Below are 56988 nucleotides of genomic sequence, written 5' to 3' on the forward strand. Positions count from 1 at the left end.
AGCCCTCCCTCCGACGCACTATGACTTGTCAACCTTCAACCCGGTTCATTCTGTCAGGGATCAGCCCGGGCTGTACCAGGGGCCGGCATCGGCACTCTGTTGGGCCGAGCCGAAAGCCAAGCCACGGCACCCTCCAACGTCCCTCATACTCGGCTCTCTTGAATGCCGGCGTCTCTCCTAAACAATCATCAGCGCCCGCACGAAAGCGACCGAGGCGAGCAGCGAGGCGATCGTTCGCACATGGTTCCACCATGTCCAGTCCCTGAGATAGGTGCTCCAGAGCGCCGCGGCATCCGGCCCGCTGCCGCTGACCTTCTCCAGCGCATCGTTCATCGGCACGTTGAAGACGATGGTCGAGAGGAACGAGGCAAGCACATAAAGGGCGGCACCTGCCAGCATCAGCATGGAAGCCCCGCCGCGCCAGTTCATCAGCGCCAGCACGGCAATGACGAGGCAGAGGATCGCCGTCGGCACGAACAGCGCCATGAAGGGCGAGCGGACGATCGTCAAGTTGATCGAGTTCATCGCGGCGATGCCCTGTTCGGCCGGGATGCGCGAGAAGGCGGTCATGATGAAGGTCGAGAAGGCGAAGAAGATGCCGGCGACGAGACCGCTGCCGATGGCGGCGGCCACGAGGGAAAGGATGAGGACGATCTGCATGTCGAAACTCCTTCCGCGGATGAAATAAGAGGAACTCTCTCATTTGCCAAATGAGATAAACTCTCTTATTTTGTTTGTCAATCATGAGGAGCACGCATGTCGCAACAGCCGGTCGCAACGCGCAGGCGCCAGCAGCATAACGGCCAGCCGCGGCGGATCCCGAGCCAGCAGCGCGGCCGCGAGCGTTTCGAGAAGATCCTCGCCGTCGCCTCGGAGCTGATCGAAAGCCATGGCAGCGACGGCCTGAAGATGAGCGAGATCGTCGAAAAGGCCGGTCTTTCCTTCGGCGCCCTCTACCAATATTTCCCCGACAAGAGCGCGATCATCCGCACATTGGCCGAGCGCTTCAACGAGGAGGGCAGGCGCTGCGTCGAGGCGGAACTGGCTGAGGTGACCGAGCCTGCGGCGCTCACCGGCGCGCTCGCCAATATCGCCGACGAATATTATGCCTTTTTCCGCCGCGAACCCGTGATGCGCGACATCTGGCATGCGACCCATACCGACAAGCTGCTGCAGCAGATCGACGCCGAGGATATGCAATTCCATGCCCAGGCATTTCTCGCCGTGCTCGTCCGCCTCCGGCCGGATCGCGACCGCAGCGAACTCCTGGCGATCGCCCGGCTGACCATGCATCTGCTTGCCGCCGCGGTGCGTTATGCCGTTTCGCTGAATGCGGCGGAGGGCGATGCGGCGATCGCCCTGTTCAAGAAGATGCAGGGCCCCGATATCGGCCGTCTCTTGGGGGAATAGCGCGCCTGCGTCTGGAAACGATGGCCTCTTGCTGCTATTGCCGGAGACGCAAAACCGAAGGAGAGCCGCATGATCCAGACGACATTTCCCGACCGCGCCGTGATGGCCGAACTGGTGGCCAAGATGCTCTGGGAGATCAAGGCGGTGCATTTCAATGCCGCCCAGCCCTACAGGCTCTCTTCCGGCATGGCGAGCCCGGTCTATATCGATTGCCGCAAGCTGCTCTCCTTCCCGCGCATCCGCTCGACGGTCATGGATTTTGCCGCCAGCACGCTGTTGCGCGATGCCGGCTTCGAGCAATTCGATTGCATCGCCGGCGGCGAGACCGCCGGCATTCCCTTCGCCGCCCTGCTTGCCGACCGCCTCGGCCTGCCGATGATCTATGTCCGCAAGCAGCCGAAGGGCCATGGCCGCAATGCTCAGATCGAAGGCAACATGCCGGAAGGTTCGCGCGTGCTCGTCATCGAGGATCTGACGACGGCCGGCGGCAGCATGTTCAAATTCATCGATGCGGTGCGGGCCGCCGGCGGCATCGTCGATCACGGCATCGCGCTGTTCTTCTACGGCATTTTCGGCGACCAGCGTTTTGCCGACGGCAAGGTCCGGCTGCATCACATCGCCACCTGGCGTAACGTGCTGGCGGTCGCCAGGGAGCAGAAACTGTTCGACGACAAGACGCTTGCAGAGGTCGAGGCCTTCCTCGATGCGCCGCTCGCCTGGTCGGGCCGCAATGGCGGCGTAAGTGAGCTTTCGCTCTAGCTATTGACAAAAGCTCGCTTAACCGGTTGATGAACGTAGAAATGCTGTTGGGAGGAATGCGATGATTTTGTGCTGCGGCGAAGCCTTGATCGACATGCTGCCGAGGGACACCACCTTGGGCGAAAAGGGCTTTGCGCCCTATGCCGGCGGCGCGATCTTCAACACCGCCATCGCGCTCGGCCGCCTCGGCATTCCCACGGCCTTCTTCACCGGCATTGCCGATGACATGATGGGCGAAATCCTGCTCGAAACGCTGAAGGCGAGCAATGTCGATTACAGCCCGTGCGCCATCACGCCGCGCCCCTCGACGATCGCCTTCGTCAAGCTGGTCAACGGCCAGGCGACCTATGCCTTCTATGACGAGGGCACGGCCGGCCGGATGATCACCGAGGCCGACCTGCCGGCGCTTGGCGACGATTGTGAAGCCCTGCATTTCGGCGCGATCAGTCTGATCCCCAGCCCCTGCGGCGAAACCTACGAGGCGCTGCTCGACCGCGAGGCCGCCCGCCGCGTCATCTCGCTCGACCCGAATATCCGCCCCGGTTTCATCAAGGACAAACCGGCGCATATGGCCCGCATCAAGCGCATGGCCGCCAAATCCGACATCGTCAAATTCTCCGACGAGGACCTCGACTGGTTCGGCCTCGAAGGCGATCATGATACGCTCGCCGCCCACTGGCTTGATCATGGCGCCAAGCTCGTCGTCATCACCAAGGGCGCCGAAGGCGCCTCCGGTTACACCAGGCAGCGCAAGGTGACGGTGCCGAGCGAACGCGTCGCGGTGGTCGACACGGTCGGCGCCGGCGACACTTTCGATGCCGGCGTACTGGCGTCGCTGAAGATGGATAATCTGCTGACCAAGGCGCAGGTCGCCAATCTCGATGAAAAAGCGCTGCGCAATGCGCTGGCGCTGGGCGCCAAGGCGGCTGCCGTCACCGTGTCGCGCGCCGGCGCCAACCCGCCCTGGGCGCATGAGATCGGGCTCTAAAACGAAGCTGCACGAGCGGACGATGATCGATCAGCCGACCGGACGCTCGGGAGCGGTCACCATGTCCCGCAGGAAGTTTTCGCACCAGAGCGAGACGTCGTGAGAGAGCAGATGTTCCATCATCATGCTCCAGCGCTCGCGGCGCTCCTCGAGCGACATGGCAAGGCCCCTGGCGAGCGCATTGGCCGTGCCTTCGACATCGTAGGGATTGACCAGCAGCGCCCCCTTCAACTCCCGTGCCGCGCCGGCGAAGCGCGATAGCACCAAGACGCCCGGGCGATCGGCATCCTGGGCGGCGACATATTCCTTGGCGACGAGATTCATGCCGTCGCGCAACGGCGTGACCAGCCCGATCGTCGCCAGGCGGTAGAGGCCGGCGAGCACGGTGCGGCTGATCGATCGGTTGACATAGCGGATCGGCACCCAGTCGACCGTTCCGATGGCGCCGTTGACGCGGCCGGCCTGCTCGGCGACCATCTTCTGCATATGCTCGTATTCGGGAACTTCCGATCGCGATTTCGGCGTGACCTGCAGATAGGTGACCTTGTTCTGGTAGGCAGGATTGTTGGTAAGGAAGCGTTCGAATGCGTCCAGCCGCTGAATGATGCCCTTGGAATAATCGAGGCGGTCGACGCCGATGATCATGTCCCGGCCTTCGATGCTGCGCCCGGTCTTCTGCACCATGACATGGTTTGCGGCTTTCTCGGCGAATTCGGCGAAGGCTGCGGTCTCGATCCCGATCGGATAGGCGCCGGCCTTGAAGATCCGCCCATGGGAATCGAAGGATCCGTTTCCGAGGTCGTCGCCAATGCCCTCTCTTCTGAGATAGCCGGCGAAGTTCTGGAGATCGTAATCGGTCTGGAAGCCGACGAGATCGTAGTGGGAAAGCCCGCGCATGATCTCTTCGTGGACCGGCATGGTGACGAGAATGTCGGCCGGCGGCCAGGGAATATGCAGGAAGAAACCGATCCGGTTCTTCAGCCCCATTTGCCGCAATTCAGCCGCCAGCGGAATGAGGTGGTAGTCGTGAACCCAGATGATATCGTCCGGCTCGATCATCGGCGCCAGCCGGTGCGCGAAGAAGCGGTTGACGCGGAAATAGCCGGCCATTTCCTTTCGGCCATATTCGGCGAGGTCGAGGCGGTAGTGACAGATGGGCCAGAGAACACGGTTCGCAAATCCGCGGTAATATTCCTCGACATCGGTATCGGTGAGATTGGTCAGCGCATAGGTGATGTTGCCCTTCTGCAGTTGCGACAGCGGGCCAGGCTCCCTGTCGCCGCTCGACTCTCCCGACCATCCCATCCAGATGCCGCCACGCGCCTCCAAGGCTGCCTGCAACGCGACAGCAAGCCCGCCGGCCGCGGCGCTCCCATCCTTGGCCGGCATGGGGACACGATTGGAAACGACGATAAGACGGCTCATGAGCTTCCTTTGGTGAGGATGGAACGTGGAAACGCTCTGTGGCGAACGTCTCGGGCGATCTCCTGAACCTGGCAGGGGCCGTGATCCGGATGCGGGTGGCCCGGTGCAAGCGCCAGCGGAACAATGAAATGGAGCGCGATCCCCGGCATGGCAAGCCATGTCGTCGGAACGGCACTCCGCACAGATTTTGCTTAAATCTAGGGCGATGGCGACAGATTGAAAGAATTCTTTCTACAATTTTCTATTAGAAGAACGTTCAATCCGCTTTTGTGGCGCAGCACTCGGCGTCGAGCCACCGGTCCCGACCCATCCTTCGGACCGAAAAAAAGGGCGAAGCCGCAGCGTCTCGACTCCCTCTTCTCCCCAGCGGGGAGAAGGTGCCCGTAGGGCGGATGAGGGGGCCGGCGACGCCGGTCTTTCTTAACTACATCCATGCGAGCTTTAACCGAGCTGGCATTGGCGCGCGCTCAGGGTAGGCTGTGAGGTGAAGGGTGTGCCGTGAGGCCCCCTCATCCGGCTGCCGCCACCTTCTCCCCGCTGGGGAGAAGAGGATATGCCGCAACCTCTCCGTTCCTCACTCACCTCTCGCAGGGCATGTCCCCTCGCCCCGTTTACGGGGAGAGGGCTAGGGTGAGGGGCGGCCCTCGATACTTACTTCGCCAGCTTCGCCAGCGCCGCAACCAGGCCCTGCGTCGAGGAATCATGCGATGCCGCGCTCTCTTTGCCCTCGACAACAGGCAGCAGGCCGGTTGCCAGTTCCTTGCCGAGTTCGACCCCCCATTGGTCGAAGGAGTTGATGCGGAAGAGGACGCCTTCGACGAAGACGCGATGTTCGTAAAGGGCGATCAGGCGGCCAAGCGCGTAGGGGGTGAGCTTGTCGTAGACGAAGGTGATCGACGGGCGGTTGCCGGTGAAGACGCGGTGCGGGGCGATGAAATCGGCCTTCTTGTCGTCCATGCCCTTGTCGGTCAGCTGCTTCTTGGCTTCCGCAAAGCTGCGGCCCTTCATTAGCGCTTCCGACTGGGCGAGCACGTTGGAGATCAAAAGCTGGTGCTGGTGGCGCAGCTCCGGCTCGAAGGCGTTGGCGGCGATCATGAATTCGGCCGGGATGATGCTCGTGCCCTGATGGATGAGCTGGTAGAAGGCGTGCTGGCCGTTGGTGCCGGGCTCGCCCCAGACGACCGGGCCGGAATTGCCCTCGACCGGCGTGCCGTCGATGGTGACGCCCTTGCCGTTCGATTCCATGTCGAGCTGCTGCAGATAGGCCGGGAAGCGCGACAGGCGCTGGTCGTAAGGCAGGATGGCGCGGGTGGGGTAACCGAGCACATTGCGGTGGTAGAAGCCGATCAGGCCGAGCAGCATCGGCAGGTTTTCGGTAATCGGCGCCTTACGGAAGTGATTGTCGACGGCATGGGCGCCATCGAGGAATTTGCCGAAATTTTCCGGGCCGACGGCGATCATCAGCGGCAGGCCGATCGCCGACCAGATCGAGTAGCGGCCGCCGACCCAATCCCAGAAGCCGAAGACACGGGCGCTGTCGATGCCGAAGGCGGCGACCTTGTCGAGCGCCGTCGAGACGGCGGCGAAATGGTGCTGCACGGCCGCTTCGCCGAGCGCCTTGGCGATAAAATTGCGCGCCGTCTGCGCATTGGTCATCGTCTCCACCGTGGTGAAGGTCTTCGAGGCGACGATGAACAGCGTCGTCTCCGGCTGCACCAGCTTCAGGATATCGGCAATATGAGCGCCGTCGATATTGGAGACGAAATGGGCGCGCGGGCCGTCATGGAAGGGGGCAAGCGCCAGCGTCGCCATCACGGGGCCGAGATCCGAGCCGCCGATGCCGATATTGACGACATCGGTGATTGGCTTGCCGGTCGCGCCTTTCAGCGCGCCGGAGCGGATCTCGTCGGCAAACCTGCCCATGGCGGCAAGCACCGCGTTGACATCGGGCATGACGTCCTTGCCGTCGACCAGAACCGGCGTGTTGGAGCGGTTGCGCAAGGCGGTGTGCAGAACGGCGCGGTCCTCGGTGAAATTGATCGCCTTGCCGGAGAACATTTCCTCGCGCTTCTTTTCGACCCCGCCCTCTTCGGCAAGCTTGACCAGGAGCTTGAGGATGTCGTCATTGACCGCCGTCTTGGAAAAATCCATCAGGAGGTCATCGAGCGCCACGGAAAAGCGCGAAAAGCGCTGCGGATCGGCGGCGAAAGCGGCCCGGATGTCGGTTGCCTTGGTGGCATCAGCGGTGCTTTTCAGCTGTTCGACGATGGCTTTCATGGGAGGCTCCTTTGGAGGCGGAAAGGTTGCGGAAACTATTCGCTTTCTCCAGTGCAAATCAAGTTCAGCCGCCGGTCGAAACATGAAAAAAGCCACCCGCGGCGTGCGGATGGCACCTATTGTCATGCGGTTGTCAAATTCAGCCGCGCAGATCCTTGCGCAGGATCTTACCCACAGGCGACTTCGGCAGCTCGGTGCGGAACTCGATGAAGCGCGGCCGTTTGTAATTGGTGAGATTGGCGATGCAATGGGCCTTCACCTCGGCTTCGGTCAGGTTCGGATCTTTCCTGACGACGAAGAGTTTCACCGCCTCGCCCGAATGCCCGTCCGGCACGCCGACGGCGGCGGCCTCGAGGATGCCGGCATGCATGGCGGCGACTTCCTCGATCTCGTTCGGATAGACGTTGAAGCCGGAGACCAGGATCATGTCCTTCTTGCGGTCGACGATCTTGGTAAAGCCGCGCGCATCCATGAAGCCCATGTCGCCCGAGCGGAAGTAGCCGTCCTCGGTCATCACCCGCGCCGTTTCCTCCGGCTTCTGCCAATAGCCGGCCATCACCTGCGGCCCGCGGATGCAGATCTCGCCGACTTCGCCCAAGGGCAGCGAATGGCCGTCCTCGTCGCGGATATCGAGATCGGTGGAGGGCATCGGCAGGCCGATCGTGCCGGTGAATTCGGCCGAATCGAAACGGTTGGCGGTGGCAACCGGCGAGGTCTCGGAAAGCCCGTAGCCCTCCGTCACCGGCGTGCCCGTCATCTTTAGCCAGCGGTCGGCGACCGGGCGCTGTACGGCCATGCCGCCGCCGAGCGACATGATCAGCGGCGAGAAGTCGAGCTTGGCAAAATCGGCATTGTTCATCAGCGCATTGAACAGCGTGTTGAGGCCGGGGAAGATATGCACGTTGGACTTGCCGAATTCCTTGACGAGGCCGGGTATGTCGCGCGGATTGGCGATCAAAATATTATGAGCGCCGAGCGACAAGCCCATCAGCGAATTCACCGTCAGCGCGAAGATGTGATAGAGCGGCAGGGCGCAGAGGAAATTCAGCACTTCCGGCTGTTTCTTGCGCTCGAAAGCCGATCGCAGCCAGAGCGACAGCTGCAGCTTGTTGGCGAGCAGGTTCGCATGCGTCAGCACGGCGCCCTTGGCAACGCCCGTCGTGCCGCCGGTATATTGCAGGAAAGCGATATCGCTGCCGGCCAGTGTCACCGGCCGCAGCGTTTTATTCGCCCCTTCGCGCAGCACCCGGCTGAAGCTCTTGTGCTGAGGGATCGACCAGGAGGGAACGAGCTTCTTCACCTTGCGCACGGCGAAATTGACGATCAGCCCCTTGGCCCCCAGCATTTCGCCGAGCGAGGTGACGACGACGTGGCGAAGGTCGGTCTTGTTCAAGACCTGCTCCACGGTGCGGGCGAAATTCTCCAGCACGAAGATCGCCTTGGCGCCGGAATCGCGCAGCTGATGTTCGAGCTCGCGCGGCGTATAGAGCGGATTGACGTTGACGACGACGAGGCCGGCCCGGAGGATGGCGTAGGTCGCGACCGGGTTCTGCAAGACGTTCGGCATCATCACCGCGACGCGGTCGCCCTTCTCCAGGCCGATGCTCTGCAGCCAGGCGGCGAGTTTGCGCGTCTGGCTTTCCAGGTCGCGGTAGCGCATCGCCTTGCCCATGCTGGAAAAGGCGGTCCGGTCGGCGTAACGGGCGCAGGATTTTTCGAGCAGTTCGGCAAGCGAGGCATATTCCAGCGGCGGCAGCTCGGCCGGCACCATTTCCGGATAGGCGGCAAGCCAGGGCTTCTCGGGCTTGGCTCCGTTCGGATGGACGGAAATGCTGTTCATCTTATCCTCTCTCCCTTGCGGCCGCCGCGCCGGCTCGCGCCGGGAATCGACTGAAGGATCCTCCATCTTCCAGTCCGGCAGCTTATGCCATTGCCTGAACGGTTCAAGCCGAATGAAGCTACAATAACCTTGACGTAAACGTCAACATTCGCCGATGTGCAATCGTGCCGGAGGTTGGGAACTTTGAGTCCGCCATGGCGTTGATCTTGCATCCCCAATCCGAGGAACACCCAAAGGAGATCGACAATGTTGAATCAGGATACTGACGCCAATCGCCGCGACCCGAATGCAAAGGAGACGCATTCGATGATCGCCAGCGACCGCGTCGAAGGCACCCGTGTTTATGGCGCCGACGGCAAGCATATCGGCTCGATCGAGCGCCTGATCATCGGCAAGCGCGACGGTCGCGTCGCCTATGCCGTGCTGAGCTTCGGCGGCTTCCTCGGCATCGGTCACGACCACTATCCGCTGCCCTGGGAAAAGCTGAACTACGACACCCAGCTGGACGGCTATCGCATCGACCTGACCAAGGAACAGATCGAAGGCGCCCCGAGCTATTCGGACGATGACGACACCTGGTACAACGACAATGGACGCCGGGTCTATGATTACTACGGCGTGCCGCCCTACTGGATGTAACGTCGTCCGATTGCCGAGCTGGAAGGGCCCCGTGGAGGCGGGGCCTTTTTGGTGGTTGGTGATGTCGTGGGCTCGGCGGCCCCTTGTCCGGTGAAACCCCTCCCCAACCCCTCCCCACAAGGGGGAGGGGCTTGAGTGCCGCCCCCGACGTGTTCCACTTCACCGTTTCATCTGCAGAAAAGGTTGCTGTTTGGCATCATACAGTGCGCCAGGTTAGTCCCTCCCCCTTGTGGGGAGGGGTTGGGGAGGGGTCTTTCTTGCGCGAACCCGCAACAAGATCATTGGCCGAGCGCAGCACGGTGCCGACGGTGATATCTTCTGCCCTGATCGCCTTTGCCGTCTTCACCACGAACACATGGCTCTCACCCGGCAGCAGCGTCACCAGCATCGAATCGACCACCGCATCCGGATCCAGCCGATCCGCCATCAGGCAAAGATCCTTGAGGAAATTTTCCGCCATCACCTTCACGGCGACCCCACCGTCGATCCCGCTGACATCGACCGCCAGCCGCGGCGCCGCCAGATTGAGGTCGATATCCTCGACGAAATAATGAAAGGCCCGCCTGTCGAGCATCTCGACGACAACGACCTCGTCCTTCGGTAAGTCCGGAGTGACGATATCCTCGGGCAACGGAAACTCCTTGGCCTCGAAGCGGTCGCAGAGCAGCCGCCAGAATTCGAATTCGGCCAGCACAGTGCCGTCGAGCTGCATGCGTTTGCCGGCAATCTTCGCCCGCCAGAACAATGTGCGTTCGTTGACCGCCACCGCCGCCAGCCCGTCGCCGCGTGGCTGGATCGTCAAGAGGCGCGGATCATAGGCCGCCTTCAGCGCATACCAGAGCGGCTTGCGGCGCCCGGCCGAATCGAGTGCCGCCCAGGAGGTCACCGGCCAGCAGTCGTTGAACTGCCAGACCACCGCGCCCTTGCAGATGTCCCGATGCGAGCGCATGTGCTCGATGCCGAAGCGGATGGCGCGGGCCTGGTTGAGCTGGGTGGCGAAGTGCCAGTCGTCCATCGTCTGCGGCGCCGGCAGATGGCCGGCGAGGCCGCGGATCAGCTTGTCGTTGCCTTGGGTGGTCTTCTGGTGATGGAAGACGCCGTTCGATTGCGGCGTCAGCGGCGCATCATGCACGCTTTCTTCGATCGTCGCCCAGGCCGCCGGCGCCTGCCAGCCGAATTCGGAGCAGAAGCGCGGGATATAATTCCGATAGACCTCGTAGCCGACATCGTTCCACACGTCCCAGATATGTTTGCAGCCATGTCCGTCGGCATTCGGTTCGATCTCCATAGAGCCGGAATAGGGGCTGCCGGGATAATAGGGCCGGTCGGGATCGAGTTCGCCACAGAGTCTCGGCAGCAGGTCGAGATAATAGCCGAGCCCCCAGCTTTCGCCCGCCTTGATGATCGGCCGCCAGCCCCATTCCTCGAAGCCCCAGATATTCTCGTTATTGCCGTTCCAGAGGACCAGCGAAGCATGCGGCATCAGCCGCACGACATTGTCGCGCACCTCCGCCTCGACCTCGCTCTTCAGCGGCTCCTCCTCGGGATAGGCGGCGCAGGCAAAGAGGAAATCCTGCCAGACCAGCATGCCCAGGCGGTCGCAGGCCTGGTAGAATTCATCCGCCTCGAATATGCCGCCGCCCCAGACGCGCAGCAGGTGAATATTGGCGGCCTTTGCCTCCTCGATCCGCGCGGCATAACGCTCGGCCGTCACCCGCGGGGGGAAACAATCGTCCGGAATCCAGTTCGCCCCGCAGATGAACAGCGGCACGTCGTTGATGACGAAGGTGAAGGCCGAGCCGTGTGCGTCGGCCGCGGTATCGAGCCGCAGCGAGCGGAAGCCGAGTTCGCGCTCGAAGCTGTCGAGCTGAGCGCCGGCCTCGTCGATCAGCTTCAGCGTCAGCGGGTAGAGCGGCTGCGCACCGAGATGGTGCGGCCACCAGAGCTGGGGCGAGGGCAGGGTAAGCTCGAAGGCGACCGTGTCTTCGCCAGGCGCGATCGCTACCGTCGTGCTCACACCGCCGATCTCGGCGACAAGCCTGCAGGGCCCGTGATCGCCATGCCGCGCCAGCCGCGCATGCACCTTCACCAGCCCGTCGCGACCGGCAAGCGTGGCCGACACGCGCGTCTCGGCAAGCCGCGCCCGGTCCCAGCTTTCCAGCCTCACAGGCTTCCAGACGCCCGCCGTCACCAGCGTCGGCCCCCAGTCCCAGCCGAAATTGCAGGCCATCTTGCGCATTAGATTGCCCGGTCCCGGATAATTGTTGGGCCGGTAGCCGTAATGTCTCTCCATCTCCGCGCCATAGGCGTAAGCCGAGCGGAAGGTGACGGTGAGGTCGTTGGCGCCGGCCTTCAGCAGCTTCGACACATCGAAGCGATAGCTGCGGTGCATGTTGAAGGTGCGGCCGATCTCCTCACCGTTGAGAACGATGGTGGCGATCGTATCGAGCCCGTCGAAGACGAGCTCCTGCACCCCGCCATCCCTGGGCATCGCCTCGAACATGCAGCGATAGGTCCAGTCGGTCTTGCCGATCCAGTCATTGGTGATCTCGTTGACGTCGACATAGGGATCGGGAATCAGCCGGTTGGCGAGAAGGTCGGTATGCACGCATCCCGGCACCGTCACGGGTATCGCGTCCCATAGTCCGGGCCTTCCTGTATCGTTACAGGTCAGCGTCCAGCCGGAGTTGAGCGCGGTCTTTTCGATCATGAGATATTCCTAGAGAAACCGGCCGTGGCGCTGCAGCACTTCGATCTTGTAGCCGTCGGGATCGCTGATGAAGAAGAACAGGCCGAAGAGCTTGCCGTCGCGGTTGAGTTCCACCAGTTCGCCCGGATGAAGCCCGAGCTTCGACAGCCGCTCGCGCTCGATGGCGACTTCCTCGACCGAGACGGCGAGATGGCCATAGGCATTGCCGAGCTCATAGGGCGCGGTCCGGCCCTTGTTGACCGTCAGCTCCAGCTCGAAACCGGTCTCGGCATTGCTCATGTAGATCAGCGTGAAAGTGTCGAAATCGACGCGGTCGGCGACCGAAAGGCCGAAGGCTTTGCTGTAGAAATCGACGGAGCGCGCCTCGTCGAGAACGCGGATCATGGAGTGGATCATCTTCGCCAAGGCGGCCTCCCATTGCGCCGACTCTCGTAACGCCGGCACCGCAGCCTTGGTACCCGTCCTCTTACGCCGGGCGCAAGCCGATTCTTCGGGTGATCGCCGCTTCGACGAGGCCCATGGCGTCATAGATCAGCACTGCCATCAGCCCGACGATCAGGCCGCCCTGCAGGATGAAGGCGGTATTGTCCGATATCAGTCCAGCGATGATCACCTCGCCGAGGCCCTTTGCCGCCACCGTCGAGCCGATCGTCGCCGTGCCGATATTGATGACGGTCGCCACCTTCAGCCCTTCGAGGATCAGCGGCAGGGCAAGCGGCAGCTCGACGCGCAACAGCCGCTGCGTCGCATTCATGCCCATGCCGTCGGCGGCGTCGAGCACCTGCGGCGACACCTGTTTCAGACCGGCGACGGTGTTTTCGAAAATCGGCAGCAGGCCGTAGAGGAAAAGCGCGATCAGCGTCGGCATGGCGCCGAAGCCGGTGGCCGGCACGGCGAGCGCCAGCACCGCGACCGGCGGGAAAGTCTGGCCGGCATTGGCGATGGCCCGCGACAGCGGCAGAAAGTCGGCCCCACTTTCCCGCGTCACGAAGATGCCGCCGACAACGGCGAGCACGGCGCTGCAGACGATCGATCCCACAACCAGCTGCAAATGGCCGGCCGCGAGCGAAGCAAGGCTGTTCTGCGTATAGACGGCAGGCGCATTGTTGCTGGTCAGCGGCACAAGCAGGAAGGAAAGCCACTCCGTCCTGAACAGCAGGATCAAGAGCAGCGCGAGTGCGGCCAGCCGGAAGAGATTGGCGACGAGGAGTTTCATGCCTTGCGGCCCAGTTCGAGAAGCCGGCTCATCGAGATCGATCCGACAGGCGCCTTTTCGCCGTCCTGCACCGCCGCCTCGTCGACCCCCTGCCAGATCATTTCGGCGAGCGCGTCGCGGAGACTCAGCGACTGCGGCAGCGCGTAGGCGAGACCGCTTTTCGCCGGCGCCATGCTTTCCTTCAGCGGCAGCAGCGACATCAGCTTCAGCGCCCGGTCGGAGGTGCCGGTCAATTGCTGCACGAAAGGATCGGCCGGTTCGGTGAGGATCTTTTCCGGCGTCGAGCATTGCAGCAATCGGCCCTGGCTCATCACGGCGATCTGGTTGCCGAGATGGAAGGCCTCGTCCATGTCGTGGGTGACGAGGATGATGGTCGTGCCGAATTGCTTCTGGATCGCCAGCAGATCGTCCTGCGCCTTGCCGCGGATGACCGGGTCGAGGGCGCCGAAGGGTTCGTCCATCAACAGCAGTTCCGGCTCGGCGGCAAGTGCCCGCGCCACACCGACGCGCTGCTGCTGGCCGCCGGACAGCTGGTGCGGATATTTCTCGGCGAACTCAGCCGGATCGAGGTTGAAGAGCCCGAGCAGTTCCTCGACGCGCCTGGCGATGCGGGTGGCATCCCATTCGAGCAGCTGCGGGACGGTGGCGATATTCTGCGCCACGGTCCGATGCGGAAACAGGCCGTGGCCCTGGATGGCATAGCCGATCTTGCGGCGAAGTTCGGTGACCTCGACGTCCATCACATTCTGGCCGCCGACGAAGATCTGACCTTCGGTGATCGGCACCAGCCGGTTGATCATCCGCATCAGCGTCGATTTGCCGGAGCCCGACGTGCCGACGATGACGGTGATCTCGCCCTTTTCGACGCTCATCGAGACTTGGTCGACGACGGTGGCCGTGCCGTAGCGCTTGGTGACGTTGCTGATCTCGATCATGCTCATGCGGCGGATCCCCGGATGCTGTCGATGACCGCATCGAGGATGACGGCCGATGAGAAGGCGAAGAAGACGGTCGGCACGGCGCCGAGCAGGACGAGGTCCATCGCCGTCTGGCCGAGCCCCTGGAAGATGAAGATGCCGAAGCCGCCGCCGCCGATCAGTGCGGCGATCGTCACCATGCCGATTGCCTGCACCAGCACGATGCGGATGCCGGTGAGGATGACGGGAAAGGCAAGCGGCATGTCGATGCCGGTGAGGATCTGCCGGCGCGTCAGCCCCATGCCGGCGGCGGCATCGCGCACGGCGGGGTCGACGCCCTGCAGGCCGACGACGGTGTTGGCGACGATCGGCAGCAGCGAATAGAGCACCAGTGCGATCAAGGCGGGCGCCGTGCCGATGCCGCGAATGCCGATGGCGGCGGCGACAGGCACATGGGTGGCGAGGTAGCCGAGCGGCAGCATCAGAAGGCCGAAGAGCGCCAGGCTGGGGATCGTCTGGATGAGGCTGAGGCCCTGCAACACGACGGCGCGCAGTTTCGGCACCCAGAAGCAGAGGATGCCGAGCGGCAGGCCGAGAACAATGGCGATGGCGAGTGAACCGAAGGCAAGCAGCAGATGCGCGATCGCTTCGCTCTCGAATTGCGGCGCCCGCGTCGAGAATTCCTTCATGATCGACAGGCTGTCGAGCAGACCGGAAGAAAGGAAGGCGAAGAGCAGCGCCGCATAGGCGGCCAGGGCTGCGACCCGCATCCACGGCGCCAGCCGGATCTTGACCAGCGCATCCGAGATGATCAGCCCGATCACCGCAAGCAGCACCCAGAAACCGCCGCCGGGCGTCATGCGCGCCACCGTGCTTCCGGGCGGCGTGGCCGCCGTCGAGACGAGGCCGATCGCCACGACAAGCGCCGCAAGGCAGAGTGTCGCAATTGTGAGCCGCGCCAGCGCGTTGCGCAGAAAAAGCGTGGCGAAGGCGATGAGAACGAGAAGCGCGGTCAGGATGATGACGGAAGGCTGGGGAAGAAGCTGCGTCAGCAGCATCGGCTTGCCGGCGGCGATGCGGTTCGCCTTGACATAGATGAAAGGCATCAGCGCCGTCGCCGCAATGCCGCCGGCCACCAGAACCACGCCGAGCCGGTCCAGCCTGCGGACCGCTGAGGTTTCTTCCATCGATCCAACCCTGTCTGGCAATCCAACCCCGTCTGGCCTGTCGGCAAAGGGAAGCTCCGCCCGCGAGGGGCGGAGCGGGCGATGATTACTTCAGGAAGCCTTTTTCCTTGAGATAGGCTTCGGCGACGGACTTTGCCGGCTCGCCGTCGACCTGGATCTTGGCGTTGAGCTTGCGCAACTCGTCGGCGCTCAGGCTCTTGAAGATCGGCGAGAGGATTTCCTCGATCTTCGGATTGGCCTTCAGCACCTCTTCACGGATGATCGGGGTGGGCGCATAGACCTGCTGCACGCCCTTGTCGTCTTCGAGAACGGTGAGCTCGGCCGCTTCGATCGCGCCATCGGTACCGTAGACCATGGCGGTGTTGACGCCATTCGTCTGGTCGGCCGCCGCCTTGATCGTCGCCGCCGTATCGCCGCCGGAGAGAACGACCATCTGGTCGGGCTTCAACTGGAAGCCGTAGGTTGTCTGGAAGGCGGGAAGCGCGCCGGCCGAATTGACAAATTCGGCCGAGGCCGCAAGCTTGGCGGTGCCGCCGCCGGCCACCCACTTGCCGAAGTCCGTCAGGCTCTTCAGCTTGTTCGGCCCTGCGACGTCGTTGCGCACGGCGAGCGCCCAGGTGTTGTTGGCGGGCGAGGGCGTCAGCCAGACGATCTTGTTGGCGTCGTAATCGAGCTTCTTCGCCAGCTCGTAACCCTGGTCGATATTCTTCCAGGCGGCGTCGTCGGCCTTGTTGAAGAAGAAGCCGGCATTGCCGGTATATTCCGGATAGATGTCGATTTCGCCTGCGGTGATCGCCTTACGCACGACGGGAGTCGCGCCGAGCGCGATGCGGTCCTGCGTCTTGATGCCGTTGGCTTCGAGCGCCAGCGCGATGACGTTGCCGAGCAGCGTGCCTTCGGTGTCGATCTTCGACGAGACGACGACGTCGGCGGCCTGGGCCGCCCCCATCGCGAAGGCGGAGAGGGAAACGGCAAGTGCGAGTTTCTTCAGCATGGAAAGTCCCCTTGTTAAACACCGTGAATGAGGCGCAAGCCCTTGGCGGTAGCTTGCGCACGGGAAATCCGCCGGCGAGGGCGACCGAGCGCCATCATGCCGGAATTGCGTGCGTCATGGAAATAGCGTGCTCGTCCGAAAAATCGATGCAAGCCCCCTCCAGTATTTGCGGTCGCGCCGACGATTATGGCGGCGAACACATTTCCGCGCGCGGAAACGCATTTCCTTTTCCGCGGCCGGCGCGATTTGTTTTTGTCCCCTTGCGTGTTTCCACGATATTCCCCGGCTCTCTCGCGGGATTTCCGCCGCCGGATTTTTTTATGACGAAACGATAGCCCGCCTCTTCGGAGGCAGGGATATCTTTTTTCACGAACACATCATATCGTCCGGTTTTTCCAGCGCTTTCCGGAGGGAGAGGTTTGCATCTCGGGGCCCTGTTCATAAGCCAGCATGTCCTGACTTCCGGTTCGGTGCGCGAGACCGCGCGGCGTTTCCAGCTGTCGCCATCCACGGTGTCATCAGCCCTCCACCATCTCGAGACCGAACTGGCGATGAAGCTGACCGAACGCGCCTCCGGCGAACTGGTGACGCTGATTGCAAGCGGCAGGGTGCTGGAAGGCCTGGCGCCGATCACCGCGGCGATCGCCGAGCTCGGTCGATTGACCGGTCACGATAGCGCCACCGACGCCTATGAGACCTGGGCATCCCGCATTCCCGTCAAGATCGTCACGATCGAGCGTTTTCTCGAAGTGGCCGATCAGGGCAGCATCAATCGTGCCGCCCGCCGCCTTCGCTTGGGTCAGCCGCAGCTTTCGCTTCAGCTTGCCAATCTGGAGAAATTCCTGGGTGGCCGCCTGTTCGAGCGGCAGGCGCAGGGGTCGGTGCTGACGGAGGAGGGCAGGCGGGCCTACCAGATTTTCACGACGATCAGCCAGGCCTGGAACGATCTGAAATCGCAGGCCGACGAGCGTTACCGGCGCAGCGCCCGCTCGCTGCGCATCGGCTCGATCATCCCGACCGGCTCGGAAAGCTGGGTGGCGCGCTGCGTGGGGGCACTGGTCTCCGAATGGAATATCGGCCGCAGCAACAATGCGATCTCGCTGGTGTCGATGACCGCCGACGATCTGCGCGAGGCATTGAAGAGCGGCCGCATCGATGTCGCCATCCTGGATTCGGTCTTCGGCCTGGAAAGCTTCCGGCACCGTGAACTGCTGCAGACCGAGATGGTGGTGATCGCCCCGCCGGATAGTATCGAGACGAACGTCGCCGATCTCGTCGCCGCTCATCCAATCTGCATGCCGAGCCCGCGCACCGGCCTCGGCCACGCGGCCATGGCCTTCAGCGACGAACGCACGCCGAACCGCCGCCTGCGCAGCCGGGATATCACCGCGGCGGATTCGCTGCCCGTGATCGTCGACCTCGTCGCCAATCACGGCTACGTCTCCTTCCTCGGCCGCGTCAGCGCCATGCCGATCGCCGATAAGGTGCGCATCGTCGATCTCGACGAACACCTGCCGATGTCCTATCACGTCGCCTTCAACCATCGCAAAGCCGCCGCCGATGCCTGTGCCGTCATCATCGAAGCGGCGGCAAGGATTACGGCGGAACCTGTCGCGCAGATCATGGCGCGCGACAAAGCCAGGGAGAACGCAGCTTGACCGTCCTGCTGGAAGTGTGTGTGGACAGCGCCGACGGCCTTGCCGCCGCCATCGAAGGCGGCGCCGGCCGTATCGAGCTTTGTTCGGCGCTGGAGCTCGGTGGCCTGACGCCGCTGCCGAGCCTGATGCGGATCGCCGCCCGGGCGCCGATCCCGGTCTACGCGATGATCCGCCCGCATGCCGGCCCCTTCATCTTCGGCGGGACGGACGAAGAAGCGATGATGCTCGATATCGATGCCGTGCGCGCCGCAGGCCTCGCCGGCGTCGTCATCGGCGCCAACCGGCCGGATGGGACGCTCGACATGCCGCTGATCCACCGCCTGAAAGCGCATGCTTCAGGCCTGTGGTCAACACTGCATCGGGCTTTCGACCTGGTGCCGGACGCCGATCAGGCGCTGGAACAGGCGGTCGAACTCGGCGTTGAGCGGATACTCACCTCCGGCTGCGCGCTGAAGGCGGCCGACGGCCTCGACACGCTGAAGCGCCTTTCGGCAAGAGCCGCCGGCCGCATCTCCATCATGCCCGGCAGCGGCATCCGCCCCGCCAACGTCACCGCCATCTTGCAGGCGACCGGCGCTCGCGAGGTCCATGGCTCCTGCAGCTCACCTATAGAAAGCGCCGACCTCCGCGCGGTCGCCTTTGGTTTCGAGGCGAAAAGCGCCAACCGGACGGATAGTGCGGTGGTCAGGGAGATGTGCAGGGCGATTGCGTCCATGGAGCGTTAGCGGTCTCGCAATTCCGGACGGAAAGCGTTTTGCGCTTTTGAAACGCGAATACAGTGCTTGCCGCATGGGTCCTCGGGTCAAGCCCGAGGACGACGGAGGGTGGGGGAACGCGGGCGGCAAGGACCGCAAGCGCGTGTGATTTTATTGGAATTGCCGTCTTTGTTTAAGCGATCCGCACGCAAAGCCGCCCGCGCGTTTTCCAGGAATTCGTTCGGACGCCCCGCCTCTTGCGGCATAGGTTTCCCCACCCTCCGTCATACTCGGGCTTGACCCGAGTATCCACGCGCAGCACTCGGCGGGCATGGTACAGGCCTACCCCCCAACCCTGATCACCGCCTTGATCAGCCCGCTCTTCTCATGCGCCCAGCGGGCCAGATCGCGTGGCGCCTCGGTGAGCGTCGTGCGGTGGGTGATGAGCTTCTCCACCGGCACCAGGCCTTTGGCGATCGAATCCGCCACATGTTCGAAATCGGCGCGGGTGGCGTTGCGGCTGCCGATCAGTGTCATTTCGCGCTTGTGGAATTCCGGGTCGGAGAAGCGGATATCGTCCTTGACGACGCTGACCAGCACCAGCGCGCCGCCATGGGCGACGAAGGAGAAGGCCTTTTCCATCGACGGGCCATAACCCGTGGCGTCGAACACCACGTCGAAACCGTCGCCGCCGGTCTTTTCCTTGACGGCCTCGGCCGTCTGTTCGTTGGCGACGATGCCCGAGGTGAAGCCGAAACGCTCGGCGGCCATCTGCAGCCGCTCGGCGCTGGTATCGAGCAGCGTCACGTCATGGCCCGCAATGCGCGAGAAGATCGCCGCCCCGAGCCCGATCGGGCCTGCACCGATGACGAGCGAGCGTGCGCCGGCGCCGGCCAGCGAGCGGCGCACCGCATGGGCGCCGATCGCCAGAAATTCGGTTGTCGCCGCCGCTTCGAGGCTCAGCCCCTCGGCGGGATAGAGGTTGCCTGATGGAACCGAGATTTCCTCGCAGAAGGCGCCGTCGGTATGGACGCCGAGCACTTTGATATTGGTGCAGCAGTTCGGCTTGCCCTTGATGCAGGCGACGCATTGGCCGCAGGAGAGATAGGGATTGACGATGACGGGGGTGCCGGCCGTCAACGCAACACCGTCGCCGGCTTCCAGCACCGTCGCCGAGATCTCATGTCCCATCACCCGCGGATATTCGAGGAAAGGGTGCTTGCCCTCGAAAATATGATAATCCGTGCCGCAGATGCCGACATGGCTGACGGCCAGCCGCACCCAGCCGGGCGCCGGTGCGGCCGGCGAAGGACGTTCGACGAGTTCGAGCACGCCGGGCTCCCGGCAAACAACTGCTTTCATGACGGGTCTCGCATTCCCTGGGAAGTGAAGAAGCCGGTCTTTCGGACCGGCTCCGTTTCTTTGCCGTTCAGTTGCTCTTGCGGCGGCGCAGCTGGTCGAAGAACACGATCACGATGATCAAGAGACCGGTGATGATGCGCTGCCAGAAGGAGTTGACGTTCAAAAGGTTGGCGCCGTTGTTGATGGTGGCGAGAATGAAGGCGCCGATCAGCGGGCCGTGCACGGAGCCGACCGCGCCGAACAGGCTGGTGCCGCCGATGACGGAGGAGGCGATCGCCTGCAGTTCCCAGCCGTCGGCCTGCGTTGCATTGCCGATGGCGATGCGCGAAGCGAGCAGCACGCCGACGAAGGCGGCAAAGCCGGCGGACAGGATATAGGCGAGATAGATCATGCCCTTGACGTTGACGCCGGAAAGGCGCGCGGCTTCGGCATTCGAGCCGACGGCGAAGAGATAACGGCCCCAGCGGCTGAGATGCAGGAAGATGAAGGATGGCACCGCCACCAGGATGACCATCCAGAACAGGCTGGGAATGCTGAGGAAATCGGCGCGGGCGAAATTGCTGAAGCCTTCGTCGGTGATGCTGATCGTCGAGCCGTTGGTGATCAAGAGGCCGATGCCGCGTAGCGATGTCAGGGTTGCCAGCGTGATGATGAAGGGCGGCAGGCCCATATGGACGATGCCGAAGCCGTGGAAGGCGCCGATCGCCACACCGATGGCGAGCGTCAGCACGATCGCGCCCCAGAGCGGCACGCCCGCCTGCAGCAGCCAGGCAATGATGACGGTGCAGAAGCCGACGATGGCGCCGACCGACAGGTCGATGCCGGCGGTGATGATGACGAAGGTCTGGCCGAGCGCCAGGATCGCCGTCATCGCGCCTTGGCGCAGCAGGTTCGAGATGTTGAGCGGCGTCCAGAAGCTCGGGGTGACCAAGCCGAGCACGATCCAGAGGAAGACCAGCAGGCCGATCAGCGTCAGACCGAACAGGATGTTCATTTTCCGGCGCGGCGGCGGCGCAACGATTTCGGTGGGGGTGGCAGTCATGAAATTTCTCCCTCTTATTCTTTTTTCTCAGACGCCGATCGCTTCGCTGAGCACTTCTTCATGCGTCGCCGCGTGGAAATCATGGCTGGCGACGATTTTGCCGCCGCGGAAGACGTGCAGCCGGTCGGCCAGTTCGTAGACCTCGGGCAGATAGGAGGAGATCAGGATGATGCCGGCACCCTCCTTCAGAAGCTTGGCGAACAGCCGGTAGATTTCCGCCTTGGTGCCGACATCGACGCCGACGGTGGGTTCGTCGAAGATGAACAGCCGCGCGCCATGGCTCAGCCATTTGCCGATGACGATCTTCTGCTGGTTGCCGCCCGACATGCTGGAAGCCGGAACGCGCCGGCTCGGCGTCTTGATGCTGAGATCGCGGATCTGCCGGTCGGCATTGGCCGATTCCCGGGTGTGGTTGATGACGGGGCCATGGCTGAGGCGCCCGAACACCGGCAGGTTGATGTTGAGGCCGATCGGCAGGTTGAGGCAGAGCCCCTGGTCGCGCCGGCTTTCGGGCGCCAGCGCAATGCCGAGTTCCATGGCGGTGCGTTCGTTCTTGATGTCGACAGGCTTGCCCATCCAGTGGATTTCGCCCGCACTTGTCGGCTGGCGACCATAGAGCCCGAGCGCGAATTCGCTGCGGCCGGCGCCGATCAGGCCATAGAGGCCGACGATCTGTCCCGCCTTGACGCTCAGCGACACATCCTCGAAGCCCGGGCCGGAGAGGCCCTTGACCTCGACGATCGTCTCGCCGATCGCAATCTCTTCCTTGTGGTAGATCTGCTCGATCGAGCGGTTGATCATCAGCGCGATCAGCTCGGCATCGTTGGTCTCGCCGATCAGCCGCGTACCGACATGGGTGCCGTCGCGCAGCACCGAGACGCGGTCGGCCAACTCGAACACTTCCTCCATGCGGTGGCTGATATAGACAATGGTGACCCCTTCGCCCTGCAGGCGGCGGATCAGCTTGAAGAGCTGCGCCGATTCCTGGCGGGTGAGATAGGCGGTGGGTTCGTCGAAGATCAGGAACTGGGTGCCGCGCATGGCGGCGCGGGCGGTGGCGACGAGCTGCTGCTGGCCGATCGTCAGCGAACTCAGAAGCGCGCCGGCCGGCAGGCCGAAACCGAGATCGTCGAGCACGGCCTGCGCCATCTTCTCCATCTGCTTCTTGCGCATCAGGCCGTAGCGATTGACCTCGTCGCCGAGGAAGAGGTTGGCGGCGACCGTCAGGTGCCGGCAGAGCACGACTTCCTGATGGACGGCGTTGATGCCGCGGGCGATCGCCTCGTTCGGCGTCGACAGTCCGACGGGATGGCCGCACCACAGCACTTCGCCGGCGGTGCGGGTGATGACGCCGGTCAGCAATTTGATCAGGGTGGATTTACCGGCGCCGTTTTCGCCAACGATGGCGTGGATTTCGCCGGCAAGAAAGGTCAGCGTCGCCGGTTTCAGCGCCTGCACATGACCGTAATTCTTCTGCAGGCCCTTGAGTTCGAGGATAGGCGATCCGGCGGGAATGCGATTGGCTTCTTTCAGCGTGGCGCTGTCATCATGGCGATGACTGACCTCTTCCAGTCCGGTCATGGACCTCTCCTCCTTCTTGTCACGTCTGCTTTCCATCCCTTGGTAACCATACCATGGATGGAAAAGGCCGCGCCGGTTTTTGAAGCCGGCGCGGCCTGGTCTTGTCGTTTTACTTGATCTTCGGGTTCAGCAGCGCGTCGATCTTCGGATCGGCCATATTCGCCTTGGTGACGAGGTTGGCGCCGGTGTCGACATTGGCTTCGACCTTCTCGCCCTTGGAGACGGCAAGCGCGGTCTTGATGCCGTCATAACCCATGCGATAGGGGTCCTGAACGACGAGGCCGGCAATCGCGCCGTCCTTGAGGAAGCCGACCGTCTTGTCGTCGCTGTCGAAGCCGATGACCTTGATCTTGTCGCCGAGCTTGTTTTCGGCGATCGCCTGGCCGACGCCCTGTGCCAGGATCAGGTTCGAGGCGAAGACGCCGACGAGCTTCGGGTTGGCGGTGATCAGGTCTGTCATCATGTTGAGGCCGGTCGTTGCCTGGCCGTCGCCGTACTTGTCGGCAATGACCTTCAGACCCGGATGCTTGGTCTTGATCTGATCCAGGAAGCCTTCACGGCGCTGTTCCAGCGAGCCGACGCCGGGAAGATTGGTGAGGATGACGATTTCGCCTTCTTCCTTGCCCGTCATCTCCTTGATGGCGGCGGCGAGGCCGTCGGCGGCGATGCGGCCGCCCTGGACGTTGTCGGTCGTCAGGAACGACTTGAACGCCTTGGAGTCGGCGGCCGAGTCGATGCCGATGATCGGAACCGACTTGGCGGCTTCATCGATCGGCTTGCCGAGCGCCTTGAATTCGGTCGGCGAAATGACGACGGCGGCCGGCTTGCCGGCAACGGCGTTTTCCAGAATGCTGATCTGGCCGTTGATGTCGGATTCCGCCTGGGCGCCGAGTTCCGGCACGTTGACGCCGAGATCCTTGCCGGCCTTGCGGGCGCCGGCCAGAACGATCTGCCAGTAGAAGGACGTCGTGTCCTTGACGATGATCGGGATCGTCACGTCGGCGGCAAAGGATGTGACCGGCATCGCCGTGGCGATGACGGCAGCACCCGCGAGCGCGGTAAAGGCGCGACGCGACAGAAGGGATTTCACGATAGTCATAAGGGTTCTCCTCTCAGGATGCGTTCTCCTCCAATAAACCGGACCGCTGAACGCTGGCGGAGGGTTTTTATCGATAAAAAACATTTGCAGGGAGAAGCTAGCCGAGGCGCAATCAAATTGCAAGAGCGCCGATCCGGCTTTTTTGCTTTGGTAAACTCCCTCCAAGCAACTGATTTTATTTCAATACAACGATAACCTAAAATAGGTATCAGCCCAGGTCGACCTCATGCGGATGCACGACGCCCTTTTTCAGAATTAGGTTGCCATACAGTCGAAACTCGGTGGTCGCGACGATATAGGCGGCCTTGCGGGCCATCGCATAAAAGGCGAACCGCTCCACCGGCACGATGCGGAAATCGCCGGCCCGCCTGGAAACGATCTCCTGGAACTCGGCGCAGACTTCCGGCACCGCGCTGGGATCGCCGACCACCTCCATTCGCCACGCCGTTTCCGGCACGAAAGTGTCGAGCGGCATATGGGTGAGGATCGCCTCGGCCATCGCGGTGGCGCTGACGCCGTCGGCGCGAATGACGGGCGGACCCATCGAGCCCGAGGGAAAATTGGCGTCCGATATGACGATGTCGTCGCCATGCCCCATGGTCTTCAGCGCATGGAGCATATCGGGACCGAGCAGCGGATGAATACCTCTCAGCATAATGTCTCCTCAGACCCGGACCGCTTCGGCGCCGAGCGGCGGCGCGGTGAGCGTATAGGGCTCGAATTCGGCGTAGATCGAGTCGGCAAGTCGCGGCTCGACGATCTCCATGTTGCGTATCAGGCTCGAGGCCTTGGCCGTGCCGATCAGCACCGATGCGACGATCGGATCGCGCAGCGGAAACTGCAGGGCGGGCGCGGCGAGCGGCACCCCGTGGCGCTTGGCGATCGCCTCCATGGCGCCGACCTTGGCCAGCACCTCGTCATCCGCCGGCATATAATCGAAATGCGAGCCCGGCACCGGGCCGGTGGCGAGAATGCCGGAGTTGAAGACGCCGCCGACGACGAGCGAGGTGCCCTTCTGCCGGCAGAGCGGCAGGAGTTCGGCAACGGCCGAACGGTCGAGCAGCGTATAGCGGCCGGCCATCAGGATGCAGTCGAGATCGGCATGGCGCATGACGTCGAGGCAGACCGGCACTTCGTTGACGCCGAGGCCGAAGGCGGAGATCGCGCCCGAGGACTTGAGCTCCTCCAGCGCCTTCACGCCGGAATCGAGGAACTGCTTCTGGTGGACCGCATTCTTCGCCGCGCCATGGGTGTAGCCGCCGAGGTCGTGCACATAGAGAATGTCGATGCGGTTGAGGCCGAGGCGGGCATAGCTGAACTCGACCGAGCGCATGATGCCGTCATAGGAGTAGTCGTAATCGGCATCGAAGGAGAGCGGATCGACATAGCTGTAGTCAGGCACGGTGCCGGTCGGCACCGGCCTGAGCAGCCGGCCGACCTTGGTCGACAGCACATAAGAGCCATCCGGCTGGTCGCGCAGGAAATCGCCGACGCGGCGTTCGGCAAGACCCAGCCCATACCAGGGCGCCACATCGAAATAGCGGATGCCGCTGTCCCAGGCCGCCTGCAGCGTCTCCATCGCCTGCTCGCGCGGGCAGGCGCGGTAAAGACCGCCGAGCGCTGCCGCGCCGAAGCTGATTTCGGTCACCTCGAGCCTGGTCTTGCCGATCTTTCTCGTCTTCATCATTCCTCCTCGCCAGGACGTCAAATTCGTTTCTCTATCTAGAGCGTTGCGCCCAGATGCCAGGGCACGAATTCGTTATCGCCGTAGCCGAAGAGTTCGCTCTTGGTCTTCTTGCCCGAGGCCGTGTCGACGATCAGCTCGAAGATCTCGCGGCCCTTGCCGCTGATCGTCGCGTCACCCGTGGCGATCGTGCCGCAATCGATGTCCATATCCTCTTCCATCGAGGCATAGAGCGCCGAATTGCTGGAAAGCTTGAGCGACGGCGCCGGCCGGCATCCGAAACAGCTGCCGCGGCCCGTGGTAAAGGCGATCATGTTGGCGCCGCCGGCCACCTGGCCGGTCGCCGAGACCGGGTCGTAGCCGGGCGTGTCCATGAAGACGAGGCCGGGGGCGGTGACGCGCTCGGCATAACCATAGACCGCCGTCAGCGGCGAGCGCCCGCCCTTGGCAACCGCGCCGAGCGACTTTTCCAGGATGGTGGTGAGCCCGCCGCGCTTGTTGCCGGGCGACGGGTTGTTGTCGAGCGAGGCGCCGTGCAGGGCGACATAGTCTTCCCACCAGGCGATTTTCTCGTCGAGCTTTTTTGCCACCTCGTCGCTGACGGCGCGGCTGCGCAGCAGATGTTCGGCGCCGTAAATCTCAGAGGTCTCCGACAGGATCGCCGTGCCGCCGGCCGCTGCCAGGAGATCGGCGGCGACGCCGAGCGCCGGATTGGCGGTGATGCCGGAAAAGCCGTCCGAGCCGCCGCATTGCAGGCCGATGATGATCTCGCCGACCGAGATCGGCACGCGCTTTTCCTTGCCGACATCGGCGGCGATTTCACGCAGCATGCCCATGGCGCGCTCGACCGCACGGCGCGAACCGCCGGCATCCTGAATGTTGAAATGCCGCTTGGAAGCGCCGGCACCGCTCTGGCCGTAGAGCGTCAGCTGATTGACCTCGCAGCCCAAGCCGATCATCAGCACGCCGCCGAAATTCACGTGCCTCGTGTAGCCGGCCAGAGTCCGGTGCAGCACATTCATGCCGTCACCGGTCGAGCTCATGCCGCAGCCCTGGTCGTGCACGATCGGCACGAAACCGTCGATGCCCTCGTAATGCGGCAGGATCGTCCGGTTCGCCTCGTCGGCGATCGCCCGGCAGACCGTGGTGGAACAGTTCACGCTGGCGATGATGCCGATATAGTTGCGCGTCGCCGCCCGCCCGTCGGCGCGGCGATAGCCCATGAAGGTACGGGCCTTGTCTTCGGCCGTCGCCGTTTCCGGCGCCGAATTGGCGGTCGCGGCCAGCCGGTCGTTTTCGAAATGCAGGTTGTGGCTGTGCACATGGTCGCCGGCCTTGACCTCGGCCGTGGTGCGGCCGATCGCCTGGCCGTATTTAACGACGGGGGATCCAAGCGGAATATCGGCAATTGCCACCTTGTGGCCGGGGTCGATCTTTTGGCGGGCCTCGATGCCGGCAACCATCGAACCCGGCGCGATTGAGCCCGTTGCGACCGCGACATTGTCGCCGGCCGACAGGATGATCCAAGGCAGTTTGTCCAAGTCTCTTCTCCCTGGAGCATGATGCCGAAAAACCTCAGCGGTTTTCGGGCGGCATCCTGCTCTAACTGTTGAACTCAGAAACGCTCGCTGCATCGGCGAATGCGCATTGATTTTGTTTTTTATCTACAATAAACATTTTCAAGTCAACGGGAATATTGATCCTGTGGACGAGGGAGGCAATGGGCCGCAGGCGACCGGAAATAAGCTAAAGGTCGTTTGAACAAGCCCCGGCCGGTTTGCCCTGCTTTAGAGCGGGCGACGGGCACGAGGGCGGAAAGCGGGGTCTGATGGCAAGGCAGAATACGGTCTTCAAGGAAGCCTATAACAGGTATGCCGCGGCGCTCCGCACGGATACCGCACTGCCTTCGGAGCCGGAGATCGCCGCCCAGCTCGGCGTCAGCCGCTCGACGGCGCGCGCCATCCTGACGCGGCTCAGCGACGAAGGCATCATCCGCTGGAACAAGCGCCAGAAGATCGTGCTGCGCCAACCCACAGACCGCGACCTCTTTCCCTCCGAAGAGACCGACTCCCTGCACGACATCATCGAGCGCAGCTTCATGCAGCGCATCCTCGCCGACGATGCCGCCCCCGGCATGCAGATCAACGAGCTGGAGCTTGCCCGCGAGATCGGCACCGGCACGACGAGCGTGCGCGAATTCCTGATCCGCTTCTCCCGCTTCGGCCTCATCGAGAAACGGCCGAACAGCCATTGGACGCTCAAAGGCTTTACCCGCGAATTCGCCCTCGAACTGGCCGATGTGCGCGAGATGTTCGAGCTGCATTCGGCCGCCGAATTCGGCCGGCTTCCCCGAGGCCATCAGGCCTGGACCGATCTTGCCGCCATCCGCGACGACCATCATGCCATGCTTGCCGACATCAACCAGCGCTTCCGGGATTTTTCCGTCCTCGACGAACGCTTCCATTTGCTGATCCACCGCGCCTCGAAAAACCGCTTCATCGCCGATTTCTACGACGCCATCGCCATCGTCTTCCACTATCACTACCAGTGGAACAAGACCGCCGCCCGCGAGCGCAACGAGCGCGCCATCCACGAACATCTGGATTATATCGCCGCCTTGGAATCCGGCGACCAGGCCGCGATCGAAAAAGCCTGCCGCGCGCACCTGCACTCCGCCCGCCAGACCCTGCTGCAATCCTTGCCGCAGATGGCGACGGAGACTGCGTGAGGTTGGGTGGGACGTCTCGGTTCACCGTCCAAAACCCCTCCCCACAAGGGGGAGGGACTAACCCGGAGCGCCCGCCTCGTCCCACTCGAAACGCCGCAGATATGGAAAACGGGTGCGGCAGGTTAAGCCCCTCCCCCTTGTGGGGAGGGGTTGGGGAGGGGTCTTGGACGGCACAAACAGGACAGCCTAAGATCCTATGAAACCTTCTGATCCCTAAGCCGTTATCGTGCCTATGGCCGACGCTAAATTCAATCCGGACTCGGTCGACGGCACCGAACCGCACGGTGCCGGGAACTCGCCCCAGGAGACGGCATCGACGGTGGAGGTCGTGCCGCCGCCGGATGTTATCGAACCCGATCCGGAACTGACGCCCGAGGAGGCCGAGCAGGCGCGCAAGAAATATCTGCTCAAGCGGTTCTGGATCAGCGCACGCCGTTTCTGGGGTCGCGGCGGCGATAAGCTCGCCTGGCCGTGCTCGATCGGGCTGCTGGCCCTGATCGGCATCAATGTCGGCTTCCAATATGGGATCAATCGCTGGAACCGGGCGATTTTCGACGCCATCGAGCGACACGATGCCGGCACCGTCTATTTCCTCAGCGCCGTCTTCCTGCCGCTGGTGCTCGGAACCGTCGCCGTTGTCACCACGCAGGTCGCCCTTCGCATGATGATCCAGCGCCGCTGGCGGTCCTGGCTGACGACGGCGGTGATCGCGCGCTGGCTGGCAAACGGCCGTTACTATCAGCTGAACCTCATCGGCGGCGACCACAAGAACCCCGAAGCGCGCATTTCCGAGGATTTGCGGATTGCCACCGAAGCCCCGGTCGATTTCATCGCCGGTGTCATATCGGCCTTTCTCTCCGCCTCGACCTTTATCGTCGTGCTCTGGACGATTGGCGGCGCCCTCACTTTGCCGATCGCCGGGTTTACCGTCACCATTCCCGGTTTTCTCGTCGTCACCGCGGTCCTCTACGCCGCGATCACCTCCAGTTCGATGGCGGTCATCGGCCGGCATTTCGTCCAGGTCTCCGAGACCAAAAATCAGACGGAAGCCGAATTTCGCTATACGCTGACGCATGTGCGGGAAAACGGCGAAAGCATCGCCTTGCTCGGCGGTGAAGAGGAGGAGCGCAACGATCTCCACAAGACCTTCGCCAAAGTGCTCGCTCAATGGGCGCTGCTCGCCCGCCAGCACATGCGCACGACGCTGATGTCGCATGGATCGATGCTGATTGCGCCTGTCGTGCCGGTGCTGCTGTGCGCTCCGAAATTTCTCGAAGGCAGCATGAGCCTCGGACAGGTCATGCAGGCGGCCTCCGCTTTCGCCATCGTTCAGGGTGCGTTCGGATGGCTGGTCGACAACTATCCCCGTCTTGCCGATTGGAACGCCTGCGCACGGCGCGTCGCTTCGCTGATGATGTCGCTCGACGGGCTCGAGCGGGCCGAACAGAGCGACGCTCTCGGCCGCATCAAGCATGGTGACACTGAAGGCGAGGCGATGCTCAGCCTGAACGATCTCTCCGTGTCGCTCGACGATGGCACTGCCGTGGTCAAGGAAACCCGGGTCGCGATCGAACCCGGCGAGCGGGTGCTGGTGGCAGGCGAATCCGGTTCGGGCAAGAGCACGCTGGTGCGGGCGATTGCCGGCCTCTGGCCGTGGGGCGAGGGCAGCGTCGATTTCCACCCCGACAGGCGATTGTTCATGTTGCCGCAGCGGCCCTACATCCCCTCCGGAACGCTGCGCCGTGCGGTCGCCTATCCCGGCGCGGCCGATCGCTGGCCGGCGGATCAGATCAAGGCGGCCCTCGACAAGGTGGGACTGGAATACCTGAAAGACAGGATCGAGGAAGAGGCGCCGTGGGACCAGACCTTGTCGGGCGGCGAAAAACAGCGGCTCGCCTTTGCGCGTCTCTTGCTGCACACGCCCGATATCATCGTGCTGGACGAAGCGACGTCGGCGCTCGATGAGAAGAGCCAGGACCGGATGATGCAGATGGTGATCCACGAATTGCCCGAGGTCACCATCATCAGCGTCGCCCATCGCGCCGAGCTGGAAGCCTTCCATAGCCGCAAGATCACGCTGGAGCGCCGCCGGGGCGGCGCAAAGCTTGTCAGCGATATCGATCTCGTCCCGCGCAAGAGAAAAGGCAACCTGCTGTCACGCGTCTTGGAGAACCGCCGTTCCCTGCCGAAGGGCAGCACCAGCTCGAATAAAGCGGCCCAGCCCCGGAAAGAAAATTGAGGTCCGCTTGGTGACGAGCGCATCAATCGTGTGACGCAGCCTCTGTGCTGGCAATCCGATCCAGATTTTCGATCAGCCGCCTGAGTAGATCGGCAAGTTGCCCCGCTTCCGCATCCGTGAACCCGGTCAATGCCTCACGATTGCCCAGGAACAAGGCCGCAATCGCCTCGGGCATACCGTCCCGCATACCTTCCGCATCGAAGGCGGTAAGGTCGTTCGCTTGGATATCCAGGATACCCCGTAAGCTTACACTGACTATGTCGGGGCAATTTCCTGGCGACAGCGCATAAGGCGAGCATTCTTGGTGGGAAGAAATTCAATATTATATTCAGAACATCGAGGTGTTTCAAAAGGTTGCTTTGCGCCGTGACGGAAGAAAAACAAACGCCGGTTCGCGGCTTGATTTCATTGGTCAAAATCGCGTGGACCGTTTCGGTTGTCATTGTGGCAGCAGCTGTGGGTGCCTGCATCGGCTGGCAAAATCACGGCTTGGCCGGAGCGTTGGCGCTTGGCTTTGTCGGCCTTGTCGCCGGAGGCTTCCTCAGCTCACCGTCGTTTCTTTTGGAAATGCTGGTCGGGCTGATTTAGACTCCTTTCGACTTTGAGTTCCAGCCACTGCAGTTCTTCCGCTACGGTGGTTTTGCCGATGCCGGAAACGCCTTCGATTAGATAGTTTCTGACGCCCATTTTCGCTTTCGTATCCCTGATCGGCCCCGCCGAACCGCTCAATGCGAAGCCGCTTCGCTGGCCGCAGGCGCCTCTTCCCGCTTCCAGCCGTGGCCGACCGGGATCAGCCAGGTGGTGAAGAAGGTCAGCACCGCGACGACGACCACGCCCCAGAAGCTCCAGTGCAGTGCGGCATCGAAGACGGCGCGGATTGCCGGGTCGGCGGCGAGCGCCGAGAGCCCGGTCGGCTGGTTCAGCGCCTGATGCAGGCCTGCCGCCGCCTCACCGCTCGCATAATGGTTGATGCCGGCGTTCAGGATCGCGCCGAGCACGGTGGCGCCGAGCGTATTGCCGAGGCTGCGGGCAAAGATGATCGAGGCCGTGGCGCTGCCGCGCATCGACCATTCGACGCTGTCCTGCACCAGCACGATGCTGGTGAGGCTGATCAGACCCATGCCGAAGCCCATGAAGAAGGAGCCGACGCCGGCAATAACCGGCGAGCTTTCCGGCGTCAGGAACAGCAGGAAGCAGGCGCCGAACGGAAACATCAGGCTGCCGACGCGCAAGGTTCGGCGAATGCCGAAAGCCTTGTAGAAGCGGCTGGAGAGCATCACCGCCAAGGGCCAGCCGACGACCAGCATGGTCAGCGTGAAGCCGGCAACGATCGGCGAGCGGCCGAGCACGCCCTGCACATAGATCGGCAGGATGGTGGAAAGCCCGATCAGCGCCATGCCGGCGAGCAGCGTTGCCGCATTGCTGGTGGCAATCAGCCTTCGGCTCCACAGCGGGATCGAAATGATCGGCTCCGGCGCCCGCTTTTCCTGGGCGAGGAAGAGGACGCCCGCGACCACGAAGACGGCAAACAGCGAGATCAGAATCCCCGCCCCGGCATCGGTTTCCGTCAGCATGACGAGCAGCGCCACGATCGAGATCGAAAACAGCACCGATCCGAGGTAATCGATCCTTGCCTGTTTGTGCGCCACATCCTCCTTCAGGAAGACCATGAAGGCGATGATCGAGATGACGCCGATCGGCAGGTTGATCCAAAAAATCCAGGCCCAGGAGAAGGTGTCGACGATGATGCCGCCGGCGAGCGGCCCGACCACGGCCGATGTCGCCCAGACGGTCGCCATCGCGCCCTGCACGCGGCCGCGCTCCTCAAGCTTGAAGAGATCGCCGATGATGGTCATCGTCACCGGCTGGATGGCGCCGGCCCCCAGCCCCTGCAGCAGCCGGAAGGCCACCAGCGACATCATCGACCAGGCAAAGCCGCAGAGCAAAGAGCCGGCAAGGAAGATCAGGATGCCGCCGATCAGCACCGGTTTGCGCCCGAAAATGTCGGAAAGCTTGCCGTAGATGACGGTGGTCGTCGACTGCGCCAGCAGGAAAGCCGAAAACACCCAGCTGTAATAGGAGAAGCCGCCGAGCTGCCCGACGATGCGCGGCATCGCGGTTGCCACGATCGTCGCCTCGATCGCCACCATGAAGGTGGCGAGCATGATGGTGGCGACGACAGGCACGCGGTTGGAGCGATGCGCTGCATTCGACATGACGATCCTCTTCGGGTGCTCCGCAGACGCCGGAATACGGCAGGCTGGCTGGGTGTGGGGCGATGGCCAAGTGCGGAGTGACGGGTCGTTTTACGTCCGCAAGCGCGAGTCGTAAAGCCGTTCCCCTGACGGCCGTTATTTTCGTCCGATGGGGGAGCGGCCGAAGCGAAGGCCCGGCGCCGCTTCGGTCGGAGCCCTCACGGTCAGAAAGTCAGACCATCCTTCCTCATTGCGGGCAGGCCTCACCGCCCGATCCGCTGCTATCGGCGGAACCGGCGGTGCAACTCGGCGTCGGCTGCAGATCCGGATTGACCCCGCCGGGATTGATCGTACTGCGGCCGCTATTGAGCTCGACCCCACCATTGCCGCTGGTGCTGCCGGTGGTGCCGGCAGAGCCGGTTCCAGTCGAACCGGTGCCGGCGGACCCACCGCCCGAACTCCCCGATCCCCCGATAACGGGCGCCACCGAAAGCCGCCCACTGGAATCCACCCCGCCTGCCGTCTGCGCCAGCGCCGGGCCGGCAAGACCGATGGAAAGCAGCGATATCGCGATGAATTTGCAGGACATAGTTTTCTCCATGCTTGTTGTCTCGAGCGGAGAACCCAAGCGGCGGCGCCATTGTTCCTGTCGCGGTTGCGGTTTTCACTGTGGTTTGATTGAGGGATAAACCTTTATGCGCAACTGCTGACGGCATGGCTCGACTTCATCGAAGCAGAACGCGCCGAGCAGATGTTCATAGCTTTAAAACGGGAGTAACGGCCTGGGCGGCGACCGGAGCTGTATCTCCATGACGGTGGGACAAGCGGGCTATCGAGGCTCGAAATTTGTTTAAACCTCGGAGCGGCCTCAGCGTGCGAACCGGCCCGTACGTCCTAAGCAGATCGGCGCTCGTCCTCCCGCGCTGAAGCATCCACACGCGTCGCCGTCAGCTTATATCCGAGAGCTGCGGCGACACCGATGAGCGTCGAGAGTTTCGGGTCGCCTTTTTCACTGAGAGATTTGTAGAGAGCCTCGCGGGTAACGCCGGCATCCCGGGCGACTTGTGACATGCCACGCGCTTTCGCAACAACGCCCAATGCGTGCGCAATATAACCGGCATCACCGCTTTCAAACGCATCTTCAATGAGATGGGTCTGAGATTCTTCGGTATCCAGAAACTCGGTTGCGTCAAATGGGATGATTTCGAGCGCCATCTCAGATCTCCTTGGACATTTCGATTGCTCGCTTGATGTCCCGCTCCTGACTACCCTTGTCGCCCCCGCACAGGAGAATAACGACAATGTTGCCCTGCATTGCAAAATACAAACGATACCCTGGACCGTAGTCGAGCCTCAATTCCCCGATGCCATCGAAGAATTTGTGGTCTCCCAAATTGCCGGCCTCCGCACGAACGATGCGGGTGACAATTCGATCTCTTGCATTCCGATCCTTCAGCTTGCGCAGCCATTTCTGGAATTCGACGGTCTGGAGGATGGTGTATTTCTGTGAACTATAATTAACGCCCTCCTGGGCGTAGTCAACTTTTTGTTGATCGGAGCGCTGAGGTGGCTCTCCCGTCATTCGTCATCCATCAAATGAAACTCTCGCGCCGCCTGAGGGCAGAGAAGGCTGAACTGCTCGATCAGCGGCGGCATCCCCGAAGCGCATGATACGTCTGCATTCTCCGGCAATGGGAAAGTGACACTCTGCGGTGTTCCGGCAGAAGGTTCGAAGGACAGGGTGCCTTCGCTGCAATTGGCGGTGGAACGGAAAGTGTCTTTCCCATTCTCTTTCGTGTACATCGCTACGCACTGCTTGACGGTCAGTTTGCCGCCATGGGCTCTTGTCTCCCATCCTGGGTCTCGCTTGCAATATTCCTGGAAGTCGGCCCGAGTGAGCTTGCCCTCCATCACTGCTGCGCTTGAATCGATGCCGGTCTTGCTGACCAGCGTTCCGTTCCATCCAGCACATGAGGCGAGGGGGAAGTCTTTTGCCTGCGCGGCGGACAGGGTAAATGTGAAAAGCGCGATGCTTAAAAGCGATGTCCGCATAGATCCTCCTAATTGCCAAACCTGCTCGCGTTCGGTCGATATCGGTCGCGCATCTGTCGACGAAGGGCAGCCCAGCCGCCTTGAGTGAAGAAGCCCTCAAGCCGTTGAAGCTTTCCGTGACGACTCGCCAAGGCCAGTCTAAAGCTGGATATAGAATTTTAAGAGAGAAAAATGGTGCCGCTTGCAGGACTCGAACCTGCGACCCCATCATTACGAATGATGTGCTCTACCACCTGAGCTAAAGCGGCATCTCAGGACCGAAACATGCGGCCCGCGATTTGCATGGCGCTGATACAGCCATTGTCCGAAGATTTCAAGCGCCCTGTCATGCCTTTGGCAAAAAAGAGGGAAAGGGCCAAGAAAGCGCGCCTCAGAGCGCCAGCCGGGCGCGCGCCGCCTTGTATTCGGCCTCCAGCCGGTCGACGAGTTTTGCCACCGGCTCGACGGCCTTGACGGCGCTGATGCCCTGGCCGCTGCCCCATATGTCCTTCCAGGCCTTGGCGCCGCCGGTTGCCTGTTCGAAATCCATCTTCGAGGGGTCGGCGAGCGGCAGGTTGTCGGGGTCCATGCCGGCGGCGACGATCGAGGGCTTGAGATAATTGCCGTGTATGCCGGTGAAATAGTTGGAATAGACGATGTCGCCGGCTGCCCCTTCGACGATCGCCTGCTTGTAGGCTTCGCTGGCGCGTGCCTCTTGCGTGGCGATGAAGGGCGAGCCGATATAGGCCATGTCGGCGCCCATCGCCTCTGCGGCGAGGATGGCGCCGCCGGTGGAAATCGCGCCGGCCAGCAGCAGCGGCCCGTCGAACCATTCGCGGATTTCCTGGATCAGCGCGAAGGGCGACAGCGTGCCGGCATGGCCGCCGGCGCCTGCCGCTACTGCGATCAGCCCGTCCGCACCCTTGCGGATGGCCGAATGAGCGTGGCGGTTGTTGATAATGTCGTGCAGCACGATGCCGCCATAGGAATGCACGGCGGCATTGACCTCCGGCACGGCGCCGAGCGAGGAGATCACAACAGGCACCTTGTATTTGACGCAGAGCGACAGATCGTGTTCCAGCCGCTTGTTCGACATGTGGACGATCTGGTTGACGGCAAAGGGGGCGGCCGGCCGATCGGGATGGGCGGCGTCGTGACGGGCGAGTTCTTCGGTGATCTCCGCCAGCCATTCGTCGAGCTGGCTTTCCGGCCGGGCGTTGAGCGCCGGAAAGGCGCCGATCACACCCGCCTTGCATTGCGCCAGCGTCAGCTTGGGATGCGAGATGATGAACAGCGGCGAGCCGATGACCGGCAGTCTCAATTTGTCTTTGAGGATCGGGGGCAGGGCCATGTCCATCGCTTCCATTGACGTTTACGAAAACGTCAATCTCATAGCAGAGAAGAAAAGCCGATAAAAGAGCGGCTGCCATGCCTTCGCCGATTTCACCCCGAATATATGTCTGCGAAAGCTGATAGAATAAGGCCTGCAAGCGCTGAAACCTGCCGATTATCCCCGCCGATCAACTGCGTGCCAGGCCCGCAAGGCTTGCGGTTTGCCGCACTTGCCGTTACCGAATTTTGATGGAGAACGGCGGGGATTGCAGTCCGATGCCGAGTTCAAGGTGAAGGACTTGACGTGAGCGGATTAGAAACGGCCATCAGAACAGCGCTCGACAATTCCGAGCGCGACAATCCGGAGGTTCGAGCGAGGATCTATCAGTCGGCCCGCCAGGCGCTGGAAGCCGGCCTTCGTAAGCAGGATATCACCGATACCGAGGTCGTCGCCCATCACCGCCATCGCCTGGAAAGCACCATCCACGCCATCGAAAGCGAGGAGCGTGACCGCCTTCACCCGCGCCAGAGGCCGCCTGAAGTGCCCGTGCCGCCGGTCGTTGAAATGCCGGCGCCGCCGGTTCATCGGGGTGATGTGGCCGATATCGACAATCTCGTCGACGGCCCCGGGGCAGATGCACGGAGCCGCGCTCCCGAGGTGGCCCACAGCCGCCGCGACGATTTCAGCCTCGACGACGTGCATGCCGGCAGTACCGACCACCTGGCTGCGGCTCCGGTCGGCGACGAGCGGCTTCTGCGCGGCCAGCGCGCTACCGACATGGATTTCCGCCCGGAGCGGGCGGCAGGCCGCCGCAAGCCGCGCAAATTCTTTTCGAGGCTTCTTGTCTGGTGCGTGCTGCTCGCCTTCATCGGCATCGGCGCCTGGTGGGCGCATACATCGGGCCTGCTGCTGACGGCGGCCGAACGCGACACCAGCGTCGCCAACCCGCCGGCCAGCACCCAGCCGGAAGATTTCACCGGCAATGACGACAGCGCCGCAAAAGCGACCCCTCACACCGACGAGCCGGTGACCATCGATCCGCAGAACAGTTTTTCGGCCGATTGGATCCCGCTGTTCAAGCCCGACGACGCCGACAAGATCCAAAGTGGCACGCGGGCGCGCACCGAAAAAATCACAGAAAATGACGGCCCCGCCATCCGCCTGATTTCGCAGAGCGGTGCCGCCGATGGCAATATCGCCATCAGCGTGCCGCCTTCGGTGCTGCAGCAGCTTGCCGGCAAATCCTCGACGATCGCGCTGACGCTGCAGTCGACCAGCGACGAGCCGACCCAGGTCACCGTCGAATGCAATTTCCAGTCGCTCGGCAATTGCGCCCGCCATCGTTTCAACGTCACCCGGGAAAAATCGGACGCGCTGCTGCAGGTGAAGTTCGACCGCTCGCTGGCGCCGAATGCGCCGGGCACGCTCGTCATCAACAGCGATCTCGACGGCAAGGCGCGCGGCATCAACCTCTTCGCCATCCGCATCCTGCCCGGGCAGTGATGCCAGCCGCGGCGAAGCCGATGGCCTCGGTCCCAGCAAAGCTGGTGGCCCGGCTTCCGCTCGCCGCCTCTTTCAGAAAGCCTATTTCAAGAATCCATGCCCGGAGCCGATGATCTGCTCATCGACCGTGCCGAGCACCTTCTTGTCCTTGCCGTCATAATCCATCCGGTTCAGCATGTGGCGGATCAGTTCGAGCCGCCCCCGCCGCTTGTCGTTGGCGCGGATCACCGTCCAGGGCGCGAAATCCGTATGGGTTTCCTTCAGCATCCGGTCGCGTTTGGCGCTGTAATCGTCCCATTTCGTCAGCGCCGCGATGTCCATCGACGATAGTTTCCAGACTTTCAGCGGGTCGTGCCGGCGGTCGTGGAAGCGCTTCAGCTGCATCTCGCGGCCGATATCGAGATAGAATTTGAAGAAGAAGATGCCCTCATGGGCGATGATCTTTTCAAGCTGCGGCGCCTGCTTGAGAAAATCCTCGTATTGCTGCGGCGTGCAGAAGCCCATGACCGGCTCGACGCCGGCGCGGTTGTACCAGGAGCGGTCGAACAGCACGAATTCGCCTGCGGTCGGAAACTGCGCGACATAACGCTGGAAATACCACTGTCCCTGTTCGCGCTCGGTCGGCTTCGTCAGCGCCACGACGCGGGCAAGGCGGGGGTTCATATTCTCCGAGGAGGCCGAGATCGCGCCGCCCTTGCCGGCGGCATCCCGCCCTTCGAACAGCGCCATCACCCGCTTGCCGGTCGCCTGCAGCCAGAACTGCACCTTGACGAGTTCCACCTGCAGCTTTTCCAGCTGCTCGACATAATCTTCTTCCTTGAGTTTCTTCTTGTAGGGAAATTCGCCGGATTCCAGCGCATGTTCCTCCACCCAATCCGGCAGAACGGGATCGTCGACATCGAAGATGCGTTTCTTTCCGCGAATATCCAGCGCCACGGCCCTGCTTTCGACGTCCTCGCCCATGTGCTTCTCCTGCCTCCGATCGTTTCTTTCTTTCAGGCGAACATAGTTACCGTTGAAAATCAAATCTTTCGCGGTCGGCCGATAATTTTTCGTGGGTTTCGGCTGCGGCCCTTCGCATCACGGCGGCCTCCGGAAAATTTCTGTCATGAATTGCCGCTATCAGGCAGAGTTCAATATAAACATAAACGAATCGACGCCGCGAGGGCACTTGCAAGACGAAACATCGTGGACAACCAGCCTGTTGGCGCGCATCCGGCGCGAGCGGCCGGTGCTGCTTGCGGCAATCCTCAGCGCCCTTGTCGCCCTTGCCGCCGGCATGAACAAATGGGTTGTGTTTGGTCTGCTGCTGGCCATGGTCCTGACCGCGCTGTTCAACGAGGCGCCGGTGATCAAGGCCGAGCCCGTCGAACCGGTGGCGATCGAGCCGGAAGCGCCGCCGAGCCGGCTGCCGGAGATTTCCGCCACGCTTTCCGGCCTCGACATCCCGGTCATGCTGCTGTCGGGCGATGCCTCGGTGCTTTTCCAGAACCGCGCTGCCGAAAAGGCCTTCGGCGAGGTGGTCCTCGGCGCCCATATCTCGGCCCGCCTGCGCTCGCCGGGTGTGCTCGACATGGTGCGCGAAACCATCGCCACCAACGCCCCGAACCAGATCGAGCATGCCGAGCGGCTGCCCTCCGAGCGCGTCTATATCGTGCGCAGCGCGCCCATCGAATTTGCGGCCGAAGAGGGCATGCGCGAGCGTTATTTCATTCTCTCCTTCCGCGATATTTCAGAGGTTCGGCGCATCGACCGGATGCGGTCGGATTTCGTCGCCAATGCCAGCCATGAGCTGCGCACGCCGCTTGCCTCGCTGCGCGGCTTCATCGAGACCATCCAGGGGCCGGCGAAGAACGATCTGAAGGCGCAGGCGCGTTTCCTCGCCATCATGTTCGATCAGACGACGCGCATGAGCCGGCTGGTCGACGATCTTTTGTCGCTGTCGCGGCTGGAGCTGAAATCGCACATTGCCCCGGACGAGAAGATCGATCTGGTGCCGCTGCTCGGCCATGTCAGGGATTCGCTGGTGCCGCTGGCAAGGGATGTCGGCGTCGCCATCAACCTGCATCTGCCCGATGGCAAGGTCGAGGTGCTGGGAGACCGCGACGAGCTTGTCCAGGTCTTCGAGAACCTGATGGAAAATGCCTGCAAATACGGCCAGGAGGGCGAGGTCGTCGATGTCTGGCTGAAGAACGGCGCCGGTGAGCCCGTCGAGGTCAGCATTATCGACAAGGGGCCGGGCATTCCGGCCGAGCACGTGCCGCGCCTGACCGAGCGCTTCTACCGCGTCAGCATCGAGGACAGCCGCTCGAAAAAAGGCACCGGCCTCGGCCTCGCCATCGTCAAACACATCCTCACCCGCCACCGCGCCCGCCTGATCGTCAAATCCGAAGTCGGCAAGGGGACTGATTTTACGGTGCGCTTCTGACTGCGCATGTCCCTTCTCCTCGCAACCGACGAGAAGATGTGCGTGCGAGAGATTGATGGGGAACGGAGAGGCTGCCGCAACTCTCTTCTCCCCAGCGGGGAGAAGGTGCCGGCAGGCGGATGAGGGGGCCACACGACACATCCTTCACCTAAAATCTATTCCGGCACGCGGCCGGCAGTGGCGCCATTTGGAAAGGCCTGTTTCGCGGCCCCCTCATCCGCCCTACGGGCACCTTCTCCCCGCTGGGGAGAAGAGGGAGTCGGGACGCCGCGGCTTGTCCCTTCGCCCCGTTTACAAGGGTCGGAAAGCGGTGCTGGCAGGCGGATGCAAAATTTCACAGAACGACCTTGATAAAAGGACGCAGGCAGAAAACCACCGCCCATCCTACCCGTTGCCGATATGTGACCGGTTTTTACAACGCGAGGTAGATTGACCGCCGAACCTTGCCATTCTCCGACGCGATCGGCTGGTAGAGTTAAAATTTCCATTTATAAATCAAACATATAGACTGTCACAAATGTTTCACCGATTTGACATAAAAGGACGGTGCTTAAAGCGCTAAGAGAGTCCCGCCGATGAAAAAAGGCACTGCGAGGGCCTCTCTACAGGCCGCACTCACACAAGCCCAATGCCGGGAGATTTCTAATGAACACCTTCAAGCTCACCGTTGCCGCACTCGCTGCAACCGCTGCTTTCGCTGGCGCTGCCGTCGCCCGCGACCAGATTCAGGTTGCTGGTTCGTCCACCGTCCTGCCTTACGCAAAGATCGTTGCCGAATCCTTCGGCGAAACCTTCACCAACTTCAAGACGCCGGTCGTTGAATCCGGCGGCACGGGCGCTGGTCTGAAGGAATTCTGCAAGGGCGTCGGCGAAGACACCATCGACATTGCCAACGCTTCGCGCCCGATCAACAAGAACGAAGCCGAAGCTTGCAAGGCAGCCGGCGTGACCGACATTCAGGAAGTCAAGATCGGTTATGACGGCATCGTCTTCGCAACCGACGCTTCCAACCCGGATGTTGCCTACGTTCCCGCAGACATCTACAAGGCCCTCGCAGCCCAGGTCGTCGTCGACGGCAAGCTCGTCGCCAACCCCTACAAGAAGTGGTCGGAAGTCAACCCGAAGCTTCCGGCTGTTGATATCGCTGCCTACATCCCGGGCGAAAAGCACGGCACCCGCGAAGTCTTCGAACAGAACGTTCTCGCCGCCGGCTGCAAGGCCTCGGGCGCTGTCGACGTCATCGCCAAGGAAATCTCCGACAAGGCCGCCCAGGGCAAGGCCTGCGTCGCAGTCCGCAAGGACGGCGCTGCAGTCGACATCGACGGCGACTATCCGGAAACCCTCGCACGCATCGCCGCTAACAAGACCGGCGTCGGCGTCTTCGGCCTTTCCTTCTATGAAAACAATGCCGACAAGCTCAAGGTTGCCAGCGTGAACGGCATCGTTCCGTCGACCGAAACCATTGCCAACGGCACCTACCCGGTTTCCCGCCCGCTGTTCTTCTACGTCAAGAAGGCACATCTCGGCGCCGTTCCGGGCCTGAAGGAATATGTCAACTTCTTCGTATCCGACCAGATGATCGGCCCCGACGGCCCGCTGGCTGAATACGGCCTGGTTGCCGCTCCGGATGCCGAGCGCGACGCGATCCGCAAGGACGTCGAAGCCGGTAAGTCCATGTAATGACTTTGCCGGCGCGGTGCTTCAAAGCCCGCGCCGGCATTGCCTTATCCCCCGCGCGACCGATGTTTGGGTGCTGCAGGGTTGAATTCATTCCGCATGATTGGAAGCTGAAGGCGGCGGATGACGCTGCCGGGCTTTGGGGGCTACGGGCCTGGGGACGTAACGAATGAGCACATCCATCATACTATTGTGCCTTGTGGTGATCGGTGCCGCCGCCTATCTGGTCGCGCGCAGCCGGGCCGCGGCACTTGCCGGCGGCAGATCCTCGGCTTTGCATTCGCGGCCGGCCTATTACGGCGCCTATGCGGCGATCTGGGCCGTTCTTCCCGCCCTCATCGTCCTCTGCGTCTGGCTCTCGATCAGCCCTGGCATCATCCAGTCCGCCGTTCGCGGCGCCTTTCCTGCCGAGGTCAAGGCGCAAGCCGCCGTCGAGCAGGATCTCGGCTATTCGATGGTGGCGACGGTCGCCCGTGGCCTGACGATGCTGACGGCGGATGAAACCGCGGCACTCGCCGGCGATCCGGCCGCCCTTCAGGCCAAGCTCAGCGAAAAGGGCGTGCCGCTTGCCGGCCAGCCCCAGCCTTACATGCTCGACGCCGCCAAGACGCTCAACGCCATGAGCGCGACGAGCCGGCTTGCCATGACGGCGGTCGTCTTCATTCTGGCTGTTTCAGGCGCCTTCTATGCGCTGCGCGCCATCGCCCCACGCTTCCGTGCCCGCAACCGGGTCGAGCGCGTCATGCTCTGGGGCCTGCTGCTTGCCTCTTCGATCGCCATCCTGACGACGATCGGCATCGTGCTCTCCATGCTGTCGGAAGCCGCCCGCTTCTTTGCCGCCGTTCCCGCCGCCGACTTCTTCTTCGGCACCGTCTGGGATCCGCGTTTTGCCGGCGCCGGCAGCTCGTCCTTCGGCCAGTTCGGCCTGATCCCGCTCCTGCTCGGCACGCTCTATATCGGCCTCGTCGCCATGCTGGTCGCCGTCCCCGTCGGCCTTTTTGCCGCCATCTACATGGCCGAATACGCCTCGCCGAAGCTGCGCGGCGTCGCCAAGCCGCTGCTCGAAGTGCTGGCCGGCATCCCGACGATCGTCTACGGCTTCTTCGCGCTCGTCACCGTCGGCCCGTTCCTGCGCGATTTCTCGGCTGAGATCAGCGGCCTGCTCTCCGGCAGCTACACCAACTTCATTCAGGCACAGAGCGTTCTGACCGCCGGCATCGTCATGGGCATCATGCTGATCCCTTACGTTTCCTCGCTGTCGGACGATATCATCACCGCCGTGCCACGCGCCCTGCGTGACGGTTCGCTCGGGCTCGGCGCCACCCGCTCCGAAACCATCAAGAAGGTGGTCCTGCCGGCCGCTCTTCCCGGCATTGTCGGCGCGCTGCTGATGACGGCCTCGCGCGCCATCGGCGAAACCATGATCGTCGTGCTGGCCGCCGGTGTCGCCGCCCGCATCCAGATCAATCCCTTCGAGCCGATGACGACGGTGACCGTCAAGATCGTCAACCAGCTGACGGGCGACCTCGAGTTCACCTCGCCGCAGACGCTGGTTGCCTTCGCGCTTGGCATCACGCTGTTCTGCATCACGCTTTGCCTCAACATCTATGCGCTCTACATCGTGCGCAAATACCGGGAGCAGTACGAATGACGGATATTGTTTCTCCCACATCAGGCGTCACCGTCTCCAAGGCGCCGGCACGCCGCGATATCGGCATCAAGCGCCGCTACGCCGCCGAGCGCCGGTTCCAGGCCTATGGCATCGCCGCCATCACCTTCGGTCTCGTCTTCCTGTTCATCCTGCTATGGACGGTGATCGGCAAGGGCTACACCGCCTTCCAGCAGACGGCGATCACCCTGCCGATCGAATTCACCGAGAAGACGATCGACCCGAACAACAAGCGTGCGACCGACCCCTCGGTGCTGGTCGCCGCCAATTACCCGGTTCTCCTGCGCGACGCGATCGTCAAGCAGCTTGGTATCAACGCTTCGAGCCGCCCTGATGTCCGCGATGCAACGGCCATGCTCTCCAAGGGTGCGCCGATCCAGCTGCGCGATATGGTCGTCGCCGATCCCTCCATCATCGGCAAGACGGTCAATGTCACGGTGCTCGCCGATGCCAATATCGACAGCGCCAACAAGGGCCAGATCGACCTCACGGTCGATGAGAAGAACCGCAAGGTCAACGACAAGCAGGTCAGCTGGATGAACGAGCTGAAGGCGAGCGGCGCTCTGACCAAGCAGTTCAACACCGGCCTCTTCGTCAACGGCAATTCCAGCCGTCCGGAGGCCGCGGGCCTTGGCGTCGCCCTCATCGGCTCGCTCTACCTGATGCTGATCGTGCTGGTGCTCTCCCTGCCGATCGGTGTCGCCGCCTCGATCTATCTCGAGGAGTTCGCGCCGAAGAACCGGCTGACGGATCTGATCGAGGTCAACATCAATAACCTCGCTGCCGTCCCCTCGATCGTCTACGGCCTGCTCGGCCTCTCCGTCTTCATCAATTTCGTCGGCCTGCCGCGCTCGGCTTCGCTGGTCGGCGGCCTGGTGCTGACGCTGATGACCCTGCCGACGATCATCATCGCGACGCGCGCGGCTCTGCGCGCCGTGCCGCCGTCGATCCGCGCCGCAGCCCTTGGTCTCGGCGCCTCGAAGATGCAGATGGTCTTCCACCATGTTCTGCCGCTCGCCATGCCCGGCATCCTCACCGGCACGATCATCGGCCTGGCGCACGCGCTCGGCGAAACCGCGCCGCTGCTGCTGATCGGCATGGTCGCCTTCGTCGCCAACGCGCCGACCACACCGCTCGATCCCTCGACGGCCCTGCCCGTGCAGGTTTATATGTGGGCCAACGAGGCGGAACGCGCCTTCGTCGAGCGGACTTCGGGTGCCATCATCGTCCTGCTCCTGTTCCTGATCGTCATGAACATGGGCGCCATCCTCTTGCGTCGTCGCTTCGAGCGCCGCTGGTAAACGGAGTTAAACATCATGAACATGTTGACCGAAGCTGCAGTTGAAAAGGCGCTGGATCAGAAGATGAGCAACGTCCCGTATAAAATGATCGGACAGGATGTCTCGGTTTACTACGGCGAGAAGCGGGCGCTTTTCGATGTGAACCTGAACATTCGCGAAAACACCGTCACCGCGCTGATCGGCCCGTCGGGCTGCGGCAAGTCGACCTTCCTGCGCAGCCTCAACCGCATGAACGACACGATCGACGGCTGCCGCGTCACCGGCAAGATCACGCTCGACACCGACGATATCTATGATCCCGATATCGACGTCGTCGAACTTCGCGCCCGCGTCGGCATGGTCTTCCAGAAGCCGAACCCCTTCCCGAAGTCGATCTATGAAAACGTCTCCTACGGCCCGCGCATCCATGGCCTGGCCAAGTCGAAGGCCGATCTCGACCAGATCGTCGAGACCAGCCTGCAGCGCGCCGGCCTCTGGAACGAGGTCAAGGACCGCGTGCATGAATCCGGCACGGGTCTCTCGGGCGGTCAGCAGCAGCGCCTCTGCATAGCGCGCGCCGTCGCCGTCAGCCCTGAGGTCATCCTGATGGACGAGCCCTGCTCGGCGCTCGACCCGATCGCCACCGCCAAGGTCGAGGAGCTGATCCACGAGTTGCGCGAGAACTACACGATCGTCATCGTCACCCATTCCATGCAGCAGGCCGCGCGTGTCTCGCAGCGCACAGCCATGTTCCACCTCGGCAACCTGGTCGAGGAGAACGACACCGACAAGATGTTCACCAATCCCGACGATCCGCGCACCCAGGACTACATCATGGGTCGCTTCGGCTGATTTTGGCGACAGCAAGCCTTCCCGTTATTCGAGGATAAAGCCCCATGGCATCGACACATATTTATTCTGCCTATGATGATGATCTGAAGTTCCTCTCCAGGCGGATTTCCGAAATGGGCGGCCTGGCCGAGCAGATGGTCGCCGAATCCGTCCGGGCGCTGGTCAACGGCGACACCGCGCTGGCCCAGAAGGTCATCTCCGACGACGTGATCCTCGATCACGCCGAACGTGAAATCGGCGACAAGGCGATCGTCACCATCGCCCGCCGTCAGCCGATGGCAGCGGACCTGCGCGAAATCATGGGCTCGATCCGCATCGCCGGCGATCTCGAACGCGTCGGCGACCTCGGCAAGAACACCGCCAAGCGCGTCATCGCCGTCCAGAGCACCGGCGTTCCCCGCAAGCTCGCCCGCGGCCTGGAGCATCTCTCCGAACTGGCGCTCGTCCAGCTCAAGGAAGTGCTCGACGTCTACACCAATCGCTCGGCCGACAAGGCGAATGCGATCCGTGAGCGCGACAACGAGATCGACGCGATGTACACCTCGCTGTTCCGCGAACTCCTGACCTACATGATGGAAGATCCGCGCAACATCACCAGCTGCACGCATCTTCTCTTCTGCGCCAAGAACATCGAGCGCATCGGCGACCACGCCACCAACATCGCCGAGACGATCTTCTACATGGCGACAGGCGCGCAGCCGGAAGGCGATCGTCCGAAGGACGACAGCGCCAACACCGTCGGCGCGGCCACTGAATAATCGCCCGGGCCAGGCCCGCACCCGTCAATTGCGTGCGCGCCCGGCCGGGCGCGCAAAGAGGTCGCAGCCAATTTTCTGAATTTGCGCAGGATGCATTGCTTAAATCACCCCCGGTTTAAGGATCATGCGCGAGGAGACCGACACGCATGATCCCGAGAGTTGCAGTTGTTGAAGACGAAGAGGCCCTCAGCGTGCTTCTTCGCTACAATCTCGAAGCGGAAGGCTTCGAGGTCGATACCATCCTTCGTGGCGACGAAGCCGAAATGCGGCTTCAGGAGCGCACGCCCGATCTTCTCATCCTCGATTGGATGCTGCCCGGCGTCTCCGGCATCGAGCTCTGCCGCCGCCTGCGCATGCGGCCGGAAACCGAGCGCCTGCCGATCATCATGCTGACGGCGCGCGGCGAAGAGAGCGAGCGTGTCCGCGGCCTTTCGACGGGCGCCGACGATTATGTCGTCAAGCCCTTCTCGACCCCCGAGCTCGTTGCCCGCGTCAAGGCGATGTTGCGCCGCGCCCGCCCGGAGGTGTTGTCGACCGTGCTGAAATGCGGCGATATCGAGCTCGACCGCGAAACCCATCGCGTCCACCGCAAGAGCCGCGAAGTCCGCCTCGGCCCGACCGAATTCCGCCTGCTGGAATTCCTGATGTCGTCGCCCGGCCGGGTCTTCTCCCGCTCGCAGCTCTTGGACGGCGTCTGGGGCCACGACATCTATGTCGACGAACGCACCGTCGACGTCCATGTCGGCCGCCTGCGCAAGGCGCTGAATTTCTCCAACATGCAGGACGTCATCCGCACCGTCCGCGGCGCCGGTTATTCGATGGAAGCCTGAGGGCCGCTAGTGACCGTATGCAGCGGTTTTGCGCCCGCTTCAGGCCGGTTCATTGCGTTGCTGCTTGCGGAGTCAAACGTCTATTTGGCGCGCGTTGCGGTACTTGCTGCGTGGTTCCCCCAATACTCCGTCATCCTCGGGCTCGACCCGAGGATCCAGACGGCATCCGCAAACGTCAGAGGCGTGGATCCTCGGCTCAAGGCCGAGGATGACGGAGAGTGGGGTGGCTTTCTCGCCAAATTCGCTCCCGGGCCAGCGGATGGCGCATCCCTGCCGTGTCTCTGGTCTCCCTGCGCCGTAATCGTGCCTTCCTCGTGACAGAGGAGGCGCCACCTCGCCCTCCGTCATGCTGAGGCTGACCCGAGAGCCTCTACTCCAATCATAAAAAAACGGGCCGTTCGGCCCGTTTCTCATGTCCAGCGATGCTACCCGCTCAGCCAACCCGCGCTGCTGCCCGGCGGCGTTCGTTGACCGGCTGGTAGGCGAGTTTCTGGTGATAGCTGCAATAGGGTGAATTGTCGGGGGATTCGCAGCCGCAGAAGTGGAAGTCATCCTTCAGCGGATCGCCGACCGGCCACTTGCAGGTGCGTTCGGTCAGTTCCGTCAGGCCGAGGCGGCGCGAGATCGGCACGACCACGTTGCCCTTCGGCACATATTCCATTTCCTCGACCGTTTCGATCTCGATCTCTTCCTTCAGCATCGTCGCGCCCTGCTGGCGGGTAACGGTGCGGGTGGTGGTGATGCGAGAGGCATAGTTCGGTGCGCGCGGCGCCGATGTGGTGCGCTTCGGCGTTCGCGCCGCGGTGTTCGTGCCGCCGGCCTTGGCGCGGCCCGGCAGGCTCAGCCTGTGTACCTTGCCGATAACAGCGTTTCTGCTGACGCCGCCAAGTTGTGCCGCGATCTGGCTGGCGCTCAGTCCTTCGGCCCAAAGCTTCTTGAGTTTCTCGACCCGCTCGTCTGTCCAGTTCATGCCCTGTCTCCACCTTTCGCGTTGGTGATGGCAGAATCCCTCACCGTTGTCCCGGAAGGCTCCGAAACAAGAAACGCCCGATCAATTTTGGTGACTAGTTCCGCCGCATGCAGTCTAGTAATTGAACTTTAACCTAGTGTGAGCCTGACTCCCTGACAAGAGTCGCGGGAATCCGGATGAATCGAATTCCGAGTTTTCCCCAACTTGCTGCCCCGGCGTGTCATTTCTGCAATAATGCCTGTTGAAGACTGAAAATGCCGCTGTACACCCTTGCTGCATGCGCTAAGGGCGCAGTTTTGTTGACATTGCAGCGCGAAAAGGAAATAGTGCCAGTCGCCGCCGCAAGGCGGCATTTTTGATTTTTCGGGCCTGGTTTTCTTAGCCGGAGTCAGTCGCCCCATAACTTTAGATCGGGAGATCGCGCCATGGCTGAAGCCGCGCCGCTTTATGACACCTATTCTCGTGCCCCGCTGCGGTTCGAGCGAGGCGAGGGCGTGTGGCTGATCACCGAAAGCGGCGAGCGATATCTCGATTTCGGCGCCGGCGTCGCCGTCACCTCGGTCGGCCATAGCAATCCGCATGTGGTGGGCGCACTGAAGGAGCAGGCCGACAAGGTCTGGCACCTCTCCAATATCTATGAGATCCCTGGCCAGGAGCGTCTGGCCAAACGGCTGACGGACGCCACCTTCGCCGACAAGGTGTTCTTCACCAATTCGGGCGCCGAGGCGCTCGAATGCGCGATCAAGACGGCGCGCCGCTACCAGTTTTCCAAGGGCCATCCCGAGCGCTTCCATATCATCACCTTCGAAGGCGCCTTCCACGGGCGCACGCTCGCGACGATCGCCGCCGGCGGCCAGGAGAAATATCTCGAAGGCTTCGGCCCCAAGGCGCCGGGTTTCGATCAGGTGGCGTTCGGCGATATCGAAGCGGTGCGTGCCGCGATCACCGATGCCACGGCCGGAATTCTGATCGAGCCGGTGCAGGGCGAGGGCGGCGTGCGCCCCGCCACCCCCGAATTCATGAAGGCGCTGCGCCAGATCTGCGACGAACACGGCCTGCTGCTGATCCTCGACGAGGTCCAGACCGGGGTCGGGCGCACCGGCAAGCTCTTCGCCCATGAATGGTCGGGCGTCACCCCCGACATCATGGCGGTCGCCAAGGGCATCGGCGGCGGGTTCCCGCTCGGCGCCTGCCTTGCCACGGCAGAGGCTGCCTCCGGCATGAAGGCCGGCACGCATGGCTCGACCTATGGCGGCAATCCGCTCGCCATGGCCGTCGGCAGCGCCGTGCTCGACATCATCCTCGCCGACGGCTTCCTCCAGCAGGTGCGCGACGTCGCCCTTGTTTTCCGCCAAGGCCTCGCCTCGCTCAAGGATCGTTATCCCGATGTGATCGAGGATATCAGGGGCGAGGGGCTGTTGCTCGGCGTCAAGGCCGCCATTCCCTCGGCCGAACTGCTGCAGGCGATCCGCGCCGCCCATCTGCTCGGCGTACCCGCCGGCGACAACGTCATCCGCCTTCTTCCGCCCCTCGTCGTCACCGCCGAGGAAGCCCGCGAGGGCCTTGCCCGCCTCGAGCGCGCTGCCGAGAGCATCCGCGCCGCCAAGGTCAAGAAGACGGCTTGAAAGGATTGCGCCTTCGGGCGCACGACAGGTAAGAACATGGCACCTAAACATTTCCTCGATCTTTCGGCGGTCTCCTCGGCCGATCTCAGAACCATCATGAACGATGCGCTCGCCCGCAAGCAGGCCTTCAAATCAGGCACGGGCGACAAGCCGCTCGCCGGCAAGATGCTGGCGATGATCTTCGAAAAGCCGTCGACGCGCACCCGCGTCTCCTTCGATGTCGGCATGCGCCAGCTCGGCGGCGAAACGCTGTTCCTGTCCGGCACCGAGATGCAGCTCGGCCGGGCCGAGACGATCGGCGACACCGCCAAGGTGCTGTCGCGTTATGTCGATGCGATCATGATCCGCACCACCGAGCATTCGCGCCTGCTGGAGCTCGCCGAGCACGCGACCGTGCCGGTGATCAATGCGCTGACGGATGATACCCATCCCTGCCAGATCATGGCCGATATCATGACCTTCGAAGAGCATCGCGGCCCGATCAAGGGCAAGACCATCGCCTGGACCGGCGACGGCAACAATGTGCTGCATTCGCTGGTCGAAGGGGCCGCGCGCTTCGGCTATCGCATGAACATGGCCGTGCCCCTTGGTTCGGAGCCAAAGGATCACTATCTGAACTGGGCCCGCAATGAGGGCGCCGAAATCATGCTCTGCCATGATGCCGACCGTGCGGTCGAAGGCGTCGATTGCGTGGTGACCGATACCTGGGTCTCCATGAATCAGGAACATCGGGCCCGGGGTCACAATGTCTTCCAGCCTTACCAGGTCAACGCGGCCTTGATGGCGAAAGCAGGCAATGATGCATTGTTCATGCATTGCCTGCCGGCTCATCGCGGTGAGGAAGTGACGGATGAGGTGATCGACGGTCCGCAATCCGTGGTCTTCGATGAAGCGGAAAACCGTCTTCATGCGCAGAAGTCGATTCTTGCTTGGTGCCTGGGCGCGATCTGAACCATAATCGGATGCCGCGAGTCATCGACCCGCGGCCGCGCGAGCGAAGGGCACGCTGCCCCGTCGCTCGCGAAAACCAGGAGTAAAGCCATGGCAGAAGCTGCAGCCGCCCTCGGCCAGTTCGATTTCGCCGGCGATGACCATGTCGTCCCCTTTCAGGTGGAGGGGCTTGACGTGCGCGGCCGCGCCGTCCAGCTCGGCCCGATGCTCGATGCGATCCTCGAGCGCCATCATTATCCCGCCCCCGTTGCCCGGCTGCTTGCCGAAGTCGTCGTCTTGACGGTGCTGCTCGGCACTTCGCTGAAATTCGACGGCAAGTTCACGGTGCAGACCAAGGGCGATGGCCCGGTCGATCTTCTCGTCGCCGATTTCTCGACGCCGGAAAATGTCCGCGCCTATGCCCGTTTCGATCAGGCGCTGCTCAACAAGGCGATTGCCGCGGGCGAAACCGAGCCGGAGCAATTGCTCGGCTGCGGCGTGCTCGCCTTCACCATCGACCAGGGCAAGTTCGGCCAGCCCTACCAGGGCATCGTCGAGCTCGACGGCACCTCGCTGGAGGAGATTGCCGGCGTCTATTTCCGCCAGTCGGAGCAGATCCCGACCCGCGTGCGCCTGGCCGCAGCCGAACTCTTCGATCGTGACGAGGCCGGCAAGCCGCGCCATCGCTGGCGGGCAGGCGGCCTCGTCGCCCAGTTCCTGCCGGAGGCGCCGGAACGCATGCGCCGGCCCGATCTCCACGGCGGCGACGGCGACACCGGCAGCCGCCTGCATGGTGAGGACGATGCCTGGCTCGAAGCCCGTTCGCTGGTCGAGACCATCGACGCCGATGAACTGACCGACCCGCTTGTCGGGACCGAGCGGCTGCTGTTTCGCCTGTTCCATGAGCGCGGCGTGCGCGTCTACGAACCCCGCGCCGTCTTCGACCGCTGCAGCTGCTCGCGGGAAAAGATCGGCGGCGTGCTGAAGGGCTTTTCGGCCGAGGAGATCGAGGCCAGCCAGGAAAATGGCGAAATATCAGTCACCTGCGAATTCTGCTCGACCACCTACCGCTTCGAAACGACTGAGCTTCAGCCGGCGGAGTAGGGCCGGTTCGGACCCGCAAGATGCCCCTCACCCTAACCCTCTCCCCGTAAACGGGGCGAGGGGACGTGCCCTGTGAAAGGTGGCGTGGGACGGAGAGGTTGCGGCTTGGTCCCTTCGCCCCGTTTACGGGGAGAAGGTGCCGGCAGGCGGATGAGGGGCGGGCCCCCGGCAATCTCCGGGCCGAAGTGTCCTACCGCCTGTGGCGTTACACGTCAGTTCAGCACGCGCAGCAGCCCCGGAGAATCCAGCGAGAAGGCGGGAATGTCGACATCGAACATCTCGCCTTCGTCGGTTTCCATCTGGTAATGGCCGAACATCAGGCCGGAGGGGGTGTCGAGCGGGCAGCCGGAGGAATATTCGTAGGTGTCGCCGGGGCTGAGCCGCGGCTGTTCGCCGACGACGCCGGGGCCGGTCACCTCGTCCACCACGCCGTTCTGGTCGGTGATGTTCCAGTAGCGGTTGACCAGGCGAACGGCGATGGCGGAATTGTTGCTGATGACAATCCGGTAGCCCCAGACATAGCGATCGTCTTCCGGATCGGATTGCTCCTCCAGATAGAATGGCTCGACGACGACTTCGATATCCTTTGTGAGGGCGCGATACATGCCTTGCACCTTAGTCAAGATATGTTACCCATATCTTATAAGAGGCCCTGTCCGTCAAGAAACGGAACGTTGATCCGCGATGAAACAGCTATGATCGAAAGGTTTTTCGATCATTAAGCCTAATTCTCAGTGTTAATTTACTTCGCAACGCCGCCACAGGCGAACGTGTCCGAATGCAGCGGCCGGATTCGGATGAAGTCCGGCCGCTGTATCAGTCGATCAGGCCGAAACCTTGGCAAGCGCTTTCGCAAAATCCTCGATCAGGTCGTCGGTATCCTCGATGCCGGCCGAAAGCCGCACCGTGCCGGGAGAGATGCCGAGTTCGGCGCGCGCCTCTTCCGTCAGGTTCTTGTGCGTCGTCGTGGCCGGATGGGTGATCAGGCTCTTGCTGTCGCCGAGATTGTTGGAGATCTTGACGATATCGAGCGCGTTCTGCAGCGCGAAGGCCGCCTCCTTGCCGCCCTTCAGCTCGAAGCAGACCAGCGTCGAGCCGCCGGTCATCTGCCTGGCGATGATATCGGCCTGCGGATGGTCCTTGCGGCCGGGATAGATCACCTTGGCGACCTTGCTCTGCTCGGCCAGGAAATCGGCGATCTTCGCCGCATTCTCGGTCTGCTGGCGCACCCTGAGCGGCAGCGTCTCGATGCCCTTCAGCAGCGTCCAGGCGTTGAACGGCGACATGGCCGGGCCGGTATGGCGGAAATAGTCGTGCAGGTTCTCGTCGATCCATTCCTTGTCTGAGAGTACGACGCCGCCGAGGCAGCGGCCCTGGCCGTCGATGTGTTTGGTGGCGGAATAGACGACGATATGGGCGCCGAGCTCCAACGGCTTCTGGAACAGCGGCGTGGCGAAGACGTTGTCGACGACGACCTTGGCGCCGATCTGGTTGGCGAGCTTGGCAACGCCTGATATATCGACCACCTCGAGCGTCGGGTTGGTCGGGCTTTCCAGGAAGAACACCTTGGTTTTCGCAGTGATTGCCTTTTCCCAGTTGGCAAGATCGCGGCCGTCGATCAGCGTGCACTCGATCCCGTATTTCGGCGCCAATGTTTCCACAACCCAGCGGCAGGAGCCGAACAGGGCGCGGGCGGCGACGATATGGTCGCCTGATTTCAGCTGGCAGAGGATGGCGGCGGTGACGGCGGCCATGCCGGAGGCGGTGGCGCGGGCGTCTTCGGCACCTTCCAGCATGCACATGCGCTTTTCGAACATGTCGTTGGTGGGGCTGCCGTAGCGGGCATAGATGAAGCCGTCGGTCTCGCCCTTGAAGCGGGCTTCGGCCGCTTCCGAGGTGTCATAAACGAAGCCTTGCGTGAGATAGATTGCCTCGGATGTTTCGCCATATTGCGAACGCAGCGTGCCGCCGTGGACGAGTTGGGTTGCCGGGCGCCAGGTCTTGCTCATGCCATCACCTTCACATAACAAAAAAACCGGTCGCAAAAGCAGACCGGTTTCAACCCGGTCTTTTTAGCCACTTGTTTAACGTGGCTGCAAGCCGACCGGCCAAATCACCACGGGATAATTCTGCAATACTGCTGTTGGCGGCTTGCGTCAATTCCCCGAGTTTGGTTTTGTCGGCGGCAAATGATGGAAGAGGCATGATGGCTCGTGAAACGGGAATTCTGGCGGACCGCGCGATCTCGGCGCTGTTTGAAACGGGGCGTCTGATCTCCGAACGGGAGCTGGACCGCGACCAGATCCAACCGGCAAGCCTCGACCTGCGCTTGGGAAGCAAGGCCTTTCGCGTGCGCGCCTCTTTCATGCCCGGCCCCTCGCATCTGGTGTCGGACAAGCTCGACCGGCTGAGCCTGCATGTGATCGACCTGACGGAAGGCGCGGTGCTCGAAACCGGCTGCGTCTACATCGTGCCGCTGATGGAGAGCCTGGCGCTGCCGGCCGACATGTCGGCCTCGGCCAACCCGAAGAGCTCGACCGGCCGCCTCGATATCTTCACCCGCGTCATCACCGATTACGCCCAGGAATTCGACAAGATCCCGGCAGGTTATGCCGGCCCGCTCTATCTCGAAATCAGCCCGCGCACCTTTCCGATCGTCGTGCGCCGCGGCTCGCGCCTGTCGCAGATCCGCTTCCGTGTCGGCCAGTCCCTGCTCGGCGAGCCGGAACTGCTGAAGCTGCATGAAAGCGAGACGCTGGTGGCGAGCAAGCTGCCGAACGTATCGGGCGGCGGCATCGCGCTGTCGATCGATCTGGCCGGCGACAAGGACGGCCTGATCGGCTATCGCGGCAAACATCACACCGCCGTCGTCGATGTCGACAAGAAGGATCAGCACGACATCTTCGATTTCTGGGAGCCGCTCTATAGCCGCGGCCGCAACGAGCTGATCCTCGATCCCGACGAGTTTTATATCCTCGTCTCGCGCGAGGCCGTGCACGTGCCGCCGGATTATGCTGCCGAGATGACCCCCTTCGATCCGCTGGTCGGCGAATTCCGCGTCCATTATGCCGGCTTCTTCGACCCGGGCTTCGGCCATGCGCCGGCCGGCGGCCGCGGCAGCCGCGCCGTGCTCGAAGTGCGCAGCCACGAAGTGCCCTTCATCCTCGAAGACGGCCAGATCGTCGGCCGCCTGGTCTACGAGCACATGCAGGAAAAACCGATGAGCCTCTACGGCTCCGGCCTCGGCTCCAACTACCAGGCCCAGGGCCTCAAACTCTCGAAGCACTTCCGCATCTGAAACGCGACTTGACAGCGCCCCCCATCTGTTGGAAATCTCAGCGCATCGCGGGTGTAGCTCAATGGTAGAGCAGCAGCTTCCCAAGCTGAATACGAGGGTTCGATTCCCTTCACCCGCTCCATCCATCACCTTCATCGACAGAATAATGCCGAACGGCTTAGAGGCTGCCTCGCCTTATACCGGACTGAGACGAGCCGGCCGAAAACTTTCGCCTGACGCTTTCCCGAGGGCTTTCCCCGTAAGCGGACCGGTATAGTGCAGAAAAGCGGCCGGCGTGGGAGAATCCCCATTTCAGACAGATATCCCTGACGCTCTGCCGGTTCGACCGATCCAGAAGGTCTGATCGAGCGGCCTGCAGTCTCAGCGTTCGCAAGTAACCTGCCGGAGTAGCGTCCTTGAAGGTCCGGAAGCCGGTTTCCAAGGTGCGGACTGAGACGTTGGCCGATTGAGCGATCATCGAAATGGTGATCGGCCTGGCGATATTCGCGTGCATGAAATCTATCGCCCGACGAACATGTCGTGGAGCGGGCATGAACGCAGTCTGCTCCAGTCGCTGAGAGTAGCGATGCGGCACCGATCGAATGAGCAAATGAGTGAGTGCCTGATTGAGGTTGACCATTGCGATCGGCGAATGAAGCAAGATCGCGTCTCCAAGCATGCCGCCGATGATCGTCTCGACGAGATTCTTGATGAGATGTCCGGCGGCACTTGATCCGTCAACCAGGGGTGAGAGGTTCAGCGGTTCGACAAGTGGGGCTTCAAACACCTGCCCGAACGCTTGGCAGATCTGGTTCCAATGCAAGAAGAGTTTCTGTGATCGATGGAACTCTCCCCGCACGAGGAAGCGATCCGCCTCGTGGCTTTGCCCAAGCAGCATCTGGCCCGGTGTCGCTGTTGTCGTGGTTTGCCGTCGCGTCATGCCGGAGATGCCGGTTCGCGGCACGTGGATGGTAAGCCATTCCGGTGTGTCCAGGGTAGCCCAAAGGTTCCACTCTCCATTGCATGCGAGATCGACGACCGTCATCGCGCCGTGAACACGAACATCGGCGGACCAGTGAAAGCCTTCAAGCCTATGGGCCGGCGACGCGTCAAAGTGGGCAGCTCCGATGAATGTTTCCAACATTCCGTCGAAGTCTGCGCCGGCCCATCGTTGCGTCGGTGCGGGATTATGATTCATGGGAGCGTGTTGAATTCGCGCGGAGTCGAAGTCGCTGACGGAGCAGAGATCTCATTCTTCGTCTGTGCCGCTCGCAATGCGCTTAACCGCATCGGATGCGGTTTCGAGCAGACGCGCCGACATGTCCCGATCCGTCATGACGCGGGAGATCGTCACCGCGCCGACCATGAGGGAGAGGATGACCATGGCCTTGTCATAAGGTTCCGCGCCGTCCGATGCCGGGATCAATTCGTCGAGAATCCGCAGGTGAGCTTCTATGCCGTGCTGGAATGGAGCCCGCACCTCTTCGCTTTGACGCGCCGCGTCGGAGCCAAGCGCGGCCAAGGGGCAACCATCGGCTTTCTCTTCCCGATGTCCGGCCGAGAGATAGAGGGCGGCAACCGCTGCGAGGGGGTCGGTGCTTGCGCCGGCCACCGTCGACCATCTGCGAACCGCGCTCTCCATCGCTCGTCCGGATGCCAGCGCCACAAGATCGTCCTTCGATTCGAACTGCTTGTAGAATCCGCCTTGGGTTAGGCCGGCGCCTTTCATCAAATCCTTCAGCCCTATGCCGTCGAAGCCATGCTCCCGGAAGAGACGGCTTGCGACATTGATTACCGTTTCTCGATTGGCCTCGGCCTGAGCACGACTGACTCTCATAGCGATCTCCAATTAGATTTCATTTGACATCTATACAGAAATTAGAGTTAGATCGCAATCTAAATAAATAGCTGCGCCCGTCAATAAGAGTTAATGACATGAACCGCAAAATACTCCTCGCATCTTTCAGCCTTCTTGCGGCTGCCGGCGCCGCGACGCTCGTCATCGTCGTGGAGTCCTCGGAAGGAAGCGCGCAAGCTGCTGATCCCCGCATGGCGCCACCATTCGTCAAGTTGGTG

Annotated in this window: 52 protein-coding genes, 2 tRNA genes, 2 pseudogenes and 1 riboswitch (1 of these 57 only partly in view); of the genes and pseudogenes, 23 read left to right on the plus strand and 33 right to left on the minus strand. The window is 62.4% G+C overall.

Features of this window, described 5'->3' with window-relative positions:
* Positions 1 to 177: 177 nt before the first annotated feature.
* The gene (locus CO666_RS28135; RefSeq protein WP_097615311.1) at positions 178 to 660 is read right to left on the minus strand and encodes an anthrone oxygenase family protein; all 483 of its coding nucleotides are present in this window, start codon (positions 658 to 660) and stop codon (positions 178 to 180) included.
* 96 nt (positions 661 to 756) lie between these two features.
* Between CO666_RS28135 and CO666_RS28140 the strand changes: the two genes are divergently transcribed.
* From CO666_RS28140 to CO666_RS28150, 3 genes are all read left to right on the plus strand, one after another.
* Entirely contained in the window at positions 757 to 1410 is a 654-nt protein-coding gene (locus CO666_RS28140; protein WP_097615312.1) for a TetR/AcrR family transcriptional regulator, read from the plus strand.
* 69 nt (positions 1411 to 1479) lie between these two features.
* A complete protein-coding gene (locus CO666_RS28145; protein WP_097615313.1) occupies positions 1480 to 2169 on the plus strand; it encodes an orotate phosphoribosyltransferase in 690 nt (229 codons plus the stop codon).
* Between the two features lie 61 nt (positions 2170 to 2230).
* Entirely contained in the window at positions 2231 to 3157 is a 927-nt protein-coding gene (locus CO666_RS28150) for a carbohydrate kinase family protein (RefSeq protein WP_097615314.1), read from the plus strand.
* 30 nt (positions 3158 to 3187) lie between these two features.
* Here CO666_RS28150 and otsA read toward each other — a convergent pair whose 3' ends face one another.
* The 3 genes from otsA to CO666_RS28165 form a co-directional block, all read right to left on the minus strand.
* Positions 3188 to 4582, minus strand: coding sequence for an alpha,alpha-trehalose-phosphate synthase (UDP-forming) (gene otsA, locus CO666_RS28155; protein ID WP_097615315.1), 1395 nt, complete (start codon positions 4580 to 4582; stop codon positions 3188 to 3190).
* A 651-nt stretch (positions 4583 to 5233) separates the two neighbouring features.
* Positions 5234 to 6859, minus strand: coding sequence for a glucose-6-phosphate isomerase (gene pgi / locus CO666_RS28160; protein ID WP_097615316.1), 1626 nt, complete (start codon positions 6857 to 6859; stop codon positions 5234 to 5236).
* Between the two features lie 139 nt (positions 6860 to 6998).
* The gene (locus CO666_RS28165; RefSeq protein ID WP_097615317.1) at positions 6999 to 8699 is read right to left on the minus strand and encodes a long-chain fatty acid--CoA ligase; all 1701 of its coding nucleotides are present in this window, start codon (positions 8697 to 8699) and stop codon (positions 6999 to 7001) included.
* Positions 8700 to 8945: 246 nt separating this feature from the next.
* Between CO666_RS28165 and CO666_RS28170 the strand changes: the two genes are divergently transcribed.
* Entirely contained in the window at positions 8946 to 9338 is a 393-nt protein-coding gene (locus tag CO666_RS28170) for a PRC-barrel domain-containing protein (protein WP_085735977.1), read from the plus strand.
* A 196-nt stretch (positions 9339 to 9534) separates the two neighbouring features.
* Here CO666_RS28170 and CO666_RS28175 read toward each other — a convergent pair whose 3' ends face one another.
* The 7 genes from CO666_RS28175 to CO666_RS28205 all read right to left on the minus strand — a co-directional run bounded on the left by CO666_RS28175 (position 9535) and on the right by CO666_RS28205 (position 16732).
* Positions 9535 to 12048 carry a glycoside hydrolase family 2 protein gene (locus CO666_RS28175; RefSeq protein ID WP_245436879.1) on the minus strand — a complete coding sequence of 838 codons (2514 nt, stop codon included), beginning with the start codon at positions 12046 to 12048 and terminating at the stop codon, positions 9535 to 9537.
* A 9-nt stretch (positions 12049 to 12057) separates the two neighbouring features.
* A complete protein-coding gene (locus CO666_RS28180; RefSeq protein WP_097615318.1) occupies positions 12058 to 12453 on the minus strand; it encodes a VOC family protein in 396 nt (131 codons plus the stop codon).
* A gap of 61 nt (positions 12454 to 12514) precedes the next feature.
* Complete coding sequence (locus tag CO666_RS28185) at positions 12515 to 13264, minus strand: ABC transporter permease (RefSeq protein WP_097615319.1); 750 nt, start codon at positions 13262 to 13264, stop codon at positions 12515 to 12517.
* Complete coding sequence (locus tag CO666_RS28190) at positions 13261 to 14205, minus strand: ABC transporter ATP-binding protein (protein WP_097615320.1); 945 nt, start codon at positions 14203 to 14205, stop codon at positions 13261 to 13263. Before CO666_RS28190 ends, CO666_RS28185 begins: the two co-directional genes overlap by 4 nt.
* Positions 14202 to 15368 carry an ABC transporter permease gene (locus CO666_RS28195; RefSeq protein WP_097615321.1) on the minus strand — a complete coding sequence of 389 codons (1167 nt, stop codon included), beginning with the start codon at positions 15366 to 15368 and terminating at the stop codon, positions 14202 to 14204. The genes CO666_RS28190 and CO666_RS28195 overlap by 4 nt, the downstream gene beginning before the upstream one ends.
* Positions 15369 to 15453: 85 nt before the next feature.
* Complete coding sequence (gene osmF / locus CO666_RS28200) at positions 15454 to 16362, minus strand: glycine betaine ABC transporter substrate-binding protein OsmF (RefSeq protein WP_097615322.1); 909 nt, start codon at positions 16360 to 16362, stop codon at positions 15454 to 15456.
* 184 nt (positions 16363 to 16546) lie between these two features.
* A complete protein-coding gene (locus CO666_RS28205; protein WP_245436880.1) occupies positions 16547 to 16732 on the minus strand; it encodes an acetyltransferase in 186 nt (61 codons plus the stop codon).
* Positions 16733 to 16781: 49 nt separating this feature from the next.
* Between CO666_RS28205 and CO666_RS28210 the strand changes: the two genes are divergently transcribed.
* On the plus strand, positions 16782 to 18020 hold the full coding sequence (locus tag CO666_RS28210) for a LysR family transcriptional regulator (RefSeq protein WP_097615324.1): 1239 nt from the start codon (positions 16782 to 16784) through the stop codon (positions 18018 to 18020).
* Positions 18017 to 18745, plus strand: a complete 729-nt coding sequence (locus CO666_RS28215) for a copper homeostasis protein CutC (RefSeq protein ID WP_097615325.1) — start codon at positions 18017 to 18019, stop codon at positions 18743 to 18745. The genes CO666_RS28210 and CO666_RS28215 overlap by 4 nt, the downstream gene beginning before the upstream one ends.
* A gap of 312 nt (positions 18746 to 19057) precedes the next feature.
* On the opposite strand, the gene CO666_RS28220 is transcribed toward CO666_RS28215, so the two are convergent.
* The 7 genes from CO666_RS28220 to CO666_RS28250 all read right to left on the minus strand — a co-directional run bounded on the left by CO666_RS28220 (position 19058) and on the right by CO666_RS28250 (position 27024).
* Positions 19058 to 20077, minus strand: coding sequence for a zinc-binding alcohol dehydrogenase family protein (locus CO666_RS28220; protein WP_097615326.1), 1020 nt, complete (start codon positions 20075 to 20077; stop codon positions 19058 to 19060).
* Between the two features lie 67 nt (positions 20078 to 20144).
* Positions 20145 to 21119, minus strand: a complete 975-nt coding sequence (locus CO666_RS28225; protein ID WP_097615327.1) for an ABC transporter permease — start codon at positions 21117 to 21119, stop codon at positions 20145 to 20147.
* Positions 21120 to 21146: 27 nt separating this feature from the next.
* The gene (locus tag CO666_RS28230) at positions 21147 to 22700 is read right to left on the minus strand and encodes a sugar ABC transporter ATP-binding protein (protein WP_097615328.1); all 1554 of its coding nucleotides are present in this window, start codon (positions 22698 to 22700) and stop codon (positions 21147 to 21149) included.
* Positions 22701 to 22809: 109 nt separating this feature from the next.
* Positions 22810 to 23799 (minus strand): ABC transporter substrate-binding protein, encoded by a 990-nt coding sequence (locus CO666_RS28235; RefSeq protein ID WP_097615329.1) that lies wholly within the window; start codon positions 23797 to 23799, stop codon positions 22810 to 22812.
* 208 nt (positions 23800 to 24007) lie between these two features.
* Positions 24008 to 24454 carry an RbsD/FucU family protein gene (locus CO666_RS28240; RefSeq protein WP_097615330.1) on the minus strand — a complete coding sequence of 149 codons (447 nt, stop codon included), beginning with the start codon at positions 24452 to 24454 and terminating at the stop codon, positions 24008 to 24010.
* Between the two features lie 9 nt (positions 24455 to 24463).
* Entirely contained in the window at positions 24464 to 25483 is a 1020-nt protein-coding gene (locus CO666_RS28245; protein WP_097615331.1) for an aldo/keto reductase, read from the minus strand.
* 38 nt (positions 25484 to 25521) lie between these two features.
* Positions 25522 to 27024, minus strand: coding sequence for a UxaA family hydrolase (locus CO666_RS28250; RefSeq protein WP_097615332.1), 1503 nt, complete (start codon positions 27022 to 27024; stop codon positions 25522 to 25524).
* 287 nt (positions 27025 to 27311) lie between these two features.
* On the opposite strand from CO666_RS28250, the gene CO666_RS28255 reads away from it, so the two are divergent.
* Together CO666_RS28255 and CO666_RS28260 are read left to right on the plus strand one after the other, a co-directional pair.
* Entirely contained in the window at positions 27312 to 28211 is a 900-nt protein-coding gene (locus CO666_RS28255) for a GntR family transcriptional regulator (protein WP_097615333.1), read from the plus strand.
* Between the two features lie 232 nt (positions 28212 to 28443).
* The gene (locus CO666_RS28260; protein ID WP_097615334.1) at positions 28444 to 30450 is read left to right on the plus strand and encodes an ABC transporter ATP-binding protein/permease; all 2007 of its coding nucleotides are present in this window, start codon (positions 28444 to 28446) and stop codon (positions 30448 to 30450) included.
* Between the two features lie 22 nt (positions 30451 to 30472).
* On the opposite strand, the pseudogene CO666_RS28265 reads toward CO666_RS28260, so the two are convergent.
* A pseudogene (locus CO666_RS28265) lies at positions 30473 to 30634 on the minus strand (MarR family transcriptional regulator); the annotation flags it as partial.
* Positions 30635 to 30816: 182 nt separating this feature from the next.
* On the opposite strand from CO666_RS28265, the gene CO666_RS28270 reads away from it, so the two are divergent.
* The gene (locus tag CO666_RS28270) at positions 30817 to 31038 is read left to right on the plus strand and encodes a hypothetical protein (protein ID WP_245436881.1); all 222 of its coding nucleotides are present in this window, start codon (positions 30817 to 30819) and stop codon (positions 31036 to 31038) included.
* Positions 31039 to 31065: 27 nt separating this feature from the next.
* On the opposite strand, the pseudogene CO666_RS34680 reads toward CO666_RS28270, so the two are convergent.
* The 8 genes and pseudogenes from CO666_RS34680 to CO666_RS28305 all read right to left on the minus strand — a co-directional run.
* Positions 31066 to 31137 (minus strand): annotated as a pseudogene (locus tag CO666_RS34680) (nucleoside kinase); the annotation flags it as partial.
* A gap of 38 nt (positions 31138 to 31175) precedes the next feature.
* Complete coding sequence (locus CO666_RS28275) at positions 31176 to 32702, minus strand: MDR family MFS transporter (protein ID WP_342588133.1); 1527 nt, start codon at positions 32700 to 32702, stop codon at positions 31176 to 31178.
* 190 nt (positions 32703 to 32892) lie between these two features.
* Positions 32893 to 33234, minus strand: coding sequence for a hypothetical protein (locus CO666_RS28280; RefSeq protein ID WP_097615337.1), 342 nt, complete (start codon positions 33232 to 33234; stop codon positions 32893 to 32895).
* Positions 33235 to 33539: 305 nt separating this feature from the next.
* Positions 33540 to 33860 (minus strand): addiction module antidote protein, encoded by a 321-nt coding sequence (locus CO666_RS28285; RefSeq protein WP_097615338.1) that lies wholly within the window; start codon positions 33858 to 33860, stop codon positions 33540 to 33542.
* Position 33861: 1 nt separating this feature from the next.
* A complete protein-coding gene (locus tag CO666_RS28290) occupies positions 33862 to 34227 on the minus strand; it encodes a type II toxin-antitoxin system RelE/ParE family toxin (protein WP_097615339.1) in 366 nt (121 codons plus the stop codon).
* Positions 34224 to 34697 (minus strand): hypothetical protein, encoded by a 474-nt coding sequence (locus tag CO666_RS28295; protein WP_097615340.1) that lies wholly within the window; start codon positions 34695 to 34697, stop codon positions 34224 to 34226. The genes CO666_RS28290 and CO666_RS28295 overlap by 4 nt, the downstream gene beginning before the upstream one ends.
* A gap of 172 nt (positions 34698 to 34869) precedes the next feature.
* Positions 34870 to 34945: transfer RNA gene (locus tag CO666_RS28300), tRNA-Thr, on the minus strand.
* A gap of 122 nt (positions 34946 to 35067) precedes the next feature.
* Positions 35068 to 36027: an NAD(P)H-dependent flavin oxidoreductase gene (locus CO666_RS28305; RefSeq protein WP_097615374.1), complete on the minus strand. Its 960-nt coding sequence runs from the start codon at positions 36025 to 36027 to the stop codon at positions 35068 to 35070.
* Between the two features lie 285 nt (positions 36028 to 36312).
* On the opposite strand from CO666_RS28305, the gene CO666_RS28310 reads away from it, so the two are divergent.
* Positions 36313 to 37512: a regulator gene (locus CO666_RS28310; protein WP_097615341.1), complete on the plus strand. Its 1200-nt coding sequence runs from the start codon at positions 36313 to 36315 to the stop codon at positions 37510 to 37512.
* A gap of 81 nt (positions 37513 to 37593) precedes the next feature.
* Here the strand turns inward: CO666_RS28310 and ppk2 are convergent, their stop codons facing one another.
* Positions 37594 to 38475, minus strand: a complete 882-nt coding sequence (gene ppk2, locus CO666_RS28315) for a polyphosphate kinase 2 (protein WP_097615342.1) — start codon at positions 38473 to 38475, stop codon at positions 37594 to 37596.
* Between the two features lie 241 nt (positions 38476 to 38716).
* Between ppk2 and phoR the strand changes: the two genes are divergently transcribed.
* From phoR to phoB, 7 genes are all read left to right on the plus strand, one after another.
* Entirely contained in the window at positions 38717 to 39940 is a 1224-nt protein-coding gene (phoR, locus tag CO666_RS28320) for a phosphate regulon sensor histidine kinase PhoR (protein ID WP_097615375.1), read from the plus strand.
* Positions 39941 to 40585: 645 nt separating this feature from the next.
* The gene (locus CO666_RS28325) at positions 40586 to 41620 is read left to right on the plus strand and encodes a substrate-binding domain-containing protein (RefSeq protein WP_097615343.1); all 1035 of its coding nucleotides are present in this window, start codon (positions 40586 to 40588) and stop codon (positions 41618 to 41620) included.
* A gap of 166 nt (positions 41621 to 41786) precedes the next feature.
* Entirely contained in the window at positions 41787 to 43268 is a 1482-nt protein-coding gene (pstC, locus tag CO666_RS28330) for a phosphate ABC transporter permease subunit PstC (protein ID WP_097615344.1), read from the plus strand.
* A complete protein-coding gene (pstA, locus tag CO666_RS28335; RefSeq protein WP_097615345.1) occupies positions 43265 to 44587 on the plus strand; it encodes a phosphate ABC transporter permease PstA in 1323 nt (440 codons plus the stop codon). Before pstC ends, pstA begins: the two co-directional genes overlap by 4 nt.
* A gap of 15 nt (positions 44588 to 44602) precedes the next feature.
* Positions 44603 to 45418 carry a phosphate ABC transporter ATP-binding protein PstB gene (gene pstB / locus CO666_RS28340; protein ID WP_097615346.1) on the plus strand — a complete coding sequence of 272 codons (816 nt, stop codon included), beginning with the start codon at positions 44603 to 44605 and terminating at the stop codon, positions 45416 to 45418.
* Between the two features lie 44 nt (positions 45419 to 45462).
* Complete coding sequence (gene phoU / locus CO666_RS28345; RefSeq protein ID WP_097615347.1) at positions 45463 to 46176, plus strand: phosphate signaling complex protein PhoU; 714 nt, start codon at positions 45463 to 45465, stop codon at positions 46174 to 46176.
* Between the two features lie 146 nt (positions 46177 to 46322).
* Positions 46323 to 47006 carry a phosphate regulon transcriptional regulator PhoB gene (gene phoB / locus CO666_RS28350; protein WP_010068798.1) on the plus strand — a complete coding sequence of 228 codons (684 nt, stop codon included), beginning with the start codon at positions 46323 to 46325 and terminating at the stop codon, positions 47004 to 47006.
* 433 nt (positions 47007 to 47439) lie between these two features.
* On the opposite strand, the gene CO666_RS28360 is transcribed toward phoB, so the two are convergent.
* Positions 47440 to 47976, minus strand: coding sequence for a GcrA family cell cycle regulator (locus CO666_RS28360; RefSeq protein WP_097615349.1), 537 nt, complete (start codon positions 47974 to 47976; stop codon positions 47440 to 47442).
* A 425-nt stretch (positions 47977 to 48401) separates the two neighbouring features.
* Between CO666_RS28360 and CO666_RS28365 the strand changes: the two genes are divergently transcribed.
* The 3 genes from CO666_RS28365 (at position 48402) to CO666_RS28375 (ending at position 51635) form a co-directional block, all read left to right on the plus strand.
* On the plus strand, positions 48402 to 49601 hold the full coding sequence (locus tag CO666_RS28365) for an aspartate aminotransferase family protein (RefSeq protein WP_097615350.1): 1200 nt from the start codon (positions 48402 to 48404) through the stop codon (positions 49599 to 49601).
* 36 nt (positions 49602 to 49637) lie between these two features.
* The gene (argF, locus tag CO666_RS28370) at positions 49638 to 50552 is read left to right on the plus strand and encodes an ornithine carbamoyltransferase (RefSeq protein ID WP_097615351.1); all 915 of its coding nucleotides are present in this window, start codon (positions 49638 to 49640) and stop codon (positions 50550 to 50552) included.
* A gap of 90 nt (positions 50553 to 50642) precedes the next feature.
* On the plus strand, positions 50643 to 51635 hold the full coding sequence (locus CO666_RS28375; protein WP_097615352.1) for an Hsp33 family molecular chaperone: 993 nt from the start codon (positions 50643 to 50645) through the stop codon (positions 51633 to 51635).
* A gap of 212 nt (positions 51636 to 51847) precedes the next feature.
* Here the strand turns inward: CO666_RS28375 and apaG are convergent, their stop codons facing one another.
* A complete protein-coding gene (gene apaG, locus CO666_RS28380; protein ID WP_097615353.1) occupies positions 51848 to 52240 on the minus strand; it encodes a Co2+/Mg2+ efflux protein ApaG in 393 nt (130 codons plus the stop codon).
* A gap of 219 nt (positions 52241 to 52459) precedes the next feature.
* Entirely contained in the window at positions 52460 to 53644 is a 1185-nt protein-coding gene (locus CO666_RS28385) for an O-succinylhomoserine sulfhydrylase (protein WP_097615354.1), read from the minus strand.
* 42 nt (positions 53645 to 53686) lie between these two features.
* A riboswitch (SAM riboswitch) is annotated at positions 53687 to 53765 on the minus strand.
* A gap of 73 nt (positions 53766 to 53838) precedes the next feature.
* Between CO666_RS28385 and CO666_RS28390 the strand changes: the two genes are divergently transcribed.
* Both CO666_RS28390 and CO666_RS28395 read left to right on the plus strand, forming a co-directional pair.
* Entirely contained in the window at positions 53839 to 54933 is a 1095-nt protein-coding gene (locus CO666_RS28390) for a 2'-deoxycytidine 5'-triphosphate deaminase (RefSeq protein ID WP_179869776.1), read from the plus strand.
* 47 nt (positions 54934 to 54980) lie between these two features.
* Positions 54981 to 55054, plus strand: a tRNA-Gly gene (locus CO666_RS28395).
* 36 nt (positions 55055 to 55090) lie between these two features.
* Here CO666_RS28395 and CO666_RS28400 read toward each other — a convergent pair.
* Complete coding sequence (locus tag CO666_RS28400; protein ID WP_245436882.1) at positions 55091 to 56056, minus strand: helix-turn-helix domain-containing protein; 966 nt, start codon at positions 56054 to 56056, stop codon at positions 55091 to 55093.
* Positions 56057 to 56161: 105 nt separating this feature from the next.
* Positions 56162 to 56749, minus strand: coding sequence for a TetR/AcrR family transcriptional regulator (locus CO666_RS28405; protein WP_097615356.1), 588 nt, complete (start codon positions 56747 to 56749; stop codon positions 56162 to 56164).
* 98 nt (positions 56750 to 56847) lie between these two features.
* Between CO666_RS28405 and CO666_RS28410 the strand changes: the two genes are divergently transcribed.
* On the plus strand, positions 56848 to 56988 hold the start of the coding sequence (locus CO666_RS28410) for an efflux RND transporter periplasmic adaptor subunit (RefSeq protein WP_097615357.1). 975 nt of this gene lie beyond the right edge of the window; only the first 141 of its 1116 coding nucleotides appear in the window; the start codon lies at positions 56848 to 56850; the stop codon falls past the right edge of the window.

It is taken from the genome of Rhizobium chutanense (genome assembly GCF_002531935.1).
GTDB classification, from domain to species: domain Bacteria; phylum Pseudomonadota; class Alphaproteobacteria; order Rhizobiales; family Rhizobiaceae; genus Rhizobium; species Rhizobium chutanense.

Bases quoted from the DNA above. Each gene is read 5' to 3' on its own strand.
- phoU (WP_097615347.1), top strand. From the start codon at position 45,463: ATGGCATCGACACATATTTATTCTGCCTATGATGATGATCTGAAGTTC.
- CO666_RS28390 (WP_179869776.1), top strand. From the start codon at position 53,839: ATGATGGCTCGTGAAACGGGAATTCTGGCGGACCGCGCGATCTCGGCG.
- CO666_RS28405 (WP_097615356.1), bottom strand. From the start codon at position 56,749: ATGAGAGTCAGTCGTGCTCAGGCCGAGGCCAATCGAGAAACGGTAATC.
- CO666_RS28255 (WP_097615333.1), top strand. From the start codon at position 27,312: ATGGCAAGGCAGAATACGGTCTTCAAGGAAGCCTATAACAGGTATGCC.
- ppk2 (WP_097615342.1), bottom strand. From the start codon at position 38,475: ATGGGCGAGGACGTCGAAAGCAGGGCCGTGGCGCTGGATATTCGCGGA.
- CO666_RS28295 (WP_097615340.1), bottom strand. From the start codon at position 34,697: ATGCGGACATCGCTTTTAAGCATCGCGCTTTTCACATTTACCCTGTCC.
- CO666_RS28240 (WP_097615330.1), bottom strand. From the start codon at position 24,454: ATGCTGAGAGGTATTCATCCGCTGCTCGGTCCCGATATGCTCCATGCG.
- CO666_RS28230 (WP_097615328.1), bottom strand. From the start codon at position 22,700: ATGACCGGACTGGAAGAGGTCAGTCATCGCCATGATGACAGCGCCACG.
- CO666_RS28260 (WP_097615334.1), top strand. From the start codon at position 28,444: ATGGCCGACGCTAAATTCAATCCGGACTCGGTCGACGGCACCGAACCG.
- CO666_RS28135 (WP_097615311.1), bottom strand. From the start codon at position 660: ATGCAGATCGTCCTCATCCTTTCCCTCGTGGCCGCCGCCATCGGCAGC.
- CO666_RS28195 (WP_097615321.1), bottom strand. From the start codon at position 15,368: ATGGAAGAAACCTCAGCGGTCCGCAGGCTGGACCGGCTCGGCGTGGTT.
- pgi (WP_097615316.1), bottom strand. From the start codon at position 6,859: ATGAAAGCCATCGTCGAACAGCTGAAAAGCACCGCTGATGCCACCAAG.
- otsA (WP_097615315.1), bottom strand. From the start codon at position 4,582: ATGAGCCGTCTTATCGTCGTTTCCAATCGTGTCCCCATGCCGGCCAAG.
- osmF (WP_097615322.1), bottom strand. From the start codon at position 16,362: ATGCTGAAGAAACTCGCACTTGCCGTTTCCCTCTCCGCCTTCGCGATG.
- pstC (WP_097615344.1), top strand. From the start codon at position 41,787: ATGAGCACATCCATCATACTATTGTGCCTTGTGGTGATCGGTGCCGCC.
- CO666_RS28185 (WP_097615319.1), bottom strand. From the start codon at position 13,264: ATGAAACTCCTCGTCGCCAATCTCTTCCGGCTGGCCGCACTCGCGCTG.
- CO666_RS28360 (WP_097615349.1), bottom strand. From the start codon at position 47,976: ATGAACTGGACAGACGAGCGGGTCGAGAAACTCAAGAAGCTTTGGGCC.
- CO666_RS28145 (WP_097615313.1), top strand. From the start codon at position 1,480: ATGATCCAGACGACATTTCCCGACCGCGCCGTGATGGCCGAACTGGTG.
- pstB (WP_097615346.1), top strand. From the start codon at position 44,603: ATGAACATGTTGACCGAAGCTGCAGTTGAAAAGGCGCTGGATCAGAAG.
- CO666_RS28400 (WP_245436882.1), bottom strand. From the start codon at position 56,056: ATGTTGGAAACATTCATCGGAGCTGCCCACTTTGACGCGTCGCCGGCC.
- CO666_RS28165 (WP_097615317.1), bottom strand. From the start codon at position 8,699: ATGAACAGCATTTCCGTCCATCCGAACGGAGCCAAGCCCGAGAAGCCC.
- CO666_RS28235 (WP_097615329.1), bottom strand. From the start codon at position 23,799: ATGACTATCGTGAAATCCCTTCTGTCGCGTCGCGCCTTTACCGCGCTC.
- phoB (WP_010068798.1), top strand. From the start codon at position 46,323: ATGATCCCGAGAGTTGCAGTTGTTGAAGACGAAGAGGCCCTCAGCGTG.
- CO666_RS28385 (WP_097615354.1), bottom strand. From the start codon at position 53,644: ATGAGCAAGACCTGGCGCCCGGCAACCCAACTCGTCCACGGCGGCACG.
- CO666_RS28245 (WP_097615331.1), bottom strand. From the start codon at position 25,483: ATGAAGACGAGAAAGATCGGCAAGACCAGGCTCGAGGTGACCGAAATC.
- CO666_RS28375 (WP_097615352.1), top strand. From the start codon at position 50,643: ATGGCAGAAGCTGCAGCCGCCCTCGGCCAGTTCGATTTCGCCGGCGAT.
- apaG (WP_097615353.1), bottom strand. From the start codon at position 52,240: ATGTATCGCGCCCTCACAAAGGATATCGAAGTCGTCGTCGAGCCATTC.
- CO666_RS28170 (WP_085735977.1), top strand. From the start codon at position 8,946: ATGTTGAATCAGGATACTGACGCCAATCGCCGCGACCCGAATGCAAAG.
- CO666_RS28325 (WP_097615343.1), top strand. From the start codon at position 40,586: ATGAACACCTTCAAGCTCACCGTTGCCGCACTCGCTGCAACCGCTGCT.
- CO666_RS28290 (WP_097615339.1), bottom strand. From the start codon at position 34,227: ATGACGGGAGAGCCACCTCAGCGCTCCGATCAACAAAAAGTTGACTAC.
- CO666_RS28220 (WP_097615326.1), bottom strand. From the start codon at position 20,077: ATGAAAGCAGTTGTTTGCCGGGAGCCCGGCGTGCTCGAACTCGTCGAA.
- CO666_RS28365 (WP_097615350.1), top strand. From the start codon at position 48,402: ATGGCTGAAGCCGCGCCGCTTTATGACACCTATTCTCGTGCCCCGCTG.
- CO666_RS28175 (WP_245436879.1), bottom strand. From the start codon at position 12,048: ATGATCGAAAAGACCGCGCTCAACTCCGGCTGGACGCTGACCTGTAAC.
- pstA (WP_097615345.1), top strand. From the start codon at position 43,265: ATGACGGATATTGTTTCTCCCACATCAGGCGTCACCGTCTCCAAGGCG.
- argF (WP_097615351.1), top strand. From the start codon at position 49,638: ATGGCACCTAAACATTTCCTCGATCTTTCGGCGGTCTCCTCGGCCGAT.
- CO666_RS28150 (WP_097615314.1), top strand. From the start codon at position 2,231: ATGATTTTGTGCTGCGGCGAAGCCTTGATCGACATGCTGCCGAGGGAC.
- CO666_RS28285 (WP_097615338.1), bottom strand. From the start codon at position 33,860: ATGGCGCTCGAAATCATCCCATTTGACGCAACCGAGTTTCTGGATACC.
- CO666_RS28225 (WP_097615327.1), bottom strand. From the start codon at position 21,119: ATGACTGCCACCCCCACCGAAATCGTTGCGCCGCCGCCGCGCCGGAAA.
- CO666_RS28305 (WP_097615374.1), bottom strand. From the start codon at position 36,027: ATGGCCCTGCCCCCGATCCTCAAAGACAAATTGAGACTGCCGGTCATC.
- CO666_RS28140 (WP_097615312.1), top strand. From the start codon at position 757: ATGTCGCAACAGCCGGTCGCAACGCGCAGGCGCCAGCAGCATAACGGC.
- CO666_RS28280 (WP_097615337.1), bottom strand. From the start codon at position 33,234: ATGTCCTGCAAATTCATCGCGATATCGCTGCTTTCCATCGGTCTTGCC.
- CO666_RS28190 (WP_097615320.1), bottom strand. From the start codon at position 14,205: ATGAGCATGATCGAGATCAGCAACGTCACCAAGCGCTACGGCACGGCC.